The following is a 41,992-nucleotide window of genomic DNA, read 5'->3' as shown; positions in this document are numbered from 1 at the left end:
AGAATAGCAGCATGAACCAATACGCGCAGCGAGTCCGGCGGATAGCAGCATATTCCGTTCTATCAAACCGCTACTTCATGCGGAACTGAAAAACATTGCTGCCCGTACTCTCATCCGTTACCGCCAGCAGCGTCTCCCCGTCAGCGCTCCACTGCAGCGAATTGACAAAGCCAAGATTGTCGTAGACGGTAAATTCATCCGTCAGTCCCTTCTCACCCAAGCTGGCCGCCATCACTCTCCATCGGCCATCGCCTCTCGTCGTATAAGCCAGCATCCCGCTAACCGGATTATACGTCATCTGAAAGTAAAGACCCTCTTTTAGCAAAACAGACTGCCCTGTAGTTGTTACCGAATAGATTCCGTCTGTCCCGCCAATCCGTCCGGAGAGCGCTACTTTGTTCTCTGCCCACGGCCCAATGTCGTAGATATCGCTAATGCCCTTGACTGTTATCGTATCCATCGCCCCTGAACTCAGATCGATGTTGTAAATCATATTTTCTCCCTCATTATCCTTTGTGGCCGGGCGATAGAACGGCATATAGAGATGAGTCCGATCGGGCGAAAGGGCAAGGGCCATTATCTTCTTCACAACTGCCCCGATGTATTGCTCATTTTTCGGCATATTCATTCTGTAATCTTCTACTTTGTTGAGCAGACGAAACTCGCTCGTCTCAAGATCACGGACACGAATGTAATTTTGAAATAGCTCAACGGAATGACGGTCATCAGACATGACCATCCAGCTTCCCCAATCTGCCCATCTTCCCTTCTCGCGCTTCTCCGCAACGTCGTACCAGACGGTCTCGGGCTGATTGTTGCGAAAAACCTCATATAGAATACTGTTCCCGTCCGGTGATGCAACGATGTGTATGACATCTTCCTTTTCTATTAACGGAATTAGACTGTTACCGGCCAAGTCAAAAACCGACAGTGTGCTGCCGCCTGACTCCTCACTCTGCTGCTGCGACAATACAAGTACGGTACCGTTTTTCAGCGTTTGCAGCTCATAAATAGAGCCGGGACTGTACCGCTTGATGATCCGGTCGATCCGGTTCAATCCGCTTTCTTCGAAGAGGGACCGATCGAGAATAATCGTCTTGTCCCGATTCATCGCACGCAAATACCACTCGCCTGCACCGAGAAACACAGCCGCTACTAACACAGAGAGTACCGTCAATGCCGCCAGCCGTCCCCAAATCGAGTCCCAACGCCACTGCTTAGACATTTAGAATGCCTCCTAATTCCATCGTTACACAGGTTCCTTTTCCCGGAACGCTTTCAATCGTTACCTGACCGCCATGCCGCTGGGCAATCGTCTTAACGATTGCAAGACCTAATCCAGCGCTTCCCCTCTCCTCTTCGGAATTAGCTGTGGCCAGCCGATAGTACGGCTCGAACAAGCGGGCCAAATGCTCCTCCGGAATACCTGCCCCCTGATCCGTGACCTGAATCAGGCACCTGTCATCGCCTTTACGGCTGAGCGTCACGGCAACTTCCGTATGGACACCGCCATATTTAATGGCATTGTCCAGCACATTAAGCAGCATCTCACGCAATTTTTCCCGGTCGCCCCGAATAAACAGCGGCTTCTCGCCCGACTGGAAATGAATGCGAATCCCGTATTTATCGCCTCTTACCGCCATGTCTTCACATACACTGCCAACTAGCGGGGAGAGCCCGACACGCTCAAACCGGTACGGGATCTGTTCGGCTCCCGACGTAGAGAACAGAAGGAGCTGAACGACCTTCTCATTCAGCCGCTTGCTTTCATCGATAATATAGCGCATTCCTTTATCGAAGAAAGGCTTGTCGCTGAACCCGTTCTCCTCCATAATTTGCGCGTACCCGCGTATCGTTGTAAGCGGGGTTTTCAAATCATGCGTGACGTTATCGAAAAAAGTCTTGCTCATCTGCTGCGTAATTTGCAGCGCATCGCGCTCCCGCTTAATCATCGCGATTTGCTCTTGAATTTGCTCCATCATCAAGTTAAAGCCTTGGGTAAGCTCCATTACCTCGTCATCGCCCCCGCGAATTGGCACCGGCTCGTATATGCCTTCACCGACCCGCTTCACGCTCCTAGCCAGTCTGGCTACCGGCTTTGTGATCCGATTGGCTAACAACCAGGCTGTTATGAATACGAGCACAAAGATAGCAACAGCAAACCAGCGAATCGCGGCAAGGAAGCGGTTCGTGAATGCATGAAGCTCAGAGTAGTTTTTCGTCAGATGAACAATGCCGATAAGCTTGCCGTTTGCTTCGACCGGACTGGACAGACTGACAACAGAAGACGAACCGGACCGATTGACCGAATACGCGATTTTACCCTGCATCGATTCGGCGAAATCAGATGAAGCCGGAAGCTCCTCTCCATTTAAGCGAGACAGCGCCTTTCCTGCCGCGTCATATACCGAGACTGGAGCGCTGACGGACGCGCTCAGCTCCTTCACCAGGCTATCTGCTTCCGTCTGGAAAGACTGTCCGTCCAACGTTACATTTTTGCTCAAATAATATTGGCTGATATACAAATCAATAGACTTTTTGAGCTGAATGACATCTTGATTAATTAAACGGGACACATTCTGTTCCGTAATGGTGACAGACACAAGAAGCAGCGACAGCAATCCGGCGAATATAACGAGCGTAAAGGAAAGCAGCATCTTGTGCCGGATCGTCAGTCTCATGCCGGAGACGGAGAACCTCTTCATGGCAGCTTGTACCCTACGCCAAAAATCGTCTCGATAATCGACGCCTCCCCCTCACGATCCAGCTTTTTACGAAGCCGCTGAACATGAATATCGACCGTTCTTGTATCCCCGGGAAAATCATAGCCCCACACATGATCCAGAAGCTGAGCCCGGGTAAAAACAATTCCCCGATTCTCAGCCAGAAACAGCAGCAGATCGAACTCTTTGTTTTTCAGCTCAACCTTTTCCCTGTCTCTCAGCACGACTCTTTGCCGCTTAATAATCCGGATTCCATCCTTTATCTCAACCGCTGCTTCCGCTTCGCCTTTTGCCAGCGCAGTTGCCAGCTCGATTCGGCGGAATACCGCTTTAATCCGCACGATGACTTCCCGCACGTCAAACGGCTTCGTCATATAATCGTCGGCACCCAGCTCCATGCCAAGCAGTTTATCAACCATATCCGCCTTCGCCGTCAGCATTATGATCGGAATGTTCCACTTCTCCAACGAAGCGGTTTTACAGAGGTCAAATCCGCTTAAGTCCGGCAGCATGAGATCCAGCAATATGAGATCGGGCTTCTCCTGCCGCACCCTCTCCTCCGCCATCCGCCCCGTTCCTGCATGAATTGCGGTGAAGCCTTCCCTTCTAAGCGCATAGATCAGCAGTTCGGCCAGCGCCGTCTCATCCTCTACGACCAATATCATTTGTTTTCGCATGAAGCCTCCATGAAACATTGAAATAACTGTTTCCATCTTAACATGACCGGTTCGAAATCTCTTCGTAGCATTCGCCATTTCGAATGAATTTACAATTTGGATACAACTTGGCTGCTTTTCGCATACATTTGCGGCCGGAATAGAAACAAGCTGCCGGTAAACTTCTCTTATTCCGGGAAACTACCCTCGATAAAAGGAGAAGTCAAATGTTAAAAAGTATCATGCCATCATCCATCGTAATTGTTATCATCATTCTTCTGTTGTCGGCCTGCGGCGGGCCTAAGCAAGAGCTGCCAGCGGACAACCCCGGCGGTAATGTTAAAGAGGAGAACGCTTCAAATGCAGGCAGCGGCAAAACGCCTGATCAGCCGGAAGGCGGGACAAACGGGCAGGCAGAGTCCAATAAACCGGATAACCAGCAAGCACCGGAAGATATAGCGACTGTTGCCAATGCAGATTCGGTCACCGTTCTGGTGAACAAGCATAATAAACTGCCTGAAGACTATACTCCGTCTAATCTGGTCTATCCTGATGTGAAATTTACGTTCAACGAGCGTATCGAAAAACGCAAGATGACACAAGAAGCAGCCAGCGCCCTGGAGCAGCTGTTTCAAGCCGCAAGCAAGGACGGATTGCCATTAGCCGGAGTATCCGCCTACCGCTCGCATAGCAGGCAAAAACAGCTGTTTGAGGGCTATGTTCAAAAAGACGGCTTGGAGAAAGCCCGTACCTACAGCGCCTTTCCAGGCACGAGCGAGCACGAGACCGGACTTGCGATCGATGTTGCCGGAGCAGACGGCAAATGCAGCGCGGCCGATTGCTTCGCGGATACGGCTGAAGCCGGCTGGCTCGCGGATCACGCCCATGAGTACGGTTTTATAATCCGTTACCCTAAAGGCAAAGACGATATTACGGGATACAAATATGAGCCTTGGCATTTGAGATATGTAGGGTTAGATGCTGCTTCCGATATGCATGAGAGCGGATTAACGCTAGAGGAATATACAGACTCAGTTAAGGCTGCAGGGCATAAATAATAAAGCAAAGAGGCCGCTCCCACTCACAGCGGCCTCTTTCTTTTAACTTAAAGCTATGTTATAAAATTCGAATGGTCGATTCTCGTGTGCACCTCAATTTTCGGTTTTATGCCGCTGTACTGCTCCGGCCAATTGTCCTTCATCGACCGCCACAGCTGCGGATGCTTCCGATGAATCCATTCCCCTACGCCCAGCAAGTCTGTATGCCGCTTTTGCGTGTACCGGATGAATTTGCGGATATCCTCTGCAATCTTTTCATTCAGCTGATCTTCCCAGGCATGAATCATCGACGGCGTAATGTCGAATTCCTGACAGGGCAAATCCGTAATCGTCAAATCGGCAGTAATATTGAAAGCAACTTGCGGTTTGTGCTCCGAATCGAGGGTCACATGCATTTTCGAATTATTGTTAATATTTTCGAACGAAATCTCTTTGCCTGAATCGCATGGGATTTTCTCAAGAGAACCCGACATCTGATTGCTCGCACGCATATAAGCTTTCGTCTGTTTCGGCGACAGCTTCCCGGCCAAGCGATCCTTTTCAAATATGTACAATCCTGTCGCCTGAAGTATATGCTTGTCATCCTCCGAGTCTTTAACCCGTAAAATTGCCGGTATGACGATGTCGCGAAATTCGTTGATATAATCTCGATATACGTCGATAAGAGTTACCTTCTTGGTCAATGCGGTCGTGTTGCTGTTTCCGGCCAATCCTTTGAGCACCTGGGATGTAATCATTAAATTAGGAGCCGATATTTGCAGCTTCTCGTAAGCCTTTCCCTCCGTCATATAGAGCAGTGTCGAGTTGCGAAACTGTCTCAGACGACGGATGGACTCCACATGCTGAGACAACCCCTGCTTCATGACATCCTTGCTGAATAGAATAATGGACGTATGGCCCCATAAAAGCATGCGATCGGATTTATTTCTCATCAATCGAGCCGCTTCAAAGACGTTATCCCCTTCTTGGTAGAGATAAAAGCTGTCGCTTTGCATCCCTTTGGGCTGTTGTCCGCCCGATACGATTTTGGCAATCTCAGCTGTCACGCGAATCGGAGCGTTCTCTCCTTTATCGATTGCAATGGCATGCACAATGTGAATTTCATTTAATTCCAGACTTCCATCACAGCCGCCAATAAGCAGAGCAGCCAGCGTTACAAGGAACAGCCCGAACAAACTGTAGATGCGGCTGTTCATCTCCGCGATCCTTCCCGAAATCTTCGGCGGCGCAGCGGGTGGAACAAGCCGGGACGCTTGCTGTTGAATGTGCTGGGCCTTCTAATTACGATATCCGACAATAGTTCAAAGTCGTATGGAGCAGCCGGCGACAAGTACGGGACGCCGAATGAACGCAGTGATGCCAAATAGGTCATGAGCATAATAACGGCTGCTACGATACCGACATATCCGAGCACTGACGCCATAAATGTGATACCAAACTGAATCATCCGAATAACGTAATTGATCGCGGTGGAAGGCAGCGTGAAGGTAGCGATGCCTGTTAAGGCTGCAACGATGACCATAATAGGCGAGACAATTCCGGCTTGCACCGCTGCTTGACCGAGAATCAAAGCGCCAACAATACTTACCGCCTGGCCGACCTGCTTCGGCATCCGAACTCCCGCTTCCCGCATTATTTCAAAAGCGATCATCATCGCGAAGCTTTCAATAACAGCGGGGAACGGCACCGGCTCACGCGCCGATGCGATGCTTTGCAGCAGCGAGGTGGGAACCAGCTCGTGGTGAAAAGTGACTGTCGCCACGTAGAAACCGGGCAGCAGAGCGCCAATTATGGCACATACCAGTCGCATAAAACGAATGCTGGAGCCGATATAATAGCTCCAGGCGTAGTCCTCACTGACTTGAAAAGCTTGCAGAAAAACGTATGGGAGCATCAACGCAAACGGCGAGCCTTGTATAATAATCCCAATCCGTCCATCCAATAGAGCAGCAACCACTCTGTCCGGCCTCTCGGTCGTCTCAATAAGCGGAAGCAGCGTTCCTCTGTTGTCGACGATCCATTCCTCCACAGTGTTATCCCCTTGTATAATATCGACAGGTATTTCCCCAATCCGCCGGTGAACCTCTTCCAGCAGCGCAGGATTGGTTAAGCCTCCGATGGAGATGACCGCCAGCGTTGTTCTGGTGACAACTCCTGTATCCTTAAATTCGATCTTCAAATCCGGTGAGGGACAATGATAACGAATTAAGGCCAGATTGTTGCGAAATGATTCGGTAAATCCGCTGCGGGCCCCCTTCACCGCTGCTTCGCTGACCGGCTCTTCCACACTGCGCAGTTGAACGCTCAGCGTATCAATTGATATGCCGTACTGCTTGTTATGATAAAGCAGGATCGTATTGCCGCAGGCCAATTCTTTCGCAGCTTCGGAGACGGTGTGAATCTCATATTCACTCGTTACGGTTCGCAGCAGTGAAATATGATCGGGGTAAAAGGCATAAACCTGCCGCAGCATCTCCGCGTTGGCAAGGCCGGTCAGGTGGCATATCGTGATCTGTCCTTCCCCGTCCTCACCCTCGATATCATTCATCATCAAATCTTCCGTATGATACATACGCTCGGACAACAGCCGTTTATTTTCCGCCATGTCTAATGTGAACCGCTGTTTATCCGCTTCCATAAGATTTCTCCTCCGGGATCGAATTTTGTCTCACTGCAGCAGCAAGAAGAAGTACAACGGGCAGGCCAAATTGAAATATTAAAAAATACCAGGCTTGACGGTCATACAGGCTGCTCATCTCGATCAGTCCCCATATTTTAAACCGGGCGCAAATGACGACAGCAACTGCAAGCGGCGGAATGAACAAACGCGGACGGCTAATATGCAGCCACTCAGTAAGCGCATGAAGCGAAGACCAGAAATAGACAGTTACTTTGACGAACGAACTCATAACCCAAACGGCGATTAGAATGGCATCCAGCCGCTCGATATCTCCGAACAGCTTAATATTTTGAATCACGCTGACAATGGGATAGGTAAACGTACTCGTACCCTTCCCCCCAAACACGACAATACAGCCTACAACAGCCATCATGAGCAGCGTACAAGAAATCGCGATGCCTGCAATGGCATAGGGAACCGTCTTTTTCGTCCGTTTCACATATTGAATAATCATCGAAATAAACATCATATCGCCAAACCAGGAGATCACGACAAAGCTTCCTTTTAAGGCACTCCCAATTCCATTCTCCATAACCGGCAGCAAATATTCGAAGTTGTAGCTGTTAAAGAGCAGAATATAGATGAACAAAAAAGTCACGACAGATATGCCCAGAATAAGCAGCGCTACACGGGCAATGACCTCAAGGCCGTGAAATACGGCATAGGCGCACATAATGATGCCCACAATCATATAGCCGTTCTGCGGAATCATCGGATTAAGCGCAATAATGAAAAACTGGGCGTATTCCCGCAGCACCCAGGATGTAATGTCCAAATAATAAAAGAAGAACAGAAACGAGAAAAGTCCCCCGAACCATCCCCCAAGCACCTGCCTGGAAATCGCAACGATGCTTTTACCTGGATACCACTTATTCAATTGCAAAAAAACGAGGACATTCAATATGCCCACTGCGCCCCCGAGCAAGACGAGAAACCAGGAATCCCGGCTTGCATATTGCGTTAAAATCGCCGGTGCGTACAGGCTGGCCGTGCCAACAGTTGAAATCACAAGAAGAGCCATCATCTGTTGATTCGAAATGGTAGTTTGACGCATCATAGTGAAATTATTCCTTTCGTAATAACCTCAGTCTGTCCCCGGCGCAGTAAATTATTCACGTTATAAAGCCTGCGATCGGGGAACAATGGTAGCCATAAAGGGGGGCCGAATATGAAATCAAAAGCCTATGTGTGGGCATATATTTTCTCCGCTTTCTGGCTGCTGGCTATTCTGCTGTACGCACCCCATGGCGCATTGTATTTGAACATTGCCAAGCTGCCATGGGCCTTTCTAATCGTGAATATCGTAACGCATACTCCCATTTTGCTTATCCTTCTGTTGGCGGACTGGCGCACGAAAAAGCAAGAAAAGCAAAGCAAAAAAGCAGAAACCTCTGAATGATATCAGAAGTATCTGCTTTTTTATTAGCATGCACGCTAGTTAATGATTGGATCACAACAAATACTCTAATTGAAAATCTCTAGGGTCACTTTCGTACAATTCCTTATTAATTTCGGCTGCCTCTCTGCATCCAATCGCAAAATAAAAAGCGATGGTCTCCTCAGCAGATCCTGCACAAATGTATATTTTATCGGCTTGCCACTTTCTTGCTGCCTCAGCCATTTTCAAGAACAGCTGCTTGCCGATTCCTTTATTTCGATGCTCTAGCGAAATAAAAAGCTGATCTAATAATACATAGTTATATTTTTCGCCAAAAAACTCCCGATTTATGGCTGCAAAGCCTGCTAACTTATTATTTTCATTAAAAGCGCCTATGGCTTCACCTTTACTTGATACGGTCTCTCTCAAATGATTGTAATGGTGCTCATAGCCGCCAGGCCAATCCGGGTCCTGATAATTGATATCGACTAACTGGCGTTGCCCGTCTACTTCTCTCCATGCTCTCTTAATATATTGTGATGCATTCATATCCTTAATGCGTACATAATCTTCAACAACTAACCTTCTATAATTTATATTCAACGCAATGACCCCCGACTTCAATCAATACCTATCACAACTTCCACTATTATACATCGGAAATCTATTCAATTTCATCTGATTCTCTTACAAAAAATTAATAGCAAACCCTTACAATGATGATTTTGTCAATTGGTCCAAAATTAATGATCTTTCATTTTATTTTAATAATGCAGCTATAGTCCATATTTCATAAGGTTTCAATCTCCCATTAGTAAATAATGGCTGTTTTTGCTGTGTTATGCTAGCTCTAGTTAAATAAGCAACTAGACTTCATGCCTACTTCGGCAAACATACTTAGGAGGTTTTCCCTATGAAAAGAAACACAACTCAAAAAATGATTAAAGTAATCGCCGGTGTCGGCATTAGCTTATCGATTGCATTCAGCGGTGCGGTTGTCGCAGCTCCACAGCAAGCACATGCAGCAGTCAGCAGCAGTACGAAAGCCAATCAAATTATCGCCACAGGCAAAACCCTGCTTGGCAAACCATATAAGCACGGCGCAGCAGCAGGCAGCACGTCCTATTTCGACTGCTCCTCGTTCACGCAATATATTTTCAAAAAACATGGAGTCAGCCTTCCCCGCTCCTCCCAGCAGCAATCTAAAGTAGGCAAATTCGTATCGAGAGCCAACCTGCAGCCGGGCGATTTGATCTTCTCGGATACGAACCGCGACGGTGTTATCAATCACGTTAGTGTCTACCTGGGCAACAATAAGCTTCTGCACACTTACAAAGTAGGCATCGGCGTTACGATCTCGAACTTTAGCGGCAGTGCATGGGACAAGACTTACGTGACAGCACGCCGTGTCCTTTAGTTTGTTCGTTTTGAAAATAGTGCAAACAAATAACCTCCAGGACTTCATGTCCTGGAGGTTATTTGTTCTAATCTTCGTTTTTCGCTGAAACCTCTGCTTCTTCATCCTTCTGCTGTTCATCAGCATCCACATCTTTAGGCAGAGGAGCCGGTGCCGGAGGCTCCTTCTTCAACTTCTCCGAGATTCGCTGCAACCGGTTAAAGTCCTCGTAAAGCTGCAGCAGTTCGGCCTCCTTCGCCTCCATCTGCAGCGATAATTCATTGAGCAGAATCTGCAAGCTTTCCGCGTCATATTCGACCGGTTTCGCATCCTCATCCTCAGCAACGGAAGCGAACCCGTCTATACGCTTTATATACCTGCTGCAGCCGAAGGTGACAATTGCCCATTCGTCCGCTTCTTTGCGGCCCAATTCCTTATAAATATCGACGTAGCCGTCAAACACCATATTGATCATTTTGCGGTAATCCCAGTTGACGATAGCGAGGCTTTCTTTCGCGCGGCTTACTGCCAGCATAAGCTGAAAATCATTGAGCTTGCCGCGTTCCTCCTCTACCCGCTCTATTTCATGAACAAAGTAAGGGTATGCCTTGCGAAACAGTTCGGATACCGCTGCAAATTCTTCCTGCGTGATAATCTTCGTATCTTCCGCTTCCATTGCTCTCATTCCTCTCTTGCCGATACGTCCATTATAATAACTTTCGCAGCAAGAGGCCAATTTGAGCACCTGCACTTATGACTTTCTCTCCTGATTCGTATATAATGGAGAAATAGAGAGGCTAGTCCAAGAAAGTTGGTGCTTACATATGAATGGCCGTAGAGCGGTATTCACGATTTTAGGTATTTGCGTAGCGCTTGCCTTAGTCGTTTACCTTATGATTCAACTCGTAATAAAGGCGCAGCCGTAGGCTGCGCCTTTTCTCTTTATACCCAAGGCGGCTTGACGGTCAAGTAACCGGCAAACTTTTTGCTTTCTTCTCTGCGCTGACGGCGCATTTCCGAGCGTTGCGGAGCCGTCTCGAACAGCTTCAGCTCTTCTTCAGATTCTGGGATCACCCGCGGAACCGGAATCGGCTTGTTATTCTCATCCAAAGCAACGAAGGTTAAGAACGACGTTGCCGCAACTACCCTCTCGCCGCTCAACAGGTCTTCCTTAATCACTTTAACGAAAACCTCGACCGAGGTTCTGCCGTTCCATGTAACGAACGACTCCAGACTTACGTAATCGGTAGGCCGGATCGGCTGCAGAAAGTCGACGGAATCCGTAGATGCCGTGACGACCGTGCGGCGGCAGTGCTTTGTCGCGGCGATTGAAGCGATATCATCAATAAATTGCATCAGCTTCCCGCCGAACAGCGTATTGTGATTGTTGACGTCCGTCGGGAATACACGGGACGTTTTGTAGCATCTGGACTCGCGTGAATACCGTTGCTCCATGACTATACAGTCCTCTCCGCCACAGGGGCAGCGAATACGGACAACAGCTGACTTAATGAGCGCTCTTCCTCAACCTCCAGGCAGAATTCAATTTCTCTGCCAATTACAGAATTGAAACGGCGATCCGTAATAATCATGCCAGCCGTCAGATCATGTCCGCAGTCGATGACTGCCCTCAGTGTCTGTGTCCGTACGAGCGAAGGATCAACGGCAACCAGCACGGCAAGCGGGTCATGCATCGCGCATGCGCCCAGGAAGCCGCTCGATTCCCCATAGAACTGAATATAACGGTCCATCGATTGCTGCAGGAATAGAGCAACGTCCCGCTTCTCGGACGGCGCGTTCTGCAGCAGCTGCTCCAGATGCTGACGCGTCAGCTTAACTTTCATCGTTACATCCAGGCCCACTACCGTAATAGCCAGTTCGGAATTGAACAGAACGGCCGCTGCCTCTGGATCACCCCAGAAATTAGCTTCGCTGACCGGCGTTACATTGCCCGGTGCGAATACCGTTCCGCCCATAATAACGACCCGGTTGATCAGCTTCGCAATCGACGGATCTTTCTGAACCGCATTGGCTACGTTGGTCATTCTGCCTACCGGCACGATAATGAGTTCGCCAGCCAGCTCATGCGCCTTGCGGATGATGAAATCCTCAGCCGACTCTTTAAGCGGCTGCTGCTCTGACTTTGGCAGCTCCACATCACCGATTCCATTATGGCCGTGGATATGCGGCACCGGTCCGCTATATTCGCGTGCAAGCGGTTTGCGGGCGCCCATTGCAACGGGCACCTCGTAGCCGCAATTGGCTAATTTAATAAGACGCAGCGTGTTGTCCGTCGCTTGTTCGACCTCAATATTGCCGAACACCGTCGTAATGCCGACGAGCTCAATATCGGGGGACAGCAGCGCGTACAGCACCGCCACCGCATCGTCAATTCCTGTGTCTACATCCAGTATGATTCTTTTTTTTCTGTCCGTCATATATGTTGGACTCCTCTCCTATGTATGCCTCCATTGTATACGATGCAAGCAAGGTTTCCAAAGGAAATCGTTGCTTGCGCTCCGGCAAACCATGCTATAATGAATTTCATTTCATATTATCACTAATAAGGGGAACGCTCAATGAATGCCAATGAACGGGATCAATTTATTATCGACGCCTATCGCCGCGACGAACAGACGATGATTCTTGTCTTTGCACAGTGGTGTGTCAATCATGGACTGGACGCCGCTGAGGTATACGCCCGAGCCTATCCTAGCCAGTCCGACAACGCAGCGCTTCAAGAGGCGCTGGCGCTTACCGCGCCGCGCGAGGAGGCAGGCGATATCGATGATGATACAGTACTTCAGGTACTATCGCTATTTGATAACGAAGAGCTTGCTTTCGCCGTCACCGAAGAAATCAGCGCCCGCCTGCAGCGCCGCAGCGAGTAGCTTGTAGTATTCACAATTGCAGCCCTATTGTTTTCTCCCTTATTATGACGTTATAATAGGGATGCGAACATACGTTTGACGCCATAGTCAGTCACGGGAGGCAATATGAAAGGCTCTACTCATTTGGCGATCGGAGTCGCCATCGGCGCTGCCGCCGCCGTCTATTACCCATTCTCGCCTATGAATGCCGCTGTCTACGTTGCTGTAGCCGGCGTGTCCGCTCTAAGCGCGGATTTGGACGGACCTAGCATTCTAAGCTCCAAGCTGGGCAAGCTCTCGAAGCTGATCTACTCCCTCATTCAAGGGGGCGGATGGCTGCTCGCAGGGGCTGTCGGTTATTTGTATGCCGCCGACCATTATTTCAACATGAAGCTGGCAATCTTTTCTGTTGCTGTCGTATTGGCCGGCTTGTTCGCCGGACGCGGAGCTATACGCAACGCCTTGGTCACCGCTGTCGGCTGCGGAATGATGTACGCCGGATTTATGGCGGGCATGACTTGGCTCATCGGCTTTGGCCTCTTCGTCGGCATCGCGCCCTGGCTGAAGCATCGCGGGATGACGCATACGGTATGGGCCGTTATCGCCTGGGGCGCTATTGGACTGGGCCTCGAGCGCGAGCTCCAGCTGGAAGGGCTCATGCGAGTTGCCGTTCTCGGCTATCTTTCCCACCTGATCGCTGACACACTCACGCCAAGCGGCGTGAAATGGTTTTACCCGATTTTCAAAAAATCGATCAAGCTGCGTTAGCTTGCGCAGCCGTAAGAAAAGGCTTTTCTCGAAGAGACCGTATCCGGTTCCAGCGAGAAAAGCCTTTCTTTATTTGACGAAGACGATATTTTCATTGCGCAGATCAATAGTCAAATCCTTGCCGTCCATATACCAAGCGTCGTTCTCTTCCATGTAAAAATGAATACCATCCTGAACCGTACTGACTGCCGGGTATCTGGCTGTGTCCTTCATGATGCCGAACGAAAACGCATCCTCTCCGCCGCCGCTGTACCGTACATAAATACGTACGCTGTCTTCCGGCTTAAAGCCCCACTCTTCTATAAAACATGCTGTTGCGGCTGATGTTACGCTCATTTTCATTCCCTTCACCCTTTCCGATGTTGTCATGTGCTCATTATGGCTGGCATGGCCTGTCGGCCATCAAGCTATAATTGGTGTACCGTCACTTCGCTGCGGATAAGAAAGCGGGCATTCGGTCCGGCCTGGCTGATCCCTTTGGATATGTAATAAGCGCCCTGATCCCCTTCATGCAGCCCTTTCACGATGCCGGCGGCTGCCAGCTTCCCTTTGTTAATGTAACGGAATAGAAAGGGTACGTTAAATTGCATGCCGTGAAAATGTCCAGCCATTAAATACGTATAAGGATGTGTAAGCTGCAGTACCAGATTCGGGTCATGGGTTAGCACGATAATAGGCTTGCCCTTGCCCGCGCCTTGAAAGGCCACTTTCGGCTTGCTCTTCTTGCTGCCCCAATCGTCAATGCCAACCAGCATAAACCCGCCCGCATCGCAGCTGCGATTGCTGAGCAATTGCACGCCTGTGTCTTTCATGAGCTGGACGAGCTGCTTCATGGGACCCGCGGCCAGCCGGTGATCATGATTGCCAAGTACGGCAAACACCGGAACGCCGCAGCCGGCGATCGATTCCAAATAAACGCGGACCTTTTGCAAATATTTGCCGTTTTGCGTAAAGTCTCCGGTAATAAAAATATACGATGGACGCTCTGTCTCAATCAATCTTTTTATTCTGGCGGCGCTTATCCGGATCTTCTCTACATGCAGATCGCTAATATGCAGCACCTTCATGCCGAGTCCAGCCGGATACTGAATCCGTTCAACCTTCAGCCACTGGGTCGGAAATATAAACAGAAAATAAAACAGCACAACTGCTGCAGTTGCTGCAATGATATAGACCATCCGCGTATCCCCCTATCCAAAGCATACCTTATCGCGGCTGCCCGTTCAAGGCGAGCGGTTCCCCGAAAGCTCCGGGCAATAAATAAAGCCCCGGATCGCTCCGGGACTTCCTATTGGCAATGACACCCGTTCTCGAGACAGGGTTCAGTTCCATTCAATATTCAATTATAGAAATGATGGCTTTTTATAAATCGCTTTGCGCTCCAGCACCACTGTATATTCCCGGTCCCTGCCGTCTACCGAGGGCGCGACGAATACCGAATTGGCTTGCTGTTCGCCACGGGCAGGCTTGCGAATCAGTCGGGCAGTGTGGTTCTCACGGTTTCCTCTGCTCTTGTTCATTGTGAATCGCCTCCCAGCAAATAGTTCACGGTGTCCATTAATTCGCTGTTCCGTTCGGCGAGTATTCCAAGCTCCTCGTCTGTTACGGTACGTGCTCCAGCTAAATGAACCGTTACGACAAAATCCTTACCCACAGGATAACACAGTAAATAACCAGCCGCAACCAGCTTTCCCATTCGCAAGAAGCGCATCGTGCTGTTCAAGAACGCATCCACGACGAGAACGGGGGACTCCCCTTCTTTTTTCCCTTCATTCGTATGATAGGGAAAAAAACGCCCTTTGCCGACATTGCCGGCAATTTGCCGCATGCCATCCAGATCAGCCTGCCATAACGCAGCGCCTGTTACACGATAGCCTTCCAGCGGAGAGGCGTCGTAGCCGTTCCGAATAGCCTCGTACATCCGTTCATAAGGATGATGCTCGCGCTCACTAAATGTGTTCTGGTTGAATGCTATAAAAAAATGCAGCAAGCTTTGCTTGCGCTTCAGTTCGGATTCATAAGCTGCGGCCAACACGGCGGGATCCTGGAAATGCCCCAGCGCCCGGATTCGATCGGCAATCTCATCGCAAGCCAGATTCACTGCGGCGTCGAAATTGCCATCCGAACGCTCCTCGTAGCGCAGCACGGTCAGCCCCAGCAGATCGGAGGGCAAATGAAACTCATCGATGGCGATTCCTTCCCTCTCCGGCGACACTTGCTCCGGAATGAGGAAGAAAACGCGGGTCCGTCTGAGCCGTCCCCAGAACATGCCCATTTCAAACACCGTATTGTCTCTCGGCGCTAGAAAAGCTTTGCCTCTCATCATGACTATATCGTCCGCTGCCAGCACGAACACCGCATAATCGGCAGTCTGCAGCTGACGCTCCAGCGCCTCGATCGCATAATCATTCGCTTTGAAGGCTCCGGCATGCCAAGGCGTAACCTCCGCTACACGGTTCAAAGCGCGATGAATGGCGTTCACATATTTGATTGCTTCCCTGGATGATCCAATAAACAGCTTAGGCTTCGTCACATTTGAACTCCTTTGCAGCGGCAGTTTACGTTTCATTATACTAGCAAAATAAGGAAACGAGAAGGAGTCGCTGGTAGGAAGATCATAATTATATTTATGTCAGCTATGATGCAAATGCTGCAGCGTTTGCGTAAAAATTTCCTTCACATGATCGTCGTCCAGCGAATAATAGACGGTTTTGCCTGCTTTGCGCCGCTTCACGATGCGCACATTACGCAAATAGCGAAGCTGATGCGAGACCGCTGACTGCGCCATATCCAGCACGACGCACAAATCATGCACGCACAGCTCTTGCTCCAGAAGTGCGTAGATCATTTTCACCCGGGTCGGGTCGCCAAGCGCCTTGAACAGCTCAGCCAGCTCAACCGCCGTTTGCTCGTCTACCCGCGCCTTGCTCAGGTTGTCGCTGCCCGGCTCCGTTCCGATACAGTTGTCCTCGCATTGCTCATCCATTAGTTTCTCCAATTGGCGCACCACCTTCATTTTCGTAAAGCTAATTATAGCAGAATGCTTCTCTCCTTGCTCAAGCAGGTGCAACAATTATTGGAAGGTGAACGATCTGTGTCGACAATTGTAATAAAATAGCCATATCGAGTCATGAAACGGTTTCTCTTTTTCTTTTATACTAGGTTGGAAAGGAGGCGATCATTTTTATGGCAGCTGCATACATGACCCTTTTGGGAGCATTATTCGTATTTGGGGTGTTGTATCTGGTAGTAGCAGGTTCGAAAGCAATTCGGGACGATGATGAATTGCAGGATCAGGCGCTCCGTTCTTTGAAATAGGTCTGATATCTTTCTAAAAAAATGAAAAGAAGCGTCAAAGAGACATCATCCCTTTGACGCTTACAGCACGGCTGTCAGATCAATGATGCTCCGACAGCCATTTGGCCAAGCTTTGAATTTCACTCTCCGACAATCTCCTGCCGAAAGCAGGCATACCGCCTTTTCCATTTGTAATGATAGCGGTAATCTGCTCCTCCGACATCGTACTGCCGATATGCTGCAGATTAGAACCTGACCGGGTTCCTTCCAGATCAGCACCGTGACAAGATAAACATTGGTTTTTATAGAGCGTTTCTGCCGTATCACCGTTCGTTATGCCATTCTGATTTAAGACCTCATCATTCATAACTGCCGGTTGATGGCCCCCGCATGCGGAAAGCACGACAATTAACAGAGAGGCACACAGCTTTGCAGCATATCTCGAATACATGGCGTCCATCCCATCTTCTGCTCATCAGCAATATTTGCTAGTTAGCATTGACAGTCTTCAGTCCATTTATGAGAACACACTCCATCACGCGTAACAATAACCCCGCTCAAAAGCATACCGAGCCAGTTGAACCCGGTTGTCCAAATGCAGCTTTTGCAAAATGTTTTTTAAATGATTTTTGACCGTATGCTTTGAAATGACCAGCTTCTCTGCAATATCCCGATTCGCCAAGCCGTCAGCTACTAAACACAACAGCTCCTTTTCTCTCGGTGTCAAAGGCGTATCGTCATCGCGAGATTCTCCGGCAAATGAAACGCTATTTATTATACGTGCTGCGAACTCTCTTGGCATGGGTTCGTCATCCAATACGATCGCACGCAAATATTCAAGCCAGGTCCCGGGGCTGTAATGCTTCACCAAATAACCTTGGGCGCCGTTCTTCAACGCTTCGAAGAAATGAGTAATGTCATCTGCGGCTGTTATCCATACGATTTTGACAAACGGAAATTGTAATTTGATCGACCTAGTAGCATCTATATCATCAGTTCTGCACTTATCGACAGCCATGAGTATCAAATCCGGCAGCAGCTGCTCCGTTGATTGTATGGCGTTCTTCCCGTTCTGAGCTTCGGCCACAATTTCGAATAAGGAATCCTCCTCAAGGATTGTCCTCATTCCCTCTCGCGCATGGTGATGATCATCCACGATAAGGACCCGGACTTTCTGCATCGTCATCACTCCCCCTGCTCTGCCTTGTCTTAGCTGCTGTTATCGTACGCAGATCGTTACCTCTCATTATACGGACAATTTCAGCTGAACATTGGCATATCAGAGGGGATTGGGTGACAAAAGAGTGGCGTCAAAAGAACAACTTTGTGAAAACCGATAATAGCTGGAATGAAAGTATCGCTATCCCCAAAAGGTTTACTTCATATTGGGAAATAAGATACTATTTGTATATATCTTCAAATTCGGAGAGGTTCTATGACAAACATACCGCTTCAAAAACCAAAACCGGCTATTTCGCATTTGTTGCGGTCGTTACCGTTGCTGTAGCGGGCATAGCGATATGGATCTCGTTCCAAGGCGCTGCGTAAGAGAAATTTACATGCCAACGAGGCAAGGGTGAAAAATAAAAAAGCGCAAGTATCAGGGCTGAGCGAGCCCCAATACTTGCTCTTTATCCGTGGACATACTCACGCTATGGGGACAGTTGCAGCCCTTGGTCCGCCAATTGACGGTTAATGGTATCAATCAGACCGCTCTTCAAAGGCTCCTCCAGAAACGAGGCTTCTGCCCCGTTGCGAATGAGCTTGCCGATGTCCCGAAGTGTCAAGCCGCAATGCTGCAACAGCATAATATACTCCAGCGTGATCGTCGTGCCCGATACCGTTAAATTATCAGTATTAACCGTGACCGTTATTCCGAAATCTAGAAATTTTTTTATAGGATACGCCTCCCAGGAGGAGACTGCCTTCGTCTGAATATTGCTGACGGGACAAAGCTCCAATGGCGTTCGCGTTGATCGAACCAATTCCATCGCTTCGGAGTGGCCGTCAATCCGGACGCCGTGCCCGATCCGGACGGCGCCGAGGCTGGCAATCGCTTCGATGACATTTTCCGCGCCTCCCGCTTCCCCGGCATGAATCGTTATCGGCAAGCCCAACCGGCGGGCTAACTCGAATAAAGAACGATGCAGCTGCGGCGGAAAGCCCGCTTCATCTCCGGCGAGATCAACGGCAGCGACTCCGTCTCTATATTGGCTTGCAGCTGCTGCAATGACAGCTTCATTACGTTCATAACTGTCATGACGCATACAGATGACAATGGCTCTTGCCAGGACGCCATAATGCCTCTCTCCGCGGCGTAATCCGTCACGGACATGCCGGATTACCTCCTCGATGCTAAGCCCCTTTAGCGTATGAAGAAGAGGCGCGTACCTAACCTCTATATAGATGCAGCCTTGATTGGCCGCCTGTTCAACAACTTCGAACGCAACACGCTCCAACGCCTCTCCTGTTTGCAGAAACGGCAGCACGAAATCGAATTTGCTTAAATATTCACGCAGATTGGTGCAGTCCTCGTCGATCTGCATCCAAGACAGCAGATGATCATCTGCCGGGAGCGATTTGCCCTGTTGATGAGCAAGCTCGCGAATCGTTTCCGGCTTTACGCTTCCGTCCAGATGCAGATGAAGATCAATTTTTGGAAGCCGCTTCAACTGCTCCACTCTCTCATCCATCCCGTTCTCGCTCCCTTCCGTTCAATGCCCGCAAACTAACCTTCAATGAGATCTGCTAGCCGAAATGACGTGATTTTAGCAATTTGGTTCATCGCTTCTTTCGTTTCTTCCTCCAACGAATGGGTAAGCCGCTGCTGCAGGGCTGACCAGATTTCCGTTTTGTTGCTGCCGCGCACCGCATGGATGAAAGGAAAACCGAATTTCTCCATATAGTGCCGGTTTGCAGCAGCGAATTCCGCAAATTCCTCTGGCGACAGCTGGTCAAGACCCGCTCCCTGCTGCTCGCGTGTCGAATATTCACCAATGCTGAGCCTCGTCGCCAAATCAGGATGCATGCGGTAGAAAGCATGCAGACGCGCCTCCGGCAAGTCCTTAATCATCTGCAGCATCGCCTCATGAAGCCCGGAACGGCTCTGAAATGGCCTAAATGCCCATGCTGCCTCCGCTACCCACGGCGAGTTTTCGAATATAGTACCCAAAGCCAGAACGAACTCCTTCTGGTTCATATCATTTACTGCTGATAGTTGAATCACGAAACCTTCCTCCATTCCGCACTTGCTTAATTCTCAAACCTCAGAAAACTCGTTCAATCAGCAACCAACTCGATGTTAATTTAGATAACATCATAAGCCAGAAGCACTTATAAAACAATATAAAAAAACCATTTTCCACAATAATGTTCGCCCTATCATTCACAATCTGACATAATCGGTAAAAAAACCTCCAACCCATAATAGGTTGAAGGTTTTTTCACTGCAAGCTTATCCGAATTTCCCGATCCTTAGTATTTCAACTCAGGAAGCGGCAAGAACAGCAGGTTGAACGGCAGATTGCTTCCGGATGCCGGTGTGAACGCAATCGTCACCTGCTCAACATCATTGCCTGTCCGGTACAGGACGCCAACGTCGTTGGCATTGCTCAAAATGGTCGTCGTCGTCGTGTAGACGAGCTTATTGTTGACCAGGAAGGCTCCGCCATAATGTCCGCCCCGCGGATTAAGCCCAATAAGTGTGTGAGGCTGTACGTTATACAGTCTAAGCACATAGTAAGCACCATTGTTGCCGTCGTTGGACATGATATCGCCAGTCGTTACATCATAGCCCGACAGGCGCGTGTCAACCACTTTATCGGCCAAAATCATACGGGCCGGCTCATTGCCGATTGTATCCAGAACATGGATGTTGCGGTTTGCGTCATGGAACGTGCCGCGAACGTGCTTGCCGTCACGCGGAAGCTGCTGCAGCTTCGGCAGCTCAGCCAGAACATCCTTGTCGGCATCTACCACAACGATGCTGAATTTAATCGGCGCCGATGTCGACACGTCGGAATACATCGTTACTACCCGGTCTTGCGCCAGCTTGACGTCGCTCAATTTGCTGAGCACGACACGGCTTTCGCCTGGTGGAATTTTAATTACTTTGTTCAAGGACGGCTGCGTGCGGCCAAACAGATAGTTGCCGACAGCGGCTTTACCTGTTTGCGACACGTATGGCGCAGGACCGCCAACGCCAACGCGTTCCTCGGTTACTGTAGCTTCTTCAGCATTTTCGTTCGTTGCAATAATATAGATACGAACCGGATTCGCGCGGTTGTTCTGATTGTGTGTCAAGAAACGGACATTGCCCGTTGCCGTATCGGAATAATAGATGCCCTCTTCATCGATATGCTCAGGGCTGTTGCTGCGGATCAGCGTTTGCTGGCCAACGACGGACAATTCATACGATACCGTCGGAAGCTTCAGAACGCTTGCACCGTCGATTTGGTATTTGTCGCCGACTTCAGTAAACAGCATGTCGAAATCCTGTTTGCTGTACAGCGTCTCATCCTCGATCATAATCGTTTTCGAGAATTCGCCGACCGCGCCATGTGTGTCGGTTACTTTCAGCGTAATTGTCTGCGGACCTGGCGTGAAGAAGCCTTTGGCGTTATTCGTCCATTCCGTCTTTTTAATCTTGTTCTCATCATCTGTGCTTAGGTCAGTATAATGGATCATCTCGCCCATTTTGTAAGAGTTTTTGTCGGTCGTAAAGTTTGCGACCGGCGGCAAATTCGGCTGCTTGACTACAACGTTCACGGAGAACGGATCGCTCCATACGCCATTCTCGTCCTGTACCCAGCGGGTTACTTTGTAAGTGCCCGGAGTATCAAAGGAAGAGGCTTGTCCCTCCCAGCGCTCATCCGTAATGAGCAGACCTTTCGGATGGGAAGCTTTATCGATGTAGGAAACCTCAGTTTCGCCGGCATAAATAGTAGCTGGCGATACGGTGAATGCTGCTACCGGCTTCACTGTCCACTCCAGCGTAACCTTCTTCTGCTCGGCATTGCTGCTGATCTTCATGCCGTAAGGCTTGAGAAGCGAGCGAAGCGGGATCATTAACGTGCCCTGTTGTACGAAAGGCGCGCCGTCAAGTTTAGTCGAAGCACCATTGATTGTATAGGCAGTGCTGCCCGCTTTGTAGCGAAGCTCCTGCTGCCCTGTCGTCAATATGTACTCCTTCAGCTTTGAATCATAAACAACTTTACCGTATAGACGTTCAGCAATCGAACGGGCGGCGACGTAAGTTACCCCCTTCTTCTCGGTTAACGGCTGTGAAGCTTTGTAAAGCTTGCCGTTATGGTACATCTGGTTCGTTTTTTGAATCAGTACGAGCTGATCCTGGAGTTGGCCTTGCGCCTGGACCGGAATGGCCACGGCAAAGAGGAACAATGCGACAAGTGCGACTAAGCTGACTTTTTTACCCATTACAATCTCCTTTTTTTTGTAATAATTGCTGAACTGCAATTGAACCGACACACTATGAACGCAAAAAAGAGGAAAAAGTTGCACACAAAATTAGTGAAAAATCGCTGGCGCGATATAATCCATGATAAGCTTTCTCGACAAAATCGCCGCATTCCGGCCTGTAATATGTTTGCGGACGACGACTGTAAGCTGTTCTGATGGCGCAACCAGCAGCATTTGGCCGCCATGCCCAAACGCAAAAAAGCAGGATACGCCGTTTTGCGACGCAGGCGATTGCCACCAGTGAAAGCCGTATGAGCCATAAATCGGCGGGGTGTACTGGATGAGCGCGCGATGATGGGATTTGGTCGACTTCTCGATCCAGCCAGCCGGCAGCAGACGATTGCCGAACCAGTCTCCTCCGCGCAAATACAAGAGGCCCAGCTTGGCCAAATCCCGGCCATACAGCTGAAGCCCTGTTCCTCCTTCATTTACACCGCGGTGCGCGGACCATTTTGCCTTGCGGAAGCCCATTGGACGGAACAGCTTGCTGCTTGCATAATCCAGAGCGCTGGTTCCGGTAGCCTTTGTTAGAATCGCCGAGAGCAGATGTGAGCCTCCTGAATTATAAGTAAATGCCGCACCAGGGCTATGTGTTAGCGGACTGTTCAGTACAAAGCTGATCGGATCAGCCGCTTTCTTCATCGCTTTATAAGGCTTATCGAAGTCCGGCCAATCCCAGCCCGGCGTCATCGTCAGCAAATGCTTGATCCGAATCGACGGATCAGCCTCCGCTCCGAAGTAGTCGGCAATCGGCTGCTCGACGCTTTCAATTGCACCCTCTTCAATCGCGATACCGATCAGTGCCGACATCAGGCTTTTCGTACAGGACAACAGCGGCGCAATTCTATCTTCCCCATGCTCATGCCACTCCCAGGCAATCCGGTCGCCCCGGAGTACGACAACGGATTTCATCCGCCATTCCGGCAGCATCTGCTCCATCGCATGCAAGGATGAAGCTGACAAGCCGGCTTCGGCGGGCGAAGAAGCTGTCAGCAAAAAAGGATCGTCAATGGGACCGGCCATGGGGAAGATACCGCCTTTCTAAGATGTGCTCATTCCATCTATGCGTTGGTAGGCTGCGCTTCAGCCGTCTGCTGCATTTTGGGCAGGCTGAATGCTGCAAACAAGACGACCACCGATAATGCTGTCAAAATGATGAAAATGCGATGCAGGCTTGTCTCAAGCAGTGCCGCGTCAATCGATTCCGCGCTGCCCGTATGCAGCAGCAGTCCGAATAACGCGATGCCGATCGTCTGACCAAGCGTACGGATAAAATTGTTGCTGGCTACAGCCGCGCCGCGCAGCTCCCAATTGACTGCTGAAGAGACGGCTACTGTAAAGCTAGTCAATGACAGACCGAAGGATAATCCGGTCAAAAACGTATAGCACATAAAAAGTATAATTGGCGTGCTGTTGTTCATAAACATAAAGCCAAGGCTTCCGCAAATGAGGAATAACGCGCCGGCAAAGGCTATTCGGCGCAGGCCGATTTTTGCAATCCAGTTCCCTGCGAGTATGGAGCCAAGAGGCCATGACACGGAAAGCGGAATCATTGCAAGACCGGAATAAGTTGCGCTCTTGCCAAGAACACCTTGGAGCCATAGCGGCAGGTAGAAGATCGTCACGACGTTGATCACGCATAGCAGGAAGCTGACTGCATTGACCGCGCTTATCGTCCGCAGCTTAAACAGCTTGAGCGGAATGATCGGCTCCGGCGATTTTTTCTCAATGATGAAGAACATCCCGAGAAACAAAGCTGCAACCGCAAACAGCAAGCCGATGAAGAGCGGCTCCGCTCCTGCCGCGCCATCCTCATTACGAAGCAGCGTCAACACATACAGGAAGCTGAACATGCCGATCGAGAAGGTCGTGATACCCGCGTAATCGATATGCCGTTTCTTCTTCTCATAGCTTTCTTTAAAGGATGAGAGCAATAGCGCAATAGCGATAATGCCAAACGGCAGGTTCATATAAAAGATGGCCCGCCATGATACGTAATCGACCAGCAGGCCGCCCAGCAAAGGCCCGGAGATTCCTGCGATGCCCCAAATGCTCGACATCCAGCCCTGTACCTTCGCTCTTTGCTCAAAGGAATACAGATCCCCTATAATGGTATATGGAATCGTAGTCAACGCTCCCGCTCCGAGACCCTGCAGAGCGCGGAAAAAAATCAGCATTTCCATGGATGTCGCGAGTCCGGACAGCATAGAGCCTGCGAGAAAAATAACCGCGCCGATCATAAACATTTTTCTTCGCCCGTACAGATCGGAGAGCTTACCGTAGATTGGCGTCGTTATGACCGTCGCCAGCAAATAAATTGAAATAATCCAGCTGTACTGCTCGATACCTTGAAGCTCTTTGGTGATGCTTGGCATAGCCGTACTTACGATCGTCCCTTCGATAGCCGCCAGAAAAGTCGCGACAAAGAGGGCGATCGTGACGCTTCGCCGATTGCTGTTGTTATTCATTGCTTTTCCTTTCCGTCAATCTCGATTAATGGGAGAATTAGGCTGCATGCGTATGTTATTATCATCTGCCATTATCGGTTAAATATCAATCCTTAATCGCTATCGTTCACGAGGTCTTCATATATCGGGCATTTTTCATTTGTTCGCAACATATCGGGCCCGCCGCGCGTAATACATAGCGATCTCTTTTGCTCTCCTCCAGCTTCCAGAAGTTAGAATCGTCAAACAACTGCAGCAAAAGCTGCTGCGCCGCTAATGAAGATGACTGCTCGTCACGCAGCAAGGTCAAGCATATCGTATAACAGACCGGTTCGTATTTGCGCAGCCGATCCACTTGGTTTTGAAATGGTAACATGGGAATGATCCCGCCCTTCGACTCAATAACACTGCAAAGCCATTATAATAAAGCCGGAGGACTTATTAGTTACGAAATGGTTAAAATGCTAATTTATGCTGCGTTCAAATTGTTGTTTCTATCCCTCATTGATTATGTTAGCCTATACAGAGCAATAACACAGACCGGAATTATATCTTTTTTGACGACAGGGTGAGGAAGCCATATGGGCTATCAATATTTACTGACCATCATAGAACAGTTCGGTTACGTCGCCTTATTCCTTGTATTATGTCTGGGACTGATCGGACTGCCGATTCCGAATGAAGCGGTCGTCTTGACCGGCGGCGCGTTAGCCGCATCCGATATGCTGGAGCCCGGACCAGCCTACCTCATGACATTTCTCGGCATTTGCTCGGCTATGACCTTCAATTACTCCATTGGCCGCTTTGCCGGCTCCAGACTCTTTGACTGGTTCATGAGGAAGAAGAATATTGAGAAATTCGTCGCAAAGGCGGATCACTTGAACGCGAAATACGGCGGCTGGTCGCTAGGAATCGGGCTGCTGTTTCCCTTTCTTCGCCATGTGATGCCCTTTGTTGCCGGCACGAATCGAATGAAATACAGCCGGTTTTCCTTATTCGCCTACCCTTCGGCTTTCATCTGGACATCGATTTATTTCATTATCGGTGCTTTGTTCGGAGATCATGTCGAGGAGATCGGCGATTTCATTTACGATTACGGCATCTTAGCCGCAGTACTTGCTGTAGCGGTTATCGCCTACCTGTTCTGGTACTACTCGCTGCGCGGCCGGGCGAAAAAGGAAGACCATGCGGATCGGCACTTATAGCCCACTTAGATAAAAAAGAACCATTCGCCTGTATCCTGCAGGAGCGAATGGTTCTTTTTTTTGCGTTTATAGACGCACCAGTTTATCTTGCGCCGCTTGAACCAAGAAGTCGAACAGCTCATCGTCTTCCTCTAATTCATCTTCAAGGGCCAGCAATTGATCCTCATCGCCTGACTCGTTCAAAAAAAACAGGCCATAGCCCCATTCTGTCGCTTTACGGCTGTGCAGTGTCATTTCGTATTGGTTCGGCGAACCGTCGATTTCGAACTGAACTTGTCCGACGTAACCGTCAGCTTTCGTATAGGTCATCTTTGCTTCCAAAATATTCACTTTCATTAGCGGATAATCTTCCTTCCTGAACTCGTCCTTTCCCCATTTTACCCTTATAAAATTTTTCGTCAATAATGCTCCTTAAACTTAAACCTCTCGTCTTCTTCTAGTCGCATAGGCGATAAAGACAGCAAGCAGCAGCACGGCTGCGATTGAGATAATAATAGGGATGCTGCTGGATTGTTTGGGCGCTATTTGCAGCACAGGCGGCACAGAGCCGCCTCCAAGAACGGAAAGATCGGCACCGGCCTGCGCGAGCAGCATCGTCCCGCCGCATGAATCGACCTGCAGCTCCCCATTTCTGGCATTGGCATACACCAGATACTGCTGGCCGTCTTGGAATTCGACGCCGCAGCTGGCGCTGCTCATAGCGGTACTTACAGTTAAATGAGAGGTAACATGCCCCTTCCATACTTCGCTGACTTCAAAGTTCACCTGTACCGGACTGTCCGACGAGCGGCTGACGAATGGCAGATCGACCTTCTTCTTCGTAAAAACCACTGTGCCTGCAAAAACAGCGGCTTTGTTTTTCAGATTCTGCTGAGCGTCTGGCCTCTCTGCGCATGAGCAGGCTTGAACCTCTTGCGGAGCAAGCAATCCGCCTATAAGTATAATTGCGAGCGCAATGGCGATGGATCCCGCCGTGACCGCGATTTTGTTCAATACAGACAACCTCCCTTATCTCTCTCTAATTTTGGCAATTTCATACCTAGACGGCTGCCGGCTCCAAAATGTTTCATGCTCCGGTACAAGCTGCACTTCCTGCCATTTGATAACCGCACAAAAAAAGCCCAATGGATTATGCAATCCATTGAGCTGGTGCCAAGATCAGCCTTCGTATTTCTGAGGTTCAATCAAATTCGCTTTAGACGGCCAGAATGCCCGTCTGCCGAGCAGTGCCGTAATGGCTGGCACAAGGAATGGCCGTACGATGAACGTGTCCATAAGAACGCCCAGCGCCGTTATAAGGCCAAACTGTACCAGAACCTGAATCGGCAGTGTTGCCAGCACGGCAAAGGTGGCCGCCAGAATGAGCCCGGCCGAGGTAATAACGCCCCCTGTCTCGCTGACGCCTTCCTTAATCGCTTGTGACAATGGCATCGTCTTGCGTTTGCGCCAGATACTTGAAATCATAAATATGTTGTAATCCTCGCCGAGTGCAACGAGAAATACAAAGGCGTATAGCGGAATGGCTCCCTGAATCGCGTCCACTCCCATGACATAGTGAAGAATGATCCAGCCAAGGCCCAGTGCCGAGCCAAATGAAAGCACGACGGTAGCTGTCAAATACAGCATCGCGGTTATTGACCGCAAATAGATGAGCAGCAGCAGCATAATGAGCACAATGACAAGCGGAATAACGACGGCATTGTCCCGGTTCGTCAGTGCTCTCGCGTCGTATTGGGTTGCCGTCTGGCCGCCCACCCATACTTTATCGGCGGCATGATCTACGCCTGCCTGAGCGAGCACCGCTTCCGTTTTCTCATATATTTGCGGGATTGCGTCCATTGCCTCTTGTGAATATGGATTAAAACTTAAGAGCAATTGCACCGACTGCAAATTTGGATCCTGTTCGCTGGCCGCCGGCTTCGACACTGAATCCACCTCACGCAGCATGCCCAAGCCGGATACCAAATCAACCGGTTTCCCTTCCGTCTGGACAACAACGGTAACAGGCGCCAGCTGACCAGGGGTGAACGAACGGGAAATGACGTCAAAGCCTTCTCTCGACGGCATATCCTTTGGAAATGAAGATAACAGGTCATACGTAAATTTCACCTGCGTCGTAAATCCGGCTAATGCCGTGAGTACGACGACACTGGCAATAACAACCGTCCATGGCTTAGCAACGACTAGATTGCCGATTTTTGTACCGAAGCGATATTCGCCGCGTGGAGCAGCCTTCACTGGCTTCCCTTTGCGTTGCGCACGGGCAGCCTCCATCTCAGCAGTCCGTGGCACAAATGGGTAAAAGGAGCCTCTGCCAAAAATCGTGAGCAAGGCAGGAACAAGCGTGAGACTGGCGATTCCCATAATAAGAATCGACAGGCTGAACGGAACCGCAAAACGATGAATAGCGCCGTATTTGGCAGCCAGCAGCGTAATTAAAGCGAGAACGACGGTGAAGCCGCTCATCGCAATAGCGCCGGAAGCATCCCTGAACGCTGTACGCAAAGCGCGGAGCTTGTCATTATCCTCCTTCAATTCCTGGCGGTAATGGGAAATGAGGAACAGGCAATAGTCGGTTCCCGCGCCAAACAGCAGAACGGTCATAATGGAGATGGCCTGGGCATCAACCGTAATCCAGCCCTCGCCTGCCATCCAGCCGAGCAGCGGACTTGTAACCAAATAGGCAAAGCCGACGCCGATTAACGGAATAACGGCTAGTATCGGTGAGCGGTAGATGAGCAGCAGCAATACGAGAACGAGCAGCACCGTTGCAATCATCAGCGAAATATCAGCGCCTTTGAATAGGCCGCTCGCATCCACTGATATGCCGGCCGGACCGCTTATTCTCGCGCTTAGCGCTTCCGTATCCTTCACCGGTACGGAGAACGGATCAGATTCGCCTGTCAAAGAAGAGACTTCCTTCTGAATTTGTTCGAAATTGGTTTTCAGCACATCAGAATCCGCGCTTTCATCAAACGGCACAGGCTGCACCAGCGTCGCTCCATCTTCAGATGCGAAAGCTGCCAGTGCAGGCAAAGGCATTTGATGAAAAGGAATGATTGTGCCCTGTGCTTCTAGCGGGTTGTCAGCAAGTGCAGCGGACAACTGCTGGAATAGCTTGTAATCCTCCTCCGTCAGCCCCCCTTCCCGGTGCCAGACGATTAATGCGGGCACTCCGGACTCGCTGGGAAATTTTTCTTTAATTAATTGATCGGCAACGACAGACGGACTGTCCTTCTCTAAATTCGGCGCTCTGTTGTTTTCCTTATCGCCGACCGGCGGCAGCAACACCGTCAGCAGCACGGCAAGCACAATCCAGACCGCCAGTGTTACCCATCGGCTGCGTCTTCCGGCCACAGCATGGCTAAGCTTTTCCAGCATTCCGTTTCATCCCCATTTCCTTTGCAATCTGATTTGGTTTACAATAGATTAGTGTATAAAATAATTATATATACCGGAAGGTTAATTAATCAACTACATTTACATTACAAATTTGCGAACTTGCAAAATAAGCTAGCCGTTAGGCTAAACCTGCCATTACAACAAGGAGGGCCTGACTTTGACAGAACTGCCGCCAAAACGAAAACCCGGAAGACCGAAAGCCGAAGGAAGCAGCCAGACGATGCTTCAAATTATGCGCACCGCCGCCTATTTATTTATGGAGCACGGCTTCGAGAAGGTATCCTTGGAAGGCGTCGCCCAAGCCTGCGGCGTAACGAAAGCGAGCGTCTACTACTATTTCAGCAATAAAGGACAGCTGTTTACCGAATCGGTACTGTTTGTCCTCTCCATTGCGCTTGAGCAGACCCGAAAAATTATGGACGGTCCGGAACCTCTGCAGGAGCGGCTGCTGAAAGTAGCGGTAGGACATATGGCAAACGCCCATGTCGACTTCGAGACGATGATGCGTGAGGCATCCGCAGGCCTGAGCGAAGAGCAGATTATCCGTATCCGCAAAGCCGAAAACGCCCTCAATCAGCTGCTTGAGGACGTGTTCAGGCAAGCGATAGCCGCTGGAGAGATTGCCGAAGCCAATCCGCGTCTGCTGGCTCATGCCTATACGGCAGTTATGACGGTTCGCAACCGCAAAGAAATTGTGAGCGACAAAGAGAGCCTGCAGCAAGCAGCGGAAGATATTATTCAGCTCTTCTGGAACGGCCTTGCCCCGCGAAAGCCTTAAATAATTAGGATTCACACCATGAAATGCTCTATAAAATAAGGAGTGCAAAGAGCGCGGCGAGTCCAAACCGGTAATAGGCAAACCAGGATAACCGGAGCTTTTTAATCAAATTCAAAAAGGTGACAATCGCAATCGTGGCAACAATGAATGCAGCAAGCAGACCGATTAGAAACAGGGGCAAATCTGCTGCCGTTAGAAATTCCCTGCTCTTGATCAGATCAATTCCGCTTGCTCCAGCCATAATGGGAACAGAGACGATAAACGTAAATTCAGCGGCCGCCTTCTGGCTGGCGCCAAAAAACATCCCGCCCGATATGGTTGAGCCCGAGCGCGAGAAGCCGGGCCATAAGGCAAGCACCTGAAACAAGCCGATGGCGAGCGCTTGTCTATACGAAATATCGTCAAGCTCCTCCGCCGTTATTTTCCGCTTCAATCGGTCAGCAGCGATCATAAGCAGCCCGCCGGCTACCAATCCGACCAGCACCGTTGCCGGACTGAACAAATAGTCTTTAATAAAGCCGTGCAGTAGAACACCGAATATCCCTGCCGGAATTAGAGCCAGCGCAATATGCAGCACGTTAAGTCCCGACGTCTTGGACAAATTGAAGTTGAGCAGGCGGAGAAACCTTTTCCGGTACAGCACTAGCACAGCCAGGACAGCGCCGAACTGAACGACGACCTCGAACGTTTTCGCCCGTTCATCCGTAAATCCAAGCAAATCTGCAGTCAAAATTAAATGACCCGTCGATGAAACGGGCAAAAATTCCGTTAAGCCTTCCACAATACCCATAATAATCGCATTTAGCAAATCTCCCACGTCTACCTCCGCCTTTCCCGAGCATTAGCGGCAGCTTGTCATTCTTGTCCAGCCGCCCTCTTCCATTCTACGATTCATAGCGGTTTAAATATGCTCGCCTCTCCCATAATTTGTGAAAAAGCATACAAAAAACCGCATCCTGAACGGGATGCGGCTTCCTTTATTTATTGCGGTTCACCATAATTTCGACCTTGCGGATACGATGCTTCTCCTTCTCCCGGACGGTAAACGTCAGCTCGGCATACGTCCAAGGCTCGCCAACCTTTAGCTCCGAGTTCTGGTTGAACAGCCAGCCGCCGATAGAGTCGACGTCTTGACTCTCCAGATGGCTGCCCGTCGCCTCGTTGACCTCACTGATTAAGGCTTTGCCGTCCACTAGGAAAACATTGTCCCCAATAGGATCGATTTCAACGACCTCGTCCTCATCGAACTCATCGCGAATTTCACCGACAATCTCCTCGACGATATCCTCAATCGTAATCATGCCGGAAGTACCGCCGTATTCGTCAAGCAAGATCGCGATATGAACGCGTTCTAGCTGCATGCGCCGCAGCAGCTTTTTAATCGGCATCACTTCCGGCACCGACATCATCGGCTGCATGAGCGACCGCACAGTTGAGTTATGCGTCTCGAAATCATGCATGAAAAACTGCTTCGTATTAATGACGCCGATTATATTGTCTTTGCTCCCGCTTGCTACAGGAAAACGCGTATATTGCTCCTTGCGGATAATCGCAATATTTTCTTCCTTCGATTTCTCGACGTAAAGGCAGACCATATCGGTGCGCGGCACCATAATTTCACGGGCCAGCCGCTCGTCGAATTCAAAGATCCGGTTCACATAGCTAAGCTCGCTTTTGTTGATTTTCCCGCTTTCATAGCTCTCCGACATAATGAGCCGGATTTCCTCCTCGGAATGAGCCTCGTGCTCCCCCGTCGGCTTTAAACCGAGCATGCGGACAAGTCCGTTGGCGGAGCCGTTAAGCAGCCAGATGAACGGAAACATCAGCTTATTGAACCAGATAATGATCGGTGCAGTGAACTGGCTGACTTGCTCCGATTTGATAATGGCCAGCGTCTTTGGCGCTAGCTCCCCCAGCACGACATGCAAATAGGTCACAATAATGAATGAAATAATAAAGGATAAAGCATTCGATAAATTCCCTTGCAGATGCAGCCGGTCAAACAGCGGATGCAGCAGCTCATGTACGGTAGGCTCGCCGAGCCAGCCAAGGCCCAGCGCTGTTATGGTAATCCCCAGCTGGCATGCCGATAAATAGCCGTCGAGATGAGTAACAACCTTCTCAACGGCTTTGGCGTTTTTAGCTCCTTCGTTAACCATTTGGTTAACGCGGCTCGTGCGCAAACGTACGACAGCAAATTCCGTGGCGACAAAAAAAGCCGAAAACAACAGCAATATCGCGAATAAGAACAATTTCAGCACCATATGCCGCAGCAACTCCCCTTTAACAATGCAAGATGGCTTGGCTTTCCCTTATTGTTGCCAAAGCTCATCATTCACATTCCGCAGCGGAGCTAGCGGGCACTACCAGGGTACATCGTCGTTAGCGTTCCCGTCAGCGGCAGGGTCGTTATTGGACTGGGCTCTGTTGAGCGAAGCTTCAAGCTCCGATTGCGGCTGCGGCGCTTCCTCCCGCTCACGCCGATGCGTTCCGATCACATCCAGGATCTCCGTTAAATCCGGCGGCGAAAGCAGCTCAACCGGAGACATGCCTTTATCAAATTGGAAGGAGTCGCCTTCAATGACGACAACGTATCTTCCGTTATGCTTGGCGAAGTGGAAGGCTGTTCCGAAATCAGCCAGCAGCCCTTTCATCGTGACGCTGTCGAGCTTAAACGAAAAAGATAAATCCGGCTTTTGCTCCACAAGCGCCGCCGATGCCGCAGCAACCTGCTCATGCGTCCAATATTCTTGAATATCGCGTTTCTCGCTGCTCGCCCAGACCTCGATGGCGTTCTCTTCCTCCCGCCGTTCGGTGCTCTCGGGAGCATCCTGCCATTTATCCTCCATATACTGTTGAACCATGCCTAGAACCTGCTCCCCCATCACTTCAGGCAGCGGTTTTTCATAAGAAACATACTTCAAAAAATCTTCGAAGTAGCGGGCGTGAGACGCTTGATGGATTTTCAGCTCCCAATGCTCCAGCATTCCTTCCTCCGGCATATGCGGATATTGAATCGACTTGATGCTGCGTGCGCTTATAGCCATTTCGACATGAGAAATCAAGCTCCGCTCATCAGCAATACGAGCGATATTTGGTTCGAAATCGCATTTCAGCAAAAACAAAAACGGCTCGTCAAAATACGTATTCAGCTTCGCCCTCGCAATAATAAACGCGCCGCCCCGGACTGCGCTTGTATCCATATAAATATGAACAAGCTCGTCGGCGATGCCGATGAACCGCTCCTTATGCTCAGCATCGCGCAAACGCTGGAACAGATTGTAGTTCTGGTTGCTTCCAAGCTCATAGCCGGGCTCGACCATGAATCGTCCAATTTTGGTCGGCGCGTTCTCCGAATTGGGATTGCGTTCGACTTTGCGCTTGACGATCCGCTTGAATTCTCCATCAAGAAACTTCTTAATTTCGCTGTCTTCATAATCATCCTCGTCCAGCGTCTGATAATGCTTGTACCGCTTGGACGAACCGCTGTCATCGCCATCGGTCACAATGACGAAAAACGATAAATACTCCATTTTAAAATCCACAAATTAACCCCCGGTATCATAAGCCGATGCCTGATAGCTGTAGGTCGGCTTCAATTGTTTATCTTTAAAGCCCCGATGCCATATCGGGGTTGTAGACGGCGACATCGGCGGAATAAGCCAGGACCATCTGCCCGTCACTTCGCGGCCGTTCGCCTCCTCTTGCTTCTCAAAACGCATAAACTGCTCGGCGGCCGTGTGATGGTCCACAATGCTGACGCCCTGCTTTTTATAGGAATGAATAACGGCCGCATTCAGCTCTACTAAAGCCCGGTCCTTCCATAGCGACGTATTGGTCGTCATATCCAGTCCCATCACTTGCGCTACCATCGGCAGCTGATTGTAGCGCTGCACATCAGCCAGATTGCGTGCACCGATCTCCGTCCCCATATACCAGCCGTTGAAAGGGGCAGCCGTATAGTTCAAGCCCCCGATCTCCAGCTTCATATCCGAAATGAAGGGTACGGCATACCATCTTAATTGGAGCGCTTGAAAGGCCTCTCCCAGCTCAGGATGCTCAAGCGGAACCTCAAGCGCAATGCCTTCCGGCAGCTCATACAGCTTTGGCTTGCGGTCATCAATTTGAATGACGAGCGGCAGCACATCAAACGGTGTTTGGCGTCCCTTCCAGCCAAGCTTCGTGCATACTTCTGTAAAGGCAACGGAAGCCGGGTCGCCAAGTACGCCCTGCTCTGTCTGATAGCCGGCATAACGGACCAGCTGATGATTCCAGATGCGAATACGGCGATTCGTCCGTTCAGGGGCAAATACGGTAATAGTCGAGCGGACGCGTCCTCCGTTTGTGGCATATTTAATATGGTTAAATATAGCTTCCGCAACTTCATCCTCTTGCTCTAGTTCCCTTGCGTCACGGACCTCTAATGATTGCCAGAACAGCCGCCCGATACACCGGTTGCTGTTACGCCAAGCCAGCCTGGCTCCATGCTGCAATTCCTCGTACGTATGTGTATAACTGCCGTCGCGATCAATTTGCCGCTCAATCTCGGACAAGCGAAGCTTAGCTTCTGCTTCGCTCTTTCCAAGCTCGGCATAACATTCCGTTATAAATTGTTCCGCTTCCGACCATAGTGTAGCGCTAGATGCGATCATTTTGTTGTTCCCTGCTCTCTTCAATCTTTTGCAAAACTCTTCTTTTACGATACAGCATCTTAGCAGCCTCTGCCACATCATTCAGCATGCCTCTGTTAATGAACGCACCGAACAGCATGCCTGCAACTGGAATCATCTGAAACAGCTTCTTCCAGCCGAAATTGTCACGATAGAGCATGACGACTTCCTGCCAGCCTTGAAGCTGCGACATCATTTGATTGCCTCCGTCGCCTCCTTCAAATACCGACAGCTCTTCCAAGATCGCCTTTTTGCCGACGATATCCGACGAAGCGAACTGCATAATTTTCACTGCAAATACCCGTTCCTCACGGATATTCGGATCATAGCCGTAACTGATGCCGATTTCCTGTATAATCTTCAGCGACAATCCCAATATAGCGGGAATATCGAGTGCTAGTGTTAACAGTCCGCCAAAGCCAGTCGTCGCCCCTTGCACCGTGGCGAGCTTTGACCGGCTGGCAGACAGCTGGTCAGCCGTTATATCCATGACGCTGAGCGGCAAGCGCGCTACAGCGTTCAGTTCAAGTCTTTCAGACCCTTCAGGCATCTGCTTCCTTAACCGCTCCAGTACCGATTTCTCTGACAGCAGATAACGGCCGCCTGTCTGGACGAACGCGCCGACCTCATTAACCGCTTCTCCGATTTTTTGCTGAATGACGGCAGGCGTCAGCTTGTCGAGCAGCATGAACGGCAGCCGCCCGAGCTTCTCCCAAAACCATAAATCCTTCTGCGAGCTTTCCCATATTTCAATTTCACGCAGCGCATCGGCAAGCTGCTTCTCTGTATCCCTATGTTCCTTTACCATTCTGACGCCTCCCTTTGCCTGCAATACGAAATGTACAATCAAATGGATGCATTCCGGGATTCTGCAGCTGTAAGGCTGGCTGCTTACCAGTCTAAACGGCCGCTTCTTCGTCCTGTCAAGTAGAGCATAACGAACGAGATGAAGACAATAGCACCGGTCCAAGCCCAAGCCAGCCCCATATGACCGGATTCAACGGCTACATAAATGGCAGTCGGTGTCGTTTGTGTGACGCCCGGAATATTGCCGGCCACCATCAGCGTAGCCCCAAACTCCCCGAGGCTTCTGGCAAAGCCGAGTAAATAGGCCGTCATAAGCGAACGGCTGGCGAGCGGCAAGGAAATGTGGCGGAACACCTGCCATTCGCTTGCTCCCGCAGAACGGGCCGCTTCCACCAAATGCTTGTCCACCGCTGCAAAACCGTTTTTCATCGTCTGATAGACTAAAGGAAAAGCGACGATGACCGCAGCGATCACTGCAGCCATCCAAGTAAAAATAACCGGCTGCCCGAACAGCCATTCATATGCTTTGCCGGCCCAGCCTCTCCGCCCTATCACAACAAGCAACAGAAATCCGACGACGGTCGGCGGCAGAACGAGCGGCAGCATGAATAATGTCTCCAGCCATAAAGCGCCCTGCAGCGGCTTTTTCGTCATTAGCCAAGCAACCAGCGTGCCGAGCGCCAGCACGATGACGCTGGCAATCAATGCAATGCGCAGCGATAGGAAGAGCGGCTCCGCCCATTGTTCCCAAGTCCAATCAAGCAATCGTATTCACTCCGATAATTTACTAATAGAATAGGTCTATTATAGATGAAAAAAGCTCCGAACAGCCAGTATACCTGGCCCGTTCGGAGCTTTTTTCTGTTACATTTGAACATTCTGTTACTCGGCCGGCTCCTGCTCATCTGCTTCTTCTTGCAGTTGAGCTCTTTCGCGTGCCAGCAGCAGGAAAATCGTAATCAAGATGAAAGCGGCAAGCGCCATCAGCGGAATCGTAATAAAGCCGAACCAATTGAGATAGTCCTGGTTGCAGGGAATGCCGGAACGGCAAGGCGCAACCTCACCAAGCTTAGGAAACCAAATCTCGATGTTGTGATACAGGGAAATTAGTCCGCCGATCAAGCTAAGCGGCAGCGTATACCAGACGATACGGCGGTCGCCGCGATAAGCTGCGATGCCTAGAATTATCGCCTGCGGATACATGAATATACGCTGGTACCAGCACAAATCGCACGGAATAAAGCCTTCGATTTCACTGAAGTACAAGCTGCCTCCGGTCGCTACAAGCGATACCAGCCAAGCAAAGTACAGGCCGGTCCTTTGACTCCAAGATTCATATCTCAATGGATACTACCCCTTCAGCGTTTTTTCGATCGTCGCTTTAATCGATGCGTAATCCATCGAACCGGTATACTTCTTGCCGTTGATGAACAGCGTCGGCGTGCCCGTTACATTCAATGGACGAACCGAGTCATTATCCTTGTCCACTCTTTTTTGATAGGTCTTCTTGTCGATGTCGCTGCGCAGCAGATCAAAGTCGATCGGCAGGTTGGCATCTTTCGCCAGCTGAACGAGGTGATCCGGCGTTGCCCATTGAATTCGCTCGTCCTGCTGGTTGTCATACAACGTTTTGTAGTAAGTCCAGTACGCTTCCGGATTTTGCTGATGAACCGCTTCAGCCGCCAGGGCTGCCGTCACCGAGTCCGGTCCGATGAACGTATAGTTTACGAAAGATAGCGAAGCTTTGCCTGTTTCGATAAAGTCCTTCTCTAACTGCGGTTTAATATTTTGCGCAAAAAATTGGCAGGACGGACATTTGAAATCGCCGAACTCAACAAGTTTGACAGGTGCTTCCGAGCTTCCTTGCGTCGGCAATGAAGCATAATCGAAATTAGCCGGCTTGCCTTGCTGATTAAGGCCGATGATGATGACAGCAATAACGGCCACAAACGCCAATGTCAGAAAAATAAGCGGTTTGTTCGACCCTTTTCGCTGCGCCCCTTTAGATTGCTTATACGAGTTGGGGCGATTTTGCTTTTTCGGTTTCGGTTTACTCAATGCCATTCAATTCCTTCCTGGACATGGGATTATAGCGCTTTGTAGCAAGTTTAGTTACAAGTCACTTTAAAGTCAATATGCCTAAAGGAGTTGTCTTAATACTGTCAAATTTACTATTACGTTGTCAACTGCTCCGGAGCAATTAATGCCGTTAATTTACCGTTGTGAATCAGCTTTAATTTGTGCAGCGCTCTCGTACAGCCGACATAGAGCAGCTTGGCGTCATGATCGGCGTAACTGTCGGTATCCGCGTCCGCGATAAGTACGGCGTCAAACTCCAGTCCCTTTGACAAATAGACCGGTACAACAGACAGCCCGCCGCCGTATTCCGGCTGCTTGCTTCGCACCAGTGAAGGCTCCAGCCCTTCAGCTTTAAGCGCATCATATATACGCTCACACTGTTCAGCGGTTCTGCCGATAACGGATATCGTCTCGTAGAGGCCGGTGCTCTGCCACTCCCGGACCGTTGAGATGATGCCGGAGGCCCAGCCCTCAGGCTCAACTGCTTCAACAAGCACAGGATCGCCGCTGCGGAATACCGGTACTGCCGGTTTTACACCGCCGCCCATGGCGCCTAATATCCGGTTGGCGAATTCGATAATTTCCATCGTCGAACGGTAGCTCCGGTTCAATTCGAAGTAGCCGGTACGCTCCTCGTCAAACAGCGCCGTAAGCTCTTGCCAGCTTTGAATGCCGGCATAATCATGTATCCCCTGCTGCAAGTCGCCCAGCACCGTCATGGATGGCGACGTTTGGCACAGCCGAAGCGCTTCCAGCTGGAACGGTGAGTAGTCCTGCGCTTCATCAATGACGACGTGGTCATAGGTCGGCGTCTTCAGGCCATGCAGCCGCAAATGAATATAGGCGAGAGGAGCCAGATCCTCGCCTTCAACCCGGCCTTCTTTAAGACGGGACCAGGTTGCTGCGACTACGCTCTTCGGCAGCTCAGCCGAGGCCTGCTTGCCATGAAATAGTGTCAAATACAGCTGTGGGGCCGTATAGGACGGAATTTTCTTCAGGAAAGCGTTCAGCTTAGCGGAAGCCTTCGCTCTGATTTTTTTATCCGCGATGCCGCGTGTTTTCAGCTCTGACTCAAACCAGCGGCGGATACGGCTCGCCAGCCGGTCGCGTTTTTTCATCAGCGTCTCTTCGCCATAATTCGTGTCGTACCACTCCTGCATCTGCTCAGGCTTTAGAACCAGTCCCGGAAGCGGCTCGAAAGGAATGGCCGGTACGATGCGGGCTGCTGTCTCGGCAATGCGCTGGTCCACGATCGCTTTAAATGCCAGCGACCCTTTCAGCCTGCCGGACGAATTCGCAGCCTCCTCCGCTGTGCGGTGCTGCTCGAACCAATAATTGAGCGTATCCTCTGTACTTGCGAGCGATACTTCAAGCTCAAGAAGCTCCAGCGCCCAGTCCGCGAACGTCGTCTGCTGAATATCGCCTACGCCAAGCTCCGGCAGTACGCCGGAAATATAGTCAAGAAACATCCGGTTCGGCGCGAAAATAATCATCCGTTCGGCACGCATCCGATCCGCATATTGATAGAGAAGGAAAGCGAGCCTGTGCAGCGCCACTGTCGTCTTGCCGCTGCCCGCCACGCCTTGGATGAATAGCGCCTTCGCCCGCTCCGAACGGATGATTTGATCCTGCTCGTGCTGGATCGTGGAGACGATATCGCGAAGCTTATTATCCTTATTCTCGCCTAGCCGGTAGAGCAGAAACTCATCGGTAACGGCGTCATCCTCTTGTCCGCGCGTATAGCTGTCTACCATCCGCACCAGCTCCCCGTGCCGGACCATCAGGTTGCGCTTCAAATGGACGTGGCCTTCAATTTCGCCTTCCGGCGATTCGTAAGCTGCAAGGTCTTCCCCGCCCGTAAAAGAATAGAACAGGCTGGCTACAGGAGCCCGCCAATCAATGACGATCAGTTCATCCATGTTGCTCTGCTTCGCCACGCCCGCTTTGCCGATATAGAGCGGCTTGCTCATATCTGTCTGCACCTCTTGAAAATCGATACGTCCGAAATAGGGCTCGCGCTGCGCGATCTCCAGCCGTTTTCGACGCTCCTCGCTTTGCAGATCGAGCATTTGCTCCGTGAAGTCATCGCCTGTGTAACGCGGACCGATCTGTTTCAACTGCGAGACGATCTCATTCATCGACATCGCGAGCCGGTCCTTCTCTTCTTGATAGGCACTTTGAACCGTCATGTGTCAGTTACCTCCTAAGATTGTTTCGTCTCTCAAACGCAAAGATCGCCGTCTGGACGACGGCGAGTATGTTTGCGATGGATAAAATATGGATTACAACTATACCATTATTGGAGGCACAAAGGCAATCTTCTTCTTCCTAACGCCTGCCCTTAGGCTGCAAGGCGGACTCAGAGCAGCTGGTCGAGCAAGTATTTTAAGCAATAGGGGGTATCATGCTCGGCAGCGCCGCAGCCTTACCCGGAATGATCGGAGTGCGGGGGCGTGGAGCTCTCCCCGTTGGCCTGACTTTCACAATTCTGAGCAACAAAATGTAAAAGTACAGTTTGATGCGGCTAAAATAGCCGAATTAGTCCATCAAAATGCAAAAGTGCAGTTTGATCTCGCTTTTTGAGCCCATTTTGCCCATTCCAGACCATTCTGCCTGCACTTTTACATTTTGATGGCGATTTAGGCGTGTTTGGACAGAATCAAAATGCACTTTTACATTTTGATTCTACTGCACTGATTCCAACTCTGACTTTTGCCCTGAAGGCCATGGGATACTACACGTAATAGCTCTAAGCATCCCCTGCTTCACACAACAGAGCATAGAGCTGGGCTCACGGTGCGAAGTACGCCAACATCTGCTCAATATATGCTAGAACGGAATAACAGCAACATCCTCCCCTAGCAAAAGTAAAACAAAATAAACCGCAGCCAGATTCCACAGGATCAGCAGCGGAATGCCGACTACAAACGACTGGTGCTTCGTCTTATGCCGATACATAATCATACCGGTCCAGGCGCCGATCGCCCCTCCTATTGCTGCAAAGGCAAACAGGCGTTTTTCCGGGATGCGCCTTTGCTTTTTGCGGGCAGCATGTTTATCCGCTCCCATTTGCGCAAACGCAACTACGTTGATAACAGCCAAATAGACCCACAACCACTCTGCTGAAATGCTCATACATACACCTCATTCCTCTTACTGCCCCCGCGGCTTCGCCCGGTTGGTAGGCTGCGCGGCATAGGGATCATCCGGCCAGTAGTGCTTCGGATATCTTCCTTTTAGATCCTTCTTCACTTCGAAATAAGCACCGCTCCAAAAGCTGCTCAAATCCCGGGTAACCTGAACGGGCCGCTGGGAAGGGGAAAGCAGATGAATGGTAAGCGGCAGCTTGCCGCCGGCCAGCAGCGGCGTTTCCCGCAAGCCAAACAGCTCCTGCAGCCGAACGGCGATGAACGGTGCTTCGGGATCGCTGTAATCGACTGGAATACGCGAGCCGCTCGGCACCGTAATATGAGTCGGGACCATCTCATCGAGCTGCTGGCGCTGCTGCCAGCTGTACAACGATTCCAGAACTTGGATCATATTCAGCCGCTGCAGATCGTTGCGGTTTCTCATTCCGATCAAATGGGGCAGCAGCCAGTCGTCAAGAGTCGCAAGCAGCGTCTCCTCGGAAATATCCGGCCAGTCCTTGTTCCTCCCCGACATCAGCCGCATTCGTGCAAGCAGCTGCGACGACTGCTTGCTCATCTGCAGCAGCCCTAGTCCTGATTGCCGAATGCCCTCCAGCAGCGCCATCGCCACTTGCTCAGGATGGGGCTGCGGCAGCGGCCCCTCCTTCAAGACAAGAGCGCCAAGCCGCTGCCGCCTGCGCGCCCTGACAGCTCCAGCGGAAGCGTCCCATTCCACCGAATCTTGCACCTCAATTTGCTCGCCAGCTGCCAGCTGAAGCTGTTCCGCCTGGAGCATGGCTGCCAGCCGAATCCGGCTTTCCGTGCCGGAATCGTCCAGCTCGGCTGCGACCAAATACGCAGCCCGCGATAACGGCTGAAGCTCAGGAAGCGCAGCTCCTCGGCCATTCGCTAGCAAGTAGCGGCCATCATTCCGCCGCTGGGCAATCCGGTCGGGGAAAGCAAAGGCGAGCAGCAAGCCGAAAGGCTCCCCTTCCGGCGGCTGCTCCCGCTGTTCGGCTTCACTCCCGCCGCCGGTATCCTCTCCTTCCGCAGCATCCAACATCCGCAGCCACTGTGCCGCTTGCGCTTTCATTCGCTGAACAGCGCCGCGGTCTGCACCGCCAGCGCCTCTGCCCTTAAGCGCATCGACCCGCAGCAGCAGGTCGACATTG

45 protein-coding genes (1 of these 45 running past the window's edge) are annotated in these 41,992 nt (G+C 50.4%); 8 read left to right on the top strand and 37 right to left on the bottom strand.

Features of this window, described 5'->3' with window-relative positions; translation table 11 throughout:
• Positions 1-70: 70 nt before the first annotated feature.
• From ACFVVF_RS01535 to ACFVVF_RS01525, 3 genes are read right to left on the bottom strand one after another with little or no spacing between them, the layout of a single operon-like run.
• Positions 71-1,225, bottom strand: a complete 1,155-nt coding sequence (locus tag ACFVVF_RS01535; protein WP_387804762.1) for a TolB-like translocation protein — start codon at positions 1,223-1,225, stop codon at positions 71-73.
• Complete coding sequence (locus ACFVVF_RS01530; protein WP_387804760.1) at positions 1,218-2,705, bottom strand: sensor histidine kinase; 1,488 nt, start codon at positions 2,703-2,705, stop codon at positions 1,218-1,220. Before ACFVVF_RS01530 ends, ACFVVF_RS01535 begins: the two co-directional genes overlap by 8 nt.
• Complete coding sequence (locus ACFVVF_RS01525) at positions 2,702-3,400, bottom strand: response regulator transcription factor (RefSeq protein ID WP_387804758.1); 699 nt, start codon at positions 3,398-3,400, stop codon at positions 2,702-2,704. The genes ACFVVF_RS01530 and ACFVVF_RS01525 overlap by 4 nt, the downstream gene beginning before the upstream one ends.
• A gap of 206 nt (positions 3,401-3,606) precedes the next feature.
• Between ACFVVF_RS01525 and ACFVVF_RS01520 the strand changes: the two genes are divergently transcribed.
• Positions 3,607-4,437 (top strand): M15 family metallopeptidase, encoded by an 831-nt coding sequence (locus tag ACFVVF_RS01520; protein WP_387804756.1) that lies wholly within the window; start codon positions 3,607-3,609, stop codon positions 4,435-4,437.
• Between the two features lie 53 nt (positions 4,438-4,490).
• Here the strand turns inward: ACFVVF_RS01520 and ACFVVF_RS01515 are convergent, their stop codons facing one another.
• The 3 genes from ACFVVF_RS01515 to ACFVVF_RS01505 are packed head-to-tail and all read right to left on the bottom strand — an operon-like array spanning position 4,491 to position 8,174.
• Positions 4,491-5,633, bottom strand: a complete 1,143-nt coding sequence (locus ACFVVF_RS01515) for a Ger(x)C family spore germination protein (RefSeq protein WP_387804755.1) — start codon at positions 5,631-5,633, stop codon at positions 4,491-4,493.
• A complete protein-coding gene (locus ACFVVF_RS01510) occupies positions 5,630-7,075 on the bottom strand; it encodes a spore germination protein (RefSeq protein WP_387804753.1) in 1,446 nt (481 codons plus the stop codon). Before ACFVVF_RS01510 ends, ACFVVF_RS01515 begins: the two co-directional genes overlap by 4 nt.
• Positions 7,062-8,174 carry a GerAB/ArcD/ProY family transporter gene (locus ACFVVF_RS01505; RefSeq protein ID WP_387804751.1) on the bottom strand — a complete coding sequence of 371 codons (1,113 nt, stop codon included), beginning with the start codon at positions 8,172-8,174 and terminating at the stop codon, positions 7,062-7,064. The genes ACFVVF_RS01510 and ACFVVF_RS01505 overlap by 14 nt, the downstream gene beginning before the upstream one ends.
• Before the next feature lie 111 nt (positions 8,175-8,285).
• Here ACFVVF_RS01505 and ACFVVF_RS01500 point away from each other — a divergent pair, with 111 nt between their 5' ends.
• On the top strand, positions 8,286-8,516 hold the full coding sequence (locus tag ACFVVF_RS01500) for a hypothetical protein (protein ID WP_387804749.1): 231 nt from the start codon (positions 8,286-8,288) through the stop codon (positions 8,514-8,516).
• A gap of 51 nt (positions 8,517-8,567) precedes the next feature.
• Here the strand turns inward: ACFVVF_RS01500 and ACFVVF_RS01495 are convergent, their stop codons facing one another.
• Positions 8,568-9,098, bottom strand: coding sequence for a GNAT family N-acetyltransferase (locus ACFVVF_RS01495; protein WP_387804747.1), 531 nt, complete (start codon positions 9,096-9,098; stop codon positions 8,568-8,570).
• A 310-nt stretch (positions 9,099-9,408) separates the two neighbouring features.
• On the opposite strand from ACFVVF_RS01495, the gene ACFVVF_RS01490 reads away from it, so the two are divergent.
• Complete coding sequence (locus ACFVVF_RS01490) at positions 9,409-9,912, top strand: C40 family peptidase (RefSeq protein ID WP_387804746.1); 504 nt, start codon at positions 9,409-9,411, stop codon at positions 9,910-9,912.
• 67 nt (positions 9,913-9,979) lie between these two features.
• On the opposite strand, the gene ACFVVF_RS01485 is transcribed toward ACFVVF_RS01490, so the two are convergent.
• The 3 genes from ACFVVF_RS01485 to ACFVVF_RS01475 all read right to left on the bottom strand — a co-directional run bounded on the left by ACFVVF_RS01485 (position 9,980) and on the right by ACFVVF_RS01475 (position 12,329).
• Positions 9,980-10,567, bottom strand: coding sequence for a hypothetical protein (locus tag ACFVVF_RS01485; protein ID WP_387804744.1), 588 nt, complete (start codon positions 10,565-10,567; stop codon positions 9,980-9,982).
• A gap of 266 nt (positions 10,568-10,833) precedes the next feature.
• On the bottom strand, positions 10,834-11,346 hold the full coding sequence (locus tag ACFVVF_RS01480; RefSeq protein ID WP_387804743.1) for an acyl-CoA thioesterase: 513 nt from the start codon (positions 11,344-11,346) through the stop codon (positions 10,834-10,836).
• 2 nt (positions 11,347-11,348) lie between these two features.
• The gene (locus tag ACFVVF_RS01475; RefSeq protein ID WP_387804741.1) at positions 11,349-12,329 is read right to left on the bottom strand and encodes a nucleoside hydrolase; all 981 of its coding nucleotides are present in this window, start codon (positions 12,327-12,329) and stop codon (positions 11,349-11,351) included.
• 141 nt (positions 12,330-12,470) lie between these two features.
• Between ACFVVF_RS01475 and ACFVVF_RS01470 the strand changes: the two genes are divergently transcribed.
• Positions 12,471-12,782: a hypothetical protein gene (locus ACFVVF_RS01470; protein WP_387804739.1), complete on the top strand. Its 312-nt coding sequence runs from the start codon at positions 12,471-12,473 to the stop codon at positions 12,780-12,782.
• A gap of 105 nt (positions 12,783-12,887) precedes the next feature.
• A complete protein-coding gene (locus ACFVVF_RS01465) occupies positions 12,888-13,529 on the top strand; it encodes a metal-dependent hydrolase (RefSeq protein WP_387804738.1) in 642 nt (213 codons plus the stop codon).
• A 69-nt stretch (positions 13,530-13,598) separates the two neighbouring features.
• Here ACFVVF_RS01465 and ACFVVF_RS01460 read toward each other — a convergent pair whose 3' ends face one another.
• The 5 genes from ACFVVF_RS01460 to ACFVVF_RS01440 form a co-directional block, all read right to left on the bottom strand.
• On the bottom strand, positions 13,599-13,865 hold the full coding sequence (locus ACFVVF_RS01460; RefSeq protein ID WP_387804736.1) for a HesB/YadR/YfhF family protein: 267 nt from the start codon (positions 13,863-13,865) through the stop codon (positions 13,599-13,601).
• 71 nt (positions 13,866-13,936) lie between these two features.
• Positions 13,937-14,707, bottom strand: coding sequence for a metallophosphoesterase (locus tag ACFVVF_RS01455; protein WP_387804734.1), 771 nt, complete (start codon positions 14,705-14,707; stop codon positions 13,937-13,939).
• 165 nt (positions 14,708-14,872) lie between these two features.
• The gene (locus tag ACFVVF_RS01450) at positions 14,873-15,049 is read right to left on the bottom strand and encodes a hypothetical protein (RefSeq protein WP_387804732.1); all 177 of its coding nucleotides are present in this window, start codon (positions 15,047-15,049) and stop codon (positions 14,873-14,875) included.
• A complete protein-coding gene (locus tag ACFVVF_RS01445; RefSeq protein ID WP_387804730.1) occupies positions 15,046-16,062 on the bottom strand; it encodes a TIR domain-containing protein in 1,017 nt (338 codons plus the stop codon). The genes ACFVVF_RS01450 and ACFVVF_RS01445 overlap by 4 nt, the downstream gene beginning before the upstream one ends.
• A gap of 99 nt (positions 16,063-16,161) precedes the next feature.
• Entirely contained in the window at positions 16,162-16,545 is a 384-nt protein-coding gene (locus ACFVVF_RS01440; protein ID WP_387804728.1) for an ArsR/SmtB family transcription factor, read from the bottom strand.
• A gap of 170 nt (positions 16,546-16,715) precedes the next feature.
• Between ACFVVF_RS01440 and ACFVVF_RS01435 the strand changes: the two genes are divergently transcribed.
• A complete protein-coding gene (locus tag ACFVVF_RS01435; RefSeq protein ID WP_387804726.1) occupies positions 16,716-16,847 on the top strand; it encodes a hypothetical protein in 132 nt (43 codons plus the stop codon).
• A 79-nt stretch (positions 16,848-16,926) separates the two neighbouring features.
• Here ACFVVF_RS01435 and ACFVVF_RS01430 read toward each other — a convergent pair whose 3' ends face one another.
• From ACFVVF_RS01430 to ACFVVF_RS01395, 8 genes are all read right to left on the bottom strand, one after another.
• The gene (locus tag ACFVVF_RS01430; protein ID WP_387804725.1) at positions 16,927-17,277 is read right to left on the bottom strand and encodes a c-type cytochrome; all 351 of its coding nucleotides are present in this window, start codon (positions 17,275-17,277) and stop codon (positions 16,927-16,929) included.
• A gap of 84 nt (positions 17,278-17,361) precedes the next feature.
• Complete coding sequence (locus tag ACFVVF_RS01425) at positions 17,362-18,006, bottom strand: response regulator (protein WP_387804723.1); 645 nt, start codon at positions 18,004-18,006, stop codon at positions 17,362-17,364.
• Between the two features lie 472 nt (positions 18,007-18,478).
• Positions 18,479-19,519 carry an adenosine deaminase gene (gene add / locus ACFVVF_RS01420; protein ID WP_387804721.1) on the bottom strand — a complete coding sequence of 347 codons (1,041 nt, stop codon included), beginning with the start codon at positions 19,517-19,519 and terminating at the stop codon, positions 18,479-18,481.
• Between the two features lie 35 nt (positions 19,520-19,554).
• Positions 19,555-20,052 carry a 2-oxo-4-hydroxy-4-carboxy-5-ureidoimidazoline decarboxylase gene (gene uraD, locus ACFVVF_RS01415; RefSeq protein ID WP_387804719.1) on the bottom strand — a complete coding sequence of 166 codons (498 nt, stop codon included), beginning with the start codon at positions 20,050-20,052 and terminating at the stop codon, positions 19,555-19,557.
• Between the two features lie 248 nt (positions 20,053-20,300).
• On the bottom strand, positions 20,301-22,262 hold the full coding sequence (locus ACFVVF_RS01410; protein WP_387804717.1) for a copper amine oxidase N-terminal domain-containing protein: 1,962 nt from the start codon (positions 22,260-22,262) through the stop codon (positions 20,301-20,303).
• Positions 22,263-22,352: 90 nt separating this feature from the next.
• On the bottom strand, positions 22,353-23,327 hold the full coding sequence (locus ACFVVF_RS01405) for a serine hydrolase domain-containing protein (protein ID WP_387804715.1): 975 nt from the start codon (positions 23,325-23,327) through the stop codon (positions 22,353-22,355).
• Between the two features lie 38 nt (positions 23,328-23,365).
• Entirely contained in the window at positions 23,366-24,772 is a 1,407-nt protein-coding gene (locus ACFVVF_RS01400) for an MDR family MFS transporter (RefSeq protein WP_387804714.1), read from the bottom strand.
• A 106-nt stretch (positions 24,773-24,878) separates the two neighbouring features.
• Positions 24,879-25,127 (bottom strand): hypothetical protein, encoded by a 249-nt coding sequence (locus tag ACFVVF_RS01395; protein ID WP_387804712.1) that lies wholly within the window; start codon positions 25,125-25,127, stop codon positions 24,879-24,881.
• Positions 25,128-25,332: 205 nt separating this feature from the next.
• Between ACFVVF_RS01395 and ACFVVF_RS01390 the strand changes: the two genes are divergently transcribed.
• Entirely contained in the window at positions 25,333-25,956 is a 624-nt protein-coding gene (locus tag ACFVVF_RS01390) for a DedA family protein (RefSeq protein ID WP_387804711.1), read from the top strand.
• 66 nt (positions 25,957-26,022) lie between these two features.
• Here ACFVVF_RS01390 and ACFVVF_RS01385 read toward each other — a convergent pair whose 3' ends face one another.
• From ACFVVF_RS01385 to ACFVVF_RS01375, 3 genes are all read right to left on the bottom strand, one after another.
• Positions 26,023-26,292 (bottom strand): hypothetical protein, encoded by a 270-nt coding sequence (locus ACFVVF_RS01385; protein WP_387804709.1) that lies wholly within the window; start codon positions 26,290-26,292, stop codon positions 26,023-26,025.
• Positions 26,293-26,373: 81 nt separating this feature from the next.
• Positions 26,374-26,949 (bottom strand): hypothetical protein, encoded by a 576-nt coding sequence (locus ACFVVF_RS01380; protein WP_387804707.1) that lies wholly within the window; start codon positions 26,947-26,949, stop codon positions 26,374-26,376.
• 165 nt (positions 26,950-27,114) lie between these two features.
• Entirely contained in the window at positions 27,115-29,337 is a 2,223-nt protein-coding gene (locus ACFVVF_RS01375) for an MMPL family transporter (RefSeq protein ID WP_387804705.1), read from the bottom strand.
• A 178-nt stretch (positions 29,338-29,515) separates the two neighbouring features.
• Between ACFVVF_RS01375 and ACFVVF_RS01370 the strand changes: the two genes are divergently transcribed.
• Complete coding sequence (locus ACFVVF_RS01370) at positions 29,516-30,136, top strand: TetR/AcrR family transcriptional regulator (RefSeq protein ID WP_387804703.1); 621 nt, start codon at positions 29,516-29,518, stop codon at positions 30,134-30,136.
• Positions 30,137-30,164: 28 nt separating this feature from the next.
• Here ACFVVF_RS01370 and ACFVVF_RS01365 read toward each other — a convergent pair whose 3' ends face one another.
• The 11 genes from ACFVVF_RS01365 to hrpB form a co-directional block, all read right to left on the bottom strand.
• The gene (locus tag ACFVVF_RS01365) at positions 30,165-30,953 is read right to left on the bottom strand and encodes an undecaprenyl-diphosphate phosphatase (protein WP_387804701.1); all 789 of its coding nucleotides are present in this window, start codon (positions 30,951-30,953) and stop codon (positions 30,165-30,167) included.
• A gap of 160 nt (positions 30,954-31,113) precedes the next feature.
• A complete protein-coding gene (locus ACFVVF_RS01360) occupies positions 31,114-32,400 on the bottom strand; it encodes a hemolysin family protein (RefSeq protein ID WP_387804699.1) in 1,287 nt (428 codons plus the stop codon).
• Positions 32,401-32,499: 99 nt separating this feature from the next.
• Positions 32,500-33,681 (bottom strand): DUF3900 domain-containing protein, encoded by a 1,182-nt coding sequence (locus tag ACFVVF_RS01355; RefSeq protein WP_387804697.1) that lies wholly within the window; start codon positions 33,679-33,681, stop codon positions 32,500-32,502.
• 3 nt (positions 33,682-33,684) lie between these two features.
• Entirely contained in the window at positions 33,685-34,788 is a 1,104-nt protein-coding gene (locus ACFVVF_RS01350; RefSeq protein ID WP_387804695.1) for a nitric oxide synthase oxygenase, read from the bottom strand.
• Positions 34,775-35,614 carry an EcsC family protein gene (locus ACFVVF_RS01345; RefSeq protein WP_387804693.1) on the bottom strand — a complete coding sequence of 280 codons (840 nt, stop codon included), beginning with the start codon at positions 35,612-35,614 and terminating at the stop codon, positions 34,775-34,777. Before ACFVVF_RS01345 ends, ACFVVF_RS01350 begins: the two co-directional genes overlap by 14 nt.
• 83 nt (positions 35,615-35,697) lie before the next feature.
• Positions 35,698-36,378: a molybdate ABC transporter permease subunit gene (gene modB / locus ACFVVF_RS01340; protein ID WP_387804691.1), complete on the bottom strand. Its 681-nt coding sequence runs from the start codon at positions 36,376-36,378 to the stop codon at positions 35,698-35,700.
• A gap of 117 nt (positions 36,379-36,495) precedes the next feature.
• Positions 36,496-36,957, bottom strand: coding sequence for a disulfide oxidoreductase (locus ACFVVF_RS01335; RefSeq protein ID WP_387804689.1), 462 nt, complete (start codon positions 36,955-36,957; stop codon positions 36,496-36,498).
• A 6-nt stretch (positions 36,958-36,963) separates the two neighbouring features.
• Positions 36,964-37,677, bottom strand: coding sequence for a DsbA family protein (locus tag ACFVVF_RS01330; RefSeq protein ID WP_387804687.1), 714 nt, complete (start codon positions 37,675-37,677; stop codon positions 36,964-36,966).
• 110 nt (positions 37,678-37,787) lie between these two features.
• Positions 37,788-39,881, bottom strand: a complete 2,094-nt coding sequence (locus ACFVVF_RS01325; protein ID WP_387804685.1) for a HelD family protein — start codon at positions 39,879-39,881, stop codon at positions 37,788-37,790.
• A 640-nt stretch (positions 39,882-40,521) separates the two neighbouring features.
• Positions 40,522-40,827 carry a DUF1294 domain-containing protein gene (locus ACFVVF_RS01320; RefSeq protein WP_387804683.1) on the bottom strand — a complete coding sequence of 102 codons (306 nt, stop codon included), beginning with the start codon at positions 40,825-40,827 and terminating at the stop codon, positions 40,522-40,524.
• Between the two features lie 18 nt (positions 40,828-40,845).
• A protein-coding gene (gene hrpB / locus ACFVVF_RS01315) for an ATP-dependent helicase HrpB (RefSeq protein WP_387804681.1) crosses the window boundary here: on the bottom strand, positions 40,846-41,992 show its final stretch. It continues 1,385 nt past the right edge of the window; only the last 1,147 of its 2,532 coding nucleotides appear in the window; its start codon lies off the right edge, out of view; it ends in the stop codon at positions 40,846-40,848.

This window comes from Paenibacillus sp. NPDC058174 (assembly GCF_042883865.1).
GTDB lineage: Bacteria > Bacillota > Bacilli > Paenibacillales > Paenibacillaceae > Pristimantibacillus.
This window is presented reverse-complemented; position numbering and strand designations above follow the sequence as displayed.

Bases quoted from the DNA above. Each gene is read 5' to 3' on its own strand.
- ACFVVF_RS01490 (WP_387804746.1), top strand. From the start codon at position 9,409: ATGAAAAGAAACACAACTCAAAAAATGATTAAAGTAATCGCCGGTGTC.
- ACFVVF_RS01400 (WP_387804714.1), bottom strand. From the start codon at position 24,772: ATGAATAACAACAGCAATCGGCGAAGCGTCACGATCGCCCTCTTTGTC.
- ACFVVF_RS01320 (WP_387804683.1), bottom strand. From the start codon at position 40,827: ATGAGCATTTCAGCAGAGTGGTTGTGGGTCTATTTGGCTGTTATCAAC.
- ACFVVF_RS01470 (WP_387804739.1), top strand. From the start codon at position 12,471: ATGAATGCCAATGAACGGGATCAATTTATTATCGACGCCTATCGCCGC.
- ACFVVF_RS01460 (WP_387804736.1), bottom strand. From the start codon at position 13,865: ATGAGCGTAACATCAGCCGCAACAGCATGTTTTATAGAAGAGTGGGGC.
- ACFVVF_RS01330 (WP_387804687.1), bottom strand. From the start codon at position 37,677: ATGGCATTGAGTAAACCGAAACCGAAAAAGCAAAATCGCCCCAACTCG.
- ACFVVF_RS01515 (WP_387804755.1), bottom strand. From the start codon at position 5,633: ATGAACAGCCGCATCTACAGTTTGTTCGGGCTGTTCCTTGTAACGCTG.
- ACFVVF_RS01485 (WP_387804744.1), bottom strand. From the start codon at position 10,567: ATGGAAGCGGAAGATACGAAGATTATCACGCAGGAAGAATTTGCAGCG.
- ACFVVF_RS01510 (WP_387804753.1), bottom strand. From the start codon at position 7,075: ATGGAAGCGGATAAACAGCGGTTCACATTAGACATGGCGGAAAATAAA.
- ACFVVF_RS01360 (WP_387804699.1), bottom strand. From the start codon at position 32,400: ATGGTGCTGAAATTGTTCTTATTCGCGATATTGCTGTTGTTTTCGGCT.
- ACFVVF_RS01500 (WP_387804749.1), top strand. From the start codon at position 8,286: ATGAAATCAAAAGCCTATGTGTGGGCATATATTTTCTCCGCTTTCTGG.
- ACFVVF_RS01525 (WP_387804758.1), bottom strand. From the start codon at position 3,400: ATGCGAAAACAAATGATATTGGTCGTAGAGGATGAGACGGCGCTGGCC.
- ACFVVF_RS01425 (WP_387804723.1), bottom strand. From the start codon at position 18,006: ATGCAGAAAGTCCGGGTCCTTATCGTGGATGATCATCACCATGCGCGA.
- ACFVVF_RS01410 (WP_387804717.1), bottom strand. From the start codon at position 22,262: ATGGGTAAAAAAGTCAGCTTAGTCGCACTTGTCGCATTGTTCCTCTTT.
- ACFVVF_RS01325 (WP_387804685.1), bottom strand. From the start codon at position 39,881: ATGACGGTTCAAAGTGCCTATCAAGAAGAGAAGGACCGGCTCGCGATG.
- ACFVVF_RS01390 (WP_387804711.1), top strand. From the start codon at position 25,333: ATGGGCTATCAATATTTACTGACCATCATAGAACAGTTCGGTTACGTC.
- ACFVVF_RS01475 (WP_387804741.1), bottom strand. From the start codon at position 12,329: ATGACGGACAGAAAAAAAAGAATCATACTGGATGTAGACACAGGAATT.
- ACFVVF_RS01455 (WP_387804734.1), bottom strand. From the start codon at position 14,707: ATGGTCTATATCATTGCAGCAACTGCAGCAGTTGTGCTGTTTTATTTT.
- ACFVVF_RS01535 (WP_387804762.1), bottom strand. From the start codon at position 1,225: ATGTCTAAGCAGTGGCGTTGGGACTCGATTTGGGGACGGCTGGCGGCA.
- ACFVVF_RS01405 (WP_387804715.1), bottom strand. From the start codon at position 23,327: ATGGCCGGTCCCATTGACGATCCTTTTTTGCTGACAGCTTCTTCGCCC.
- ACFVVF_RS01395 (WP_387804712.1), bottom strand. From the start codon at position 25,127: ATGTTACCATTTCAAAACCAAGTGGATCGGCTGCGCAAATACGAACCG.
- ACFVVF_RS01480 (WP_387804743.1), bottom strand. From the start codon at position 11,346: ATGGAGCAACGGTATTCACGCGAGTCCAGATGCTACAAAACGTCCCGT.
- ACFVVF_RS01440 (WP_387804728.1), bottom strand. From the start codon at position 16,545: ATGAAGGTGGTGCGCCAATTGGAGAAACTAATGGATGAGCAATGCGAG.
- ACFVVF_RS01375 (WP_387804705.1), bottom strand. From the start codon at position 29,337: ATGCTGGAAAAGCTTAGCCATGCTGTGGCCGGAAGACGCAGCCGATGG.
- ACFVVF_RS01350 (WP_387804695.1), bottom strand. From the start codon at position 34,788: ATGATCGCATCTAGCGCTACACTATGGTCGGAAGCGGAACAATTTATA.
- ACFVVF_RS01530 (WP_387804760.1), bottom strand. From the start codon at position 2,705: ATGAAGAGGTTCTCCGTCTCCGGCATGAGACTGACGATCCGGCACAAG.
- ACFVVF_RS01430 (WP_387804725.1), bottom strand. From the start codon at position 17,277: ATGTATTCGAGATATGCTGCAAAGCTGTGTGCCTCTCTGTTAATTGTC.
- ACFVVF_RS01505 (WP_387804751.1), bottom strand. From the start codon at position 8,174: ATGATGCGTCAAACTACCATTTCGAATCAACAGATGATGGCTCTTCTT.
- ACFVVF_RS01465 (WP_387804738.1), top strand. From the start codon at position 12,888: ATGAAAGGCTCTACTCATTTGGCGATCGGAGTCGCCATCGGCGCTGCC.
- add (WP_387804721.1), bottom strand. From the start codon at position 19,519: ATGGATGAGAGAGTGGAGCAGTTGAAGCGGCTTCCAAAAATTGATCTT.
- ACFVVF_RS01345 (WP_387804693.1), bottom strand. From the start codon at position 35,614: ATGGTAAAGGAACATAGGGATACAGAGAAGCAGCTTGCCGATGCGCTG.
- ACFVVF_RS01450 (WP_387804732.1), bottom strand. From the start codon at position 15,049: ATGAACAAGAGCAGAGGAAACCGTGAGAACCACACTGCCCGACTGATT.
- ACFVVF_RS01385 (WP_387804709.1), bottom strand. From the start codon at position 26,292: ATGAAAGTGAATATTTTGGAAGCAAAGATGACCTATACGAAAGCTGAC.
- ACFVVF_RS01435 (WP_387804726.1), top strand. From the start codon at position 16,716: ATGGCAGCTGCATACATGACCCTTTTGGGAGCATTATTCGTATTTGGG.
- ACFVVF_RS01520 (WP_387804756.1), top strand. From the start codon at position 3,607: ATGTTAAAAAGTATCATGCCATCATCCATCGTAATTGTTATCATCATT.